Source organism: Nocardioides islandensis (assembly GCF_015352455.1).
Taxonomy (GTDB): domain Bacteria; phylum Actinomycetota; class Actinomycetes; order Propionibacteriales; family Nocardioidaceae; genus Nocardioides; species Nocardioides islandensis.
Window position 1 is genome coordinate 1 of sequence record NZ_JADKPN010000019.1, and the last position, 55,760, is coordinate 55,760.

56 protein-coding genes (1 of these 56 running past the window's edge) are annotated in these 55,760 nt (G+C 71.1%); 31 read left to right on the forward strand and 25 right to left on the reverse strand.

Annotated features, from left to right (window positions below; all coding sequences use genetic code 11):
* Positions 1–371: 371 nt before the first annotated feature.
* On the reverse strand, positions 372–737 hold the full coding sequence (locus ISU07_RS21920) for a hypothetical protein (protein ID WP_228522401.1): 366 nt from the start codon (positions 735–737) through the stop codon (positions 372–374).
* A gap of 173 nt (positions 738–910) precedes the next feature.
* Between ISU07_RS21920 and lpdA the strand changes: the two genes are divergently transcribed.
* Genes lpdA through ISU07_RS21940 form a run of 4 tightly spaced genes read left to right on the forward strand, consistent with a single transcriptional unit; the run spans position 911 to position 6,017 of the window.
* Positions 911–2,281: a dihydrolipoyl dehydrogenase gene (gene lpdA, locus ISU07_RS21925; protein ID WP_323742758.1), complete on the forward strand. Its 1,371-nt coding sequence runs from the start codon at positions 911–913 to the stop codon at positions 2,279–2,281.
* Positions 2,282–2,308: 27 nt separating this feature from the next.
* Entirely contained in the window at positions 2,309–4,246 is a 1,938-nt protein-coding gene (gene sucB, locus ISU07_RS21930) for a 2-oxoglutarate dehydrogenase, E2 component, dihydrolipoamide succinyltransferase (protein WP_194708985.1), read from the forward strand.
* A 5-nt stretch (positions 4,247–4,251) separates the two neighbouring features.
* Complete coding sequence (locus tag ISU07_RS21935; protein ID WP_194708986.1) at positions 4,252–5,148, forward strand: TIGR01777 family oxidoreductase; 897 nt, start codon at positions 4,252–4,254, stop codon at positions 5,146–5,148.
* Positions 5,145–6,017: a GNAT family N-acetyltransferase gene (locus tag ISU07_RS21940; RefSeq protein ID WP_194708987.1), complete on the forward strand. Its 873-nt coding sequence runs from the start codon at positions 5,145–5,147 to the stop codon at positions 6,015–6,017. The genes ISU07_RS21935 and ISU07_RS21940 overlap by 4 nt, the downstream gene beginning before the upstream one ends.
* Here ISU07_RS21940 and ISU07_RS21945 read toward each other — a convergent pair.
* Positions 6,002–6,508: a hypothetical protein gene (locus ISU07_RS21945; RefSeq protein WP_194708988.1), complete on the reverse strand. Its 507-nt coding sequence runs from the start codon at positions 6,506–6,508 to the stop codon at positions 6,002–6,004. The two genes, ISU07_RS21940 and ISU07_RS21945, sit on opposite strands and share 16 nt — an antisense overlap.
* A 68-nt stretch (positions 6,509–6,576) precedes the next feature.
* Between ISU07_RS21945 and lipB the strand changes: the two genes are divergently transcribed.
* Positions 6,577–7,293 (forward strand): lipoyl(octanoyl) transferase LipB, encoded by a 717-nt coding sequence (lipB, locus tag ISU07_RS21950; protein ID WP_323742759.1) that lies wholly within the window; start codon positions 6,577–6,579, stop codon positions 7,291–7,293.
* A 51-nt stretch (positions 7,294–7,344) separates the two neighbouring features.
* Here the strand turns inward: lipB and ISU07_RS21955 are convergent, their stop codons facing one another.
* Together ISU07_RS21955 and ISU07_RS21960 are read right to left on the reverse strand one after the other, a co-directional pair.
* Positions 7,345–7,854, reverse strand: coding sequence for an SRPBCC family protein (locus ISU07_RS21955; protein WP_194708990.1), 510 nt, complete (start codon positions 7,852–7,854; stop codon positions 7,345–7,347).
* A complete protein-coding gene (locus ISU07_RS21960; protein WP_194708991.1) occupies positions 7,851–8,207 on the reverse strand; it encodes an ArsR/SmtB family transcription factor in 357 nt (118 codons plus the stop codon). Before ISU07_RS21960 ends, ISU07_RS21955 begins: the two co-directional genes overlap by 4 nt.
* Positions 8,208–8,318: 111 nt before the next feature.
* Here ISU07_RS21960 and lipA point away from each other — a divergent pair, with 111 nt between their 5' ends.
* Positions 8,319–9,227: a lipoyl synthase gene (gene lipA, locus ISU07_RS21965; RefSeq protein ID WP_194709070.1), complete on the forward strand. Its 909-nt coding sequence runs from the start codon at positions 8,319–8,321 to the stop codon at positions 9,225–9,227.
* 41 nt (positions 9,228–9,268) lie between these two features.
* Positions 9,269–9,976, forward strand: coding sequence for a DUF4191 domain-containing protein (locus ISU07_RS21970; protein WP_194708992.1), 708 nt, complete (start codon positions 9,269–9,271; stop codon positions 9,974–9,976).
* Between the two features lie 3 nt (positions 9,977–9,979).
* Here the strand turns inward: ISU07_RS21970 and ISU07_RS21975 are convergent, their stop codons facing one another.
* Positions 9,980–11,605: a helix-turn-helix domain-containing protein gene (locus tag ISU07_RS21975; RefSeq protein WP_194708993.1), complete on the reverse strand. Its 1,626-nt coding sequence runs from the start codon at positions 11,603–11,605 to the stop codon at positions 9,980–9,982.
* Between the two features lie 52 nt (positions 11,606–11,657).
* Positions 11,658–12,764: a flavin-containing monooxygenase gene (locus tag ISU07_RS21980; RefSeq protein ID WP_194708994.1), complete on the reverse strand. Its 1,107-nt coding sequence runs from the start codon at positions 12,762–12,764 to the stop codon at positions 11,658–11,660.
* A 116-nt stretch (positions 12,765–12,880) separates the two neighbouring features.
* Here ISU07_RS21980 and ISU07_RS21985 point away from each other — a divergent pair, with 116 nt between their 5' ends.
* Positions 12,881–13,384, forward strand: a complete 504-nt coding sequence (locus ISU07_RS21985) for a methyltransferase family protein (protein ID WP_194708995.1) — start codon at positions 12,881–12,883, stop codon at positions 13,382–13,384.
* On the opposite strand, the gene ISU07_RS21990 is transcribed toward ISU07_RS21985, so the two are convergent.
* The 3 genes from ISU07_RS21990 to ISU07_RS22000 form a co-directional block, all read right to left on the reverse strand.
* Positions 13,296–13,598 (reverse strand): PQ-loop domain-containing transporter, encoded by a 303-nt coding sequence (locus tag ISU07_RS21990; protein WP_194708996.1) that lies wholly within the window; start codon positions 13,596–13,598, stop codon positions 13,296–13,298. The genes ISU07_RS21985 and ISU07_RS21990 overlap by 89 nt on opposite strands.
* Before the next feature lie 92 nt (positions 13,599–13,690).
* Positions 13,691–14,515, reverse strand: a complete 825-nt coding sequence (locus ISU07_RS21995) for an LppX_LprAFG lipoprotein (protein ID WP_194708997.1) — start codon at positions 14,513–14,515, stop codon at positions 13,691–13,693.
* Between the two features lie 36 nt (positions 14,516–14,551).
* Positions 14,552–14,971 (reverse strand): RDD family protein, encoded by a 420-nt coding sequence (locus ISU07_RS22000; protein ID WP_194708998.1) that lies wholly within the window; start codon positions 14,969–14,971, stop codon positions 14,552–14,554.
* 98 nt (positions 14,972–15,069) lie between these two features.
* On the opposite strand from ISU07_RS22000, the gene ISU07_RS22005 reads away from it, so the two are divergent.
* On the forward strand, positions 15,070–15,396 hold the full coding sequence (locus ISU07_RS22005) for a hypothetical protein (protein WP_194708999.1): 327 nt from the start codon (positions 15,070–15,072) through the stop codon (positions 15,394–15,396).
* Positions 15,397–15,400: 4 nt separating this feature from the next.
* Here the strand turns inward: ISU07_RS22005 and ISU07_RS22010 are convergent, their stop codons facing one another.
* The gene (locus ISU07_RS22010; protein ID WP_194709000.1) at positions 15,401–16,162 is read right to left on the reverse strand and encodes a helix-turn-helix transcriptional regulator; all 762 of its coding nucleotides are present in this window, start codon (positions 16,160–16,162) and stop codon (positions 15,401–15,403) included.
* A 167-nt stretch (positions 16,163–16,329) separates the two neighbouring features.
* Between ISU07_RS22010 and glnA the strand changes: the two genes are divergently transcribed.
* The 3 genes from glnA to ISU07_RS22025 all read left to right on the forward strand — a co-directional run bounded on the left by glnA (position 16,330) and on the right by ISU07_RS22025 (position 21,243).
* Positions 16,330–17,748, forward strand: coding sequence for a type I glutamate--ammonia ligase (gene glnA, locus ISU07_RS22015; protein WP_194709001.1), 1,419 nt, complete (start codon positions 16,330–16,332; stop codon positions 17,746–17,748).
* A gap of 1,114 nt (positions 17,749–18,862) precedes the next feature.
* Positions 18,863–19,897 carry a phosphotransferase enzyme family protein gene (locus tag ISU07_RS22020; protein ID WP_194709002.1) on the forward strand — a complete coding sequence of 345 codons (1,035 nt, stop codon included), beginning with the start codon at positions 18,863–18,865 and terminating at the stop codon, positions 19,895–19,897.
* A 110-nt stretch (positions 19,898–20,007) separates the two neighbouring features.
* Entirely contained in the window at positions 20,008–21,243 is a 1,236-nt protein-coding gene (locus ISU07_RS22025) for an NAD(P)/FAD-dependent oxidoreductase (RefSeq protein WP_194709003.1), read from the forward strand.
* A gap of 18 nt (positions 21,244–21,261) precedes the next feature.
* Here ISU07_RS22025 and ISU07_RS22030 read toward each other — a convergent pair whose 3' ends face one another.
* From ISU07_RS22030 to ISU07_RS22040, 3 genes are read right to left on the reverse strand one after another with little or no spacing between them, the layout of a single operon-like run.
* A complete protein-coding gene (locus ISU07_RS22030) occupies positions 21,262–22,017 on the reverse strand; it encodes an SDR family NAD(P)-dependent oxidoreductase (protein ID WP_194709004.1) in 756 nt (251 codons plus the stop codon).
* Positions 22,018–22,026: 9 nt separating this feature from the next.
* Positions 22,027–22,989, reverse strand: a complete 963-nt coding sequence (locus ISU07_RS22035; RefSeq protein ID WP_194709005.1) for a phosphotransferase — start codon at positions 22,987–22,989, stop codon at positions 22,027–22,029.
* Between the two features lie 25 nt (positions 22,990–23,014).
* Complete coding sequence (locus ISU07_RS22040) at positions 23,015–24,550, reverse strand: APC family permease (RefSeq protein WP_194709006.1); 1,536 nt, start codon at positions 24,548–24,550, stop codon at positions 23,015–23,017.
* 282 nt (positions 24,551–24,832) lie between these two features.
* On the opposite strand from ISU07_RS22040, the gene ISU07_RS22045 reads away from it, so the two are divergent.
* A complete protein-coding gene (locus ISU07_RS22045; RefSeq protein ID WP_194709007.1) occupies positions 24,833–27,319 on the forward strand; it encodes a GcvT family protein in 2,487 nt (828 codons plus the stop codon).
* Here the strand turns inward: ISU07_RS22045 and ISU07_RS22050 are convergent.
* On the reverse strand, positions 27,286–28,104 hold the full coding sequence (locus ISU07_RS22050) for a GntR family transcriptional regulator (RefSeq protein ID WP_194709008.1): 819 nt from the start codon (positions 28,102–28,104) through the stop codon (positions 27,286–27,288). The genes ISU07_RS22045 and ISU07_RS22050 overlap by 34 nt on opposite strands.
* Positions 28,105–28,149: 45 nt before the next feature.
* On the opposite strand from ISU07_RS22050, the gene surE reads away from it, so the two are divergent.
* The 5 genes from surE (at position 28,150) to ISU07_RS22075 (ending at position 32,153) form a co-directional block, all read left to right on the forward strand.
* Complete coding sequence (surE, locus tag ISU07_RS22055) at positions 28,150–28,989, forward strand: 5'/3'-nucleotidase SurE (RefSeq protein ID WP_194709009.1); 840 nt, start codon at positions 28,150–28,152, stop codon at positions 28,987–28,989.
* A gap of 390 nt (positions 28,990–29,379) precedes the next feature.
* On the forward strand, positions 29,380–29,883 hold the full coding sequence (locus ISU07_RS22060; protein ID WP_194709010.1) for a SigE family RNA polymerase sigma factor: 504 nt from the start codon (positions 29,380–29,382) through the stop codon (positions 29,881–29,883).
* A complete protein-coding gene (locus ISU07_RS22065) occupies positions 29,880–31,241 on the forward strand; it encodes a TolB family protein (protein WP_194709011.1) in 1,362 nt (453 codons plus the stop codon). Before ISU07_RS22060 ends, ISU07_RS22065 begins: the two co-directional genes overlap by 4 nt.
* A gap of 236 nt (positions 31,242–31,477) precedes the next feature.
* On the forward strand, positions 31,478–31,840 hold the full coding sequence (locus ISU07_RS22070; RefSeq protein WP_194709012.1) for a hypothetical protein: 363 nt from the start codon (positions 31,478–31,480) through the stop codon (positions 31,838–31,840).
* 1 nt (position 31,841) lies between these two features.
* Positions 31,842–32,153 carry a DUF4386 domain-containing protein gene (locus tag ISU07_RS22075; protein WP_228522410.1) on the forward strand — a complete coding sequence of 104 codons (312 nt, stop codon included), beginning with the start codon at positions 31,842–31,844 and terminating at the stop codon, positions 32,151–32,153.
* Positions 32,154–32,225: 72 nt separating this feature from the next.
* On the opposite strand, the gene ISU07_RS22080 is transcribed toward ISU07_RS22075, so the two are convergent.
* Together ISU07_RS22080 and ISU07_RS22085 are read right to left on the reverse strand one after the other, a co-directional pair.
* Positions 32,226–33,113 (reverse strand): alpha/beta fold hydrolase, encoded by an 888-nt coding sequence (locus ISU07_RS22080; protein ID WP_194709014.1) that lies wholly within the window; start codon positions 33,111–33,113, stop codon positions 32,226–32,228.
* Between the two features lie 476 nt (positions 33,114–33,589).
* On the reverse strand, positions 33,590–34,252 hold the full coding sequence (locus ISU07_RS22085; RefSeq protein WP_194709015.1) for a hypothetical protein: 663 nt from the start codon (positions 34,250–34,252) through the stop codon (positions 33,590–33,592).
* A 247-nt stretch (positions 34,253–34,499) separates the two neighbouring features.
* Here ISU07_RS22085 and ISU07_RS22090 point away from each other — a divergent pair, with 247 nt between their 5' ends.
* Both ISU07_RS22090 and ISU07_RS22095 read left to right on the forward strand, forming a co-directional pair.
* Complete coding sequence (locus ISU07_RS22090) at positions 34,500–36,179, forward strand: aminotransferase class V-fold PLP-dependent enzyme (protein WP_323742760.1); 1,680 nt, start codon at positions 34,500–34,502, stop codon at positions 36,177–36,179.
* A 194-nt stretch (positions 36,180–36,373) separates the two neighbouring features.
* The gene (locus tag ISU07_RS22095; protein WP_194709016.1) at positions 36,374–37,069 is read left to right on the forward strand and encodes a hypothetical protein; all 696 of its coding nucleotides are present in this window, start codon (positions 36,374–36,376) and stop codon (positions 37,067–37,069) included.
* Positions 37,070–37,117: 48 nt separating this feature from the next.
* On the opposite strand, the gene ISU07_RS22100 is transcribed toward ISU07_RS22095, so the two are convergent.
* Positions 37,118–38,227, reverse strand: a complete 1,110-nt coding sequence (locus ISU07_RS22100; protein WP_194709017.1) for a hypothetical protein — start codon at positions 38,225–38,227, stop codon at positions 37,118–37,120.
* A 112-nt stretch (positions 38,228–38,339) separates the two neighbouring features.
* Between ISU07_RS22100 and ISU07_RS22105 the strand changes: the two genes are divergently transcribed.
* The 6 genes from ISU07_RS22105 (at position 38,340) to ISU07_RS22130 (ending at position 43,406) form a co-directional block, all read left to right on the forward strand.
* Positions 38,340–39,368, forward strand: a complete 1,029-nt coding sequence (locus tag ISU07_RS22105; RefSeq protein ID WP_194709018.1) for a helix-turn-helix transcriptional regulator — start codon at positions 38,340–38,342, stop codon at positions 39,366–39,368.
* Between the two features lie 82 nt (positions 39,369–39,450).
* Positions 39,451–40,272 carry a COG4705 family protein gene (locus ISU07_RS22110; protein ID WP_228522402.1) on the forward strand — a complete coding sequence of 274 codons (822 nt, stop codon included), beginning with the start codon at positions 39,451–39,453 and terminating at the stop codon, positions 40,270–40,272.
* On the forward strand, positions 40,269–40,712 hold the full coding sequence (locus ISU07_RS22115; RefSeq protein ID WP_194709019.1) for a hypothetical protein: 444 nt from the start codon (positions 40,269–40,271) through the stop codon (positions 40,710–40,712). Before ISU07_RS22110 ends, ISU07_RS22115 begins: the two co-directional genes overlap by 4 nt.
* A gap of 75 nt (positions 40,713–40,787) precedes the next feature.
* Complete coding sequence (locus ISU07_RS22120) at positions 40,788–41,537, forward strand: ABC transporter permease (RefSeq protein ID WP_323742761.1); 750 nt, start codon at positions 40,788–40,790, stop codon at positions 41,535–41,537.
* Positions 41,538–41,595: 58 nt separating this feature from the next.
* Positions 41,596–42,666, forward strand: a complete 1,071-nt coding sequence (locus tag ISU07_RS22125) for an MGDG synthase family glycosyltransferase (RefSeq protein ID WP_194709020.1) — start codon at positions 41,596–41,598, stop codon at positions 42,664–42,666.
* Positions 42,663–43,406 (forward strand): polysaccharide deacetylase family protein, encoded by a 744-nt coding sequence (locus tag ISU07_RS22130; protein WP_194709021.1) that lies wholly within the window; start codon positions 42,663–42,665, stop codon positions 43,404–43,406. The genes ISU07_RS22125 and ISU07_RS22130 overlap by 4 nt, the downstream gene beginning before the upstream one ends.
* On the opposite strand, the gene ISU07_RS22135 is transcribed toward ISU07_RS22130, so the two are convergent.
* The 6 genes from ISU07_RS22135 to ISU07_RS22160 are packed head-to-tail and all read right to left on the reverse strand — an operon-like array spanning position 43,398 to position 49,121.
* Positions 43,398–44,054 carry a VTT domain-containing protein gene (locus ISU07_RS22135; protein WP_194709022.1) on the reverse strand — a complete coding sequence of 219 codons (657 nt, stop codon included), beginning with the start codon at positions 44,052–44,054 and terminating at the stop codon, positions 43,398–43,400. The two genes, ISU07_RS22130 and ISU07_RS22135, sit on opposite strands and share 9 nt — an antisense overlap.
* A gap of 24 nt (positions 44,055–44,078) precedes the next feature.
* Complete coding sequence (locus ISU07_RS22140) at positions 44,079–44,909, reverse strand: PIG-L deacetylase family protein (RefSeq protein ID WP_194709023.1); 831 nt, start codon at positions 44,907–44,909, stop codon at positions 44,079–44,081.
* Between the two features lie 5 nt (positions 44,910–44,914).
* Positions 44,915–45,994, reverse strand: coding sequence for a glycosyltransferase (locus tag ISU07_RS22145; protein ID WP_194709024.1), 1,080 nt, complete (start codon positions 45,992–45,994; stop codon positions 44,915–44,917).
* Positions 45,991–47,061: a lysylphosphatidylglycerol synthase domain-containing protein gene (locus ISU07_RS22150; protein WP_194709025.1), complete on the reverse strand. Its 1,071-nt coding sequence runs from the start codon at positions 47,059–47,061 to the stop codon at positions 45,991–45,993. The genes ISU07_RS22145 and ISU07_RS22150 overlap by 4 nt, the downstream gene beginning before the upstream one ends.
* A 48-nt stretch (positions 47,062–47,109) precedes the next feature.
* The gene (locus tag ISU07_RS22155; protein ID WP_194709026.1) at positions 47,110–48,453 is read right to left on the reverse strand and encodes a sensor histidine kinase; all 1,344 of its coding nucleotides are present in this window, start codon (positions 48,451–48,453) and stop codon (positions 47,110–47,112) included.
* Positions 48,453–49,121, reverse strand: coding sequence for a response regulator transcription factor (locus ISU07_RS22160; RefSeq protein ID WP_194709027.1), 669 nt, complete (start codon positions 49,119–49,121; stop codon positions 48,453–48,455). The genes ISU07_RS22155 and ISU07_RS22160 overlap by 1 nt, the downstream gene beginning before the upstream one ends.
* A 115-nt stretch (positions 49,122–49,236) precedes the next feature.
* Here ISU07_RS22160 and ISU07_RS22165 point away from each other — a divergent pair, with 115 nt between their 5' ends.
* Together ISU07_RS22165 and ISU07_RS22170 are read left to right on the forward strand one after the other, a co-directional pair.
* Positions 49,237–50,040: an alpha/beta fold hydrolase gene (locus ISU07_RS22165; protein ID WP_194709028.1), complete on the forward strand. Its 804-nt coding sequence runs from the start codon at positions 49,237–49,239 to the stop codon at positions 50,038–50,040.
* Positions 50,037–51,170 carry a PP2C family protein-serine/threonine phosphatase gene (locus ISU07_RS22170; RefSeq protein ID WP_194709029.1) on the forward strand — a complete coding sequence of 378 codons (1,134 nt, stop codon included), beginning with the start codon at positions 50,037–50,039 and terminating at the stop codon, positions 51,168–51,170. Before ISU07_RS22165 ends, ISU07_RS22170 begins: the two co-directional genes overlap by 4 nt.
* Before the next feature lie 15 nt (positions 51,171–51,185).
* Here ISU07_RS22170 and ISU07_RS24980 read toward each other — a convergent pair whose 3' ends face one another.
* The gene (locus ISU07_RS24980; RefSeq protein WP_194709030.1) at positions 51,186–51,827 is read right to left on the reverse strand and encodes a helix-turn-helix transcriptional regulator; all 642 of its coding nucleotides are present in this window, start codon (positions 51,825–51,827) and stop codon (positions 51,186–51,188) included.
* Positions 51,817–53,265 (reverse strand): ATP-binding SpoIIE family protein phosphatase, encoded by a 1,449-nt coding sequence (locus ISU07_RS22180; protein ID WP_194709031.1) that lies wholly within the window; start codon positions 53,263–53,265, stop codon positions 51,817–51,819. The genes ISU07_RS24980 and ISU07_RS22180 overlap by 11 nt, the downstream gene beginning before the upstream one ends.
* A gap of 28 nt (positions 53,266–53,293) precedes the next feature.
* On the opposite strand from ISU07_RS22180, the gene ISU07_RS22185 reads away from it, so the two are divergent.
* The 3 genes from ISU07_RS22185 to ISU07_RS22195 all read left to right on the forward strand — a co-directional run.
* Positions 53,294–53,602, forward strand: coding sequence for an STAS domain-containing protein (locus tag ISU07_RS22185; protein ID WP_194709032.1), 309 nt, complete (start codon positions 53,294–53,296; stop codon positions 53,600–53,602).
* A 134-nt stretch (positions 53,603–53,736) separates the two neighbouring features.
* Positions 53,737–55,260 carry a molybdopterin-dependent oxidoreductase gene (locus ISU07_RS22190; RefSeq protein ID WP_194709033.1) on the forward strand — a complete coding sequence of 508 codons (1,524 nt, stop codon included), beginning with the start codon at positions 53,737–53,739 and terminating at the stop codon, positions 55,258–55,260.
* A 96-nt stretch (positions 55,261–55,356) separates the two neighbouring features.
* Positions 55,357–55,760 carry the 5' portion of a fasciclin domain-containing protein gene (locus ISU07_RS22195; protein WP_194709034.1) on the forward strand. Its footprint extends 271 nt past the window's final position, so only the first 404 of its 675 coding nucleotides appear in the window; it begins with the start codon at positions 55,357–55,359; the stop codon falls past the right edge of the window.

Here is a 55,760-nt window from a genome sequence, read left to right on the forward strand (position 1 = left end):
ACTCGTCGCTCGTCCCTCACGACGAGCCGCCAGACCCACCACGGCGGCGGGACCTCCTCGCTCCGCCGCTCGCGGTCCGGTCACGGGAGGATGGTGGAAAAGCCACCACCTGCTGCGGTGACCCGCCCGGGGCGGTTGAGGTAACCCCACCTCGCGCGCAGACCACCCACGGGTCGTGGGCGTGGGACGGCGACCCGGGCCTGCCCTCCGGGGGCTAAAAGGGCTTGGCCGCGGCGCGCGCCGGCGGTCGCAAGCACAGGACCACGCCGTGCGACGCGCCGCCCCTGTCCCCCGGAGGGCAGGACCGGGGCGCCGGCCGACGAACCGCAACCCAAGCCCGCCGCAGGCGCACACAAGCCCGCCGCAGGCGACTAAAGACCCTGCTGCTTCCTGCGGCGGTTGTAGTCGCGCATCCGCTGCGGCACGCCGACGACGGCGGCGTCGTACGAGGGGACCTGGTGCTTGTTGCAGAACTTGTGGGCCCAGTCGACCGACGGGACGCGGCGGCGGGTCCACTCACCGTCGTGGGCGACGAGCAGCAGGGTCACGTCGCTGACGGCGGTTCGGGGCTCGACGAACCCCTCGACGCCCTTGCGCGTGGAGACGAACTCCAGCAGGTGCGTCTCGTCGGCGCCGTCGGAGGCGCGGACGCGGGTGGAGCCGGTGCGGGTGGCGTTCCGGGCGGGCCCACGCATCCTCGTGGTGGTGCCCCTGCGGAACCGGTCGAACAACCCCATGAGTCCTAGTGTGCCCTGCCGCCGGTCGGAAGGGGCGTCACGAGCGGCTCCGCGAGTGGTCGTGCCGGGCACCCCTGGGACCCTTCTGGACACGAAAAGCAGAAGTGCAAGGATGGGTCGGGCCGACAGGCCGAACAGCAGAACTGCACACTCGTGGGAGCGGAAGGACCAGCGTGGGAGCCGAGTTCGACGTACTCATCCTCGGGGCGGGATCGGGCGGTTACGCCTGCGCCCTGCGAGCGGCCCAGCTGGGGCTGAGCGTCGGGCTGGTCGAGAAGGGCAACCTCGGAGGCACCTGCCTCCACATCGGCTGCATCCCGACCAAGGCGCTGCTGCACGCCGCGGAGATCGCCGACTCCGCGCGCGACTCCGAGCAGTTCGGCGTGCGCGCGACCCTCGACGGCATCGACATGGCCGGCGTGAACTCCTACAAGGACGCCGTCGTCGCCCGGCTGTTCAAGGGTCTCTCCGGCCTCATCAAGGGCCGCGGCATCACCGTCATCGAGGGCGAGGGCCGGCTCACCGGACCGCGCGAGGTCACCGTCGACGGCACGGCGTACTCCGGCAAGAACGTCGTGCTGGCGTCCGGCTCGTACCCCCGCAGCCTGCCCGGCCTCGACATCGACGGCGAGCGGGTGATCACCTCCGAGCAGGCCCTGAGGCTGGACACGGTGCCGGGCTCGGTGGTGGTGCTGGGCGGCGGCGTGATCGGCGTGGAGTTCGCGAGCGTCTGGCGCTCCTTCGGCGCCGACGTGACGATCGTCGAGGCGCTCCCCCGGCTGGTCGCGGCCGAGGACGAGGCGTCCTCGAAGGTCCTCGAGCGCACGTTCAAGAAGCGCGGCATCGTGATGCGCACCGGCACCCCGTTCCAGTCGGTCAAGGTGACCGACGACGGCGTCGCGGTGACCGTCGAGGGCGGCGACGTCATCGAGGCCGAGCTGCTGCTCGTCGCGGTCGGCCGCGGCCCGTCGACCGACGGCCTGGGGTACGACGAGCAGGGCGTCACGATGGATCGCGGCTTCGTGCTCACCGACGACCGCTGCCACACCAACCTGGAGGGCGTGTACGCCGTCGGCGACATCGTCCCCGGCCTCCAGCTCGCGCACCGAGGCTTCCAGCAGGGCATCTTCGTCGCCGAGGACATCGCCGGGCTCGAGCCCGCGACGATCGACGAGGCGGGCATCCCGCGCGTCACCTACTCCCACCCGGAGGTCGCGTCGGTCGGGCTCACTGAAGCGCAGGCGAGGGAGAAGTACGGCGACGTCGAGAGCCTCACCTACGACCTCGGCGGCAACGGCAAGAGCCAGATCCTCAAGACCCAAGGCTTCGTGAAGCTGGTCCGCCGCAAGGACGGCCCCGTCGTCGGCATCCACCTCGTCGGCGACCGCGTCGGCGAGCTGGTCGGCGAGGCCCAGCTGATCTACGGGTGGGAGGGGTACGCCGAGGACGTCGCCCCGCTCGTGCACGCCCACCCGACCCAGAACGAGGCCCTCGGCGAGGCCCACCTGGCGCTCGCCGGCAAGCCGCTGCACGCCCACTCGTAACCCCCACCACCCTCTCGAAGGAGCCTCATGGCCACCGAAGTCACCCTCCCGGCGCTGGGCGAGTCCGTCACCGAGGGCACCGTCACCCGCTGGCTCAAGCAGGTCGGCGACGCGGTCGCGGTCGACGAGGCGCTGCTCGAGGTCTCCACCGACAAGGTCGACACCGAGATCCCCTCGCCGGTCGCCGGCACGCTGCTGGAGATCAAGGCGAGCGAGGACGAGACCGTCGAGGTCGGCGCCGTCCTGGCGCTGATCGGCCAGGAGGGCGAGTCTGCGGGCTCCGACTCCGGCGGCGGGTCCGAGGCCGACTCGGCTGCGGAGGACGAGGGTGACGCGCAGGCCGAGGCGTCCGCCGAGAGCGGTGCCGAGAGTGGTGCCGAGCAGGAGACGCCGGCCGGGGAGGACACCCAGGAACAGCAGCCCGAGCAGCCGGAGCAGCCCGAGCAGCCGGCCGCCGAGCAGGAGCAGCCCTCGAGCGGTGGCGGGGGCGGGTCCGGGAAGACCACGTCGGTCACCCTGCCCGCGCTGGGCGAGTCGGTCACCGAGGGCACCGTCACCCGCTGGCTCAAGCAGGTCGGCGACGCGGTGGCCGTCGACGAGGCGCTGCTCGAGGTCTCCACCGACAAGGTCGACACCGAGATCCCCTCGCCCGTCGCCGGCACGCTGCTCGAGATCAAGGTCAACGAGGACGAGACCGTCGAGGTCGGCGCCGAGCTCGCGGTGATCGGGGAGGCCGGTGAGTCTGCCGGCGCCGCCCCCTCCGGCGGCGACTCCGGCAGCGACCAGTCGCAGCGGGAGGAGGCGCCGGCCGAGGAGGAGAAGGCCGAGGAGGAGAAGGCCGAGGAGCCCGCCCCTGCCGCCGAGGCGGAGCCCGAGCAGCCGGCGGCCCAGGCGGCCGAGCCGGCTCGCGAAGAGCCGGCCGCCCCACAGGCTCCCGCCCCACAGGCTCCCGCCGCACCGGCCGGTCGTGACGAGTCGTCCGGCTACGTCACCCCGCTGGTGCGCAAGATGGCCACCCAGCACGGCGTCGACCTGGCCACCGTCACCGGCACCGGGGTGGGCGGTCGCATCCGCAAGCAGGACGTCCTGGACGCCGCCGCCCAGCAGGGCACCACCGCAGCGCCGCCCACGGCAGCCGCGGCGGCGGCCGCGAGCCCCGCCCCGGCGGCGCCCGCGGCTGCGGCTGCGGCGCCCGCGGCCCCGGTGGCCGCGACTGGACCGGCGGCGCCGACGGCGTCGACGGCGCCGGCGACGCTGCGCGGCACGACCGAGAAGATGAGCCGGCTCCGCAAGGTGATCGCCACCCGGATGCTGGAGTCGCTGCAGACCAGCGCACAGCTGACCACGGTGGTCGAGGTCGACATCACGTCGGTGTCGCGGCTGCGCGACCAGGTGAAGGCCGACTTCGCCGGCCGCGAGGGGGTCAAGCTCTCGTTCATGCCGTTCTTCGCGAAGGCGACGATCGACGCACTCAAGGAGCACCCCAAGCTCAACGCGGCCATCGACACCGAGAAGGGCGAGGTCACCTACTACGACCGCGAGAACATCGCGATCGCCGTGGACACCGAACGCGGCCTGTTGACGCCGGTGATCAAGGACGCCGGCGACCTGTCGATCGCGGGTCTCGCCCGCAAGATCGCCGACGTCGCCGAGCGCACGCGCACCAACAAGATCACTCCCGACGAGCTGTCCGGTGGCACGTTCACGCTGACCAACACCGGCAGCCGTGGCGCCCTCTTCGACACCCCGATCATCAACCAGCCGCAGGTGGCTGTCCTCGGCACCGGCGCCGTCGTCAAGCGGGCGGTCGTGATCGACGACCCGAACCTCGGTGAGACGATCGCGGTGCGCCAGATGGTCTACCTCGCCCTCACCTACGACCACCGGCTGGTCGACGGTGCGGACGCGGCGCGGTTCCTGAGCGACGTGAAGGCGCGGCTCGAGACCGGGACGTTCGAGGTCTAGGGCGCGTGCACGTCCTCGTCGCCGGCGCGTCCGGGTTCCTCGGCCGTCACCTGGTCGAGGCCCTCCGGGCCCGCGGCGACCAGGTACGCACCCTCACGCGCTCCGCGCCGAAGGGCGTCGACGAGGTCGCGTGGGACCCCGCGAGCGGCAAGCTCGACCCCTCCGCGCTCGACGATGTCGACGTCGTGGTGAACGTCGCGGGTTCGCCGACCCTCGGCAACCCGCACTCCGGGACGTGGGCCCGCGAGCTCCGGGAGAGCCGCGTCTCCACCACCCGCACCCTGGCCGAGGCGATCGCCGAGCACCCCGGCCGACCGGCGTTCCTCGCCCAGAACGGCGTCGGCTGGTACGGCGACCACGGCCCGGAGGTCATCACCGAGGCCTCCGACAGCCGGGGGGACGCCTTCATGACCCAGGTGTCCCGCGACTGGCAGGACGCCGCGACGCCGGCCGTCGACGCAGGCGCGCGGGTGTGCTTCCTCCGTACCGTGCCCGTCTACGACCGCACCTCGCCGCCGCTCAAGCAGCTCCTCCTCATGTTCAAGCTCGGACTCGGTGCCCAACTGTCCGACGGGCGGCAGTTCTTCCCGGTGATCTCGTTGCGCGACTGGGTCGGCGCGGCCGTGCACCTCGCCCACGACCCGTCGGTCAGCGGCCCGGTGAACATGTGCGCCCCCCGCACCCCGACCAACGCCGAGTTCACCCAGTCGCTCGCGAGCGCGCTGCACCGCAAGGCGCTGCTCCGCGTCCCGGCGTTCGTGATCCGGCCGGGCGCCGGCCGGATGGCCAACGAGGTGCTCGGCTCGCTCAACGTCACGCCCGAGGTGCTGGACAAGGCCGGCTTCGAGTTCCACGACCAGGACGTCGACGACGTGCTGGCCACCGCTCTCGCCCGCCCGTGACCACCCGCCGTACCCACGACCGCTCGACGGTCGCCGAGCTCATCGCCGCCATGACGGCGTGGCCGCACCCGGACCGCGTCGCGGCCGGCCTGCACGTCGGCGACCTCGGGTGGCACCTCAGGCTCGACGACGACGCCCTCGAGAACGCGTTCGTGGGCTGGTGGGAGGGCGACGACCTGCAAGCGGTGGCGCTGCTCGAGGACGTGGTCGGCCGCTTCGCCGTCCGACCCGGCCTGGAGCGCGACGCCGCGCTCGGCGAGCAGCTCGCCGCGGAGTGCCGGTGGCTCGCTGACACTCATCGCGGCGACGCGGTGTACGCCGAGCTGCGCGCCGAGGCTGCGGCCCGCCGGATCCTGGTCGGCGAGGGCTGGTCGCTCGACCCGGAACCGTGGGTAGCCCTGCACGCGGACCTGGACCGCTGGCAGCCGCGTGTCGACCTCGACGGGGTGTCCCTCGAGGCGGCCGCCGACGCCGTGGCCGAGCGCGTCGCGGTGCAGCGGGCAGGCTTCGAGAACTCCACCTTCACCGCCGAGGCGTGGTCGCGGCTGGCCGCAGGCCCGGCCTACCGGCGCGACCTCGACGTCGTCCTGCGCGCCGACGGCGAGGCGGTCGCGATCGGCACGGCGTGGCTGGCCGGCGAGGGAGCCACCGCGATCCTCGAGCCCGTGGCCACGCACCAGGACCACCGAGGCCGCGGGTTCGGCGTGCGCGTCGTCACCGCCCTGATCAGCCGGCTGCGTCACCTCGGCGCCTCCGGCGTGACGGTGTGCACCCCGCTGGACTACACGGGTGCGATCGCGACGTACCGCGCCGCCGGCCTCGCGCCCGTCGAGCACCTCTCGTCACTCGTGGGTCAGTCCGCTCGATAGGCCTCCTCCACCTGCCAGCGACCGTCCTCCCGCACGAGCACGACGCGGCGTTGCGTCGGCTGGTCCCGGGGCAGCGTCCAGCCGCGCTCCCCCGACCGGGCGACCGCACCGAGCAGGACGTCGGTGACCTCGACCACCAGCCGCCGGGCCGTGCGGCGCAGCACGGCAGCACCGAGCACCTGGGTGCGCATGCCGGTCACCCGGAGGCCGCGGGCGACGTAGGCCCGGAGCGCCGCCACGTCGGCGGCACCGGTGCGCGAGCCGGGGACGTACAAGCCGGCCAGGCCCGCGGGGTCCCCCCGGGCGTAGGCGCGGGCCCTGCGCTCGTCCCAGGCGCGCAGGAGCCGCACCGCCTCGCTCTCCACACCTGGGCTCACGGCGCTCGCGGCCGGCCGCTCGTCGCCACCGGCGGCCACGACGACGGCGGTCACCCCCGTCAGCAACCCGAGCACGACGGACGCCACCAGCACCCGGAGCGGCAGTCGCCTCATGACTCCCAGGGTGGACCGGATCTCCGGCGGGCGTCGGCGCTCATCCACAGGTCGCTACCGTGGGTGCTGTGACGTTGGAGTTCCGGCACGCCGGCACCGTCGAGTACCTCGAGGCCTGGGACCTCCAGCGCGAGGTGCACGCGCGTGTGGCGGCCGGCGAGCAGCCGCCGACCGTGCTGCTGCTCGAGCACCCGCCCGTGTTCACGGCCGGCAAGCGCACCGATCCCTCCGAGCGCCCGGTCGACCCCGGTGGCGCGGCGGTCATCGACGTGGACCGCGGCGGCAAGATCACGTTCCACGGGCCGGGCCAGCTGGTCGGGTATCCGATCGTGCGGCTCCCGGACCACGTCCTGGTGGTCGACTACGTCCGTCGCGTCGAGGAGGCGCTGATCGGCGTGTGCCGCGACCTCGGCGTGACGACCGCACGCGTCCCCGGCCGCAGCGGCGTCTGGCTCCAGGCCGACCCGGCGCGCGGCCTCGCCGAGCGCAAGATCGCCGCGATCGGCATCCGGGTGGGGCGCGGCACCACGATGCACGGCTTCGCGCTCAACTGCGACGTGGACCTCGGGTGGTACGACCGGTTCGTCCCCTGCGGCATCGCGGACGCCGGCGTCACGTCCCTCACCGAGGAGCTGGGTCGTCGCGTCACCGTCGCCGACGTGCTGCCCTCCGTGGAGCGGCACCTGACCGAGATGCTGGCGTGGGCGCCGTACGACGCCACGCCCGACTACGAGCCGCGTCCGGAGCCCGGCCGCGGACCTCGGATCGAGCTGCTGACCCCTTAGGACGTGGCTCCTTACTCCCCGCCTGCTGCGCGTCGAGTACGGCGCCACGCCCTAGCCGTCGCGCTGCGCCCGGTAGTGGTCCGCCATCGCCGGGAAGTAGTCGCGCTCGAAGTCGGCGGTCTCCGGCGGGACGCCGCCGGTCTCGACGGCGACGAGGCGGTCCAGGTAGTACTCCCAGCCGGGGCCGACGCTGAGCGAGTCCTCGTGGTCGAGTTCGGGCTGGCTGAACGCCAGCGTGGTCACTCCGTCCGCCTCCGACAGGGCGACGTCGAGGTACCAGACGTACGGGCCGACGTTGGACGTCACCTTGAGCGAGTGGGGCGGGTCGCACTCGCGGATCTCCATCTGCTCGTAGGACGCCTGGTCGCCCTCGAACCCCATCCGGAACGAGACCCGGCCGGTCGCCGGGTCACCGGTCCAGGTGCCCAGCCACCGGCCGAGACGCTCGGGCTCGGTGATGGCCGCCCACACGTCCTCCACGGGTGCCTCGAAGGTGCGGGCGACGAAGAGCGTGAGGCGTTCGCCCTCGCGCTCGATCCGGCCTGTCGGCGTGCGGGTCATGCGGTCTCCTGGCGTGGATGGGGTGACGTACGGCGGTCGCGGGAGGTGCGCCGTACCTCGGTGGCGAGCGCATCGAGGGACGGGGACGTGACGGGGGTGGCGGCCAGGACGAGGCGCTCCAGCAGCGCCTGGACCGGCGCGAGGCCGGCGACCGACAGCCCGTAGTGCCGCTCGCGGCCGCGGTCCTCGGCCGTCACCAGCCCCGCCTCGGCGAGCACCCGCAGGTGCTTGCTGATCGCCGGCCGCGAGACGGCGTGCTGGGCGGCCAGGTCGACGACGCGCACCGGCCGCCGGGCGACCTCCTCGAGGATCGCGCGGCGGACCGGGTCGGCGATCGCCGCGAAGGCATCCATGCCGGAAAGGTAACTCTGGAGTTACCAGTTGGCAAGCGACCGCGATACCCGGCCGGTTGGCCTTCCCGCGTAGAGTTGGGCGACGTGACCATCGCTCCCGACGGACGGAAGATGCTGCGCCTCGAGGTGCGCAACGCCGAGACTCCGATCGAGCGCAAGCCGGAGTGGATCAAGACCCGGGCGCGGATGGGTCCGGAGTACACCGCGCTGCAGAGCCTGGTGAAGTCCGAGGGCCTGCACACGGTCTGCCAGGAGGCCGGCTGCCCCAACATCTTCGAGTGCTGGGAGGACCGCGAGGCGACGTTCCTCATCGGCGGCGACCAGTGCACGCGCCGCTGCGACTTCTGCCAGATCGACACCGGCAAGCCGCAGCCGCTCGACCGCGACGAGCCGCGCCGGGTCGCGGAGTCGGTGCGGACGATGGGGCTGCGCTACGCCACGATCACCGGCGTCGCGCGCGACGACCTGCCCGACGGCGGTGCCTGGCTGTACGCCGAGACCGTGCGCGTCATCCACGAGCTCAACCCGGGCACCGGCGTGGAGAACCTGATCCCGGACTTCAACGGCAAGCCGGACCTGCTCGCCGAGGTCTTCGAGTCGCGGCCCGAGGTGCTGGCCCACAACGTCGAGACCGTGCCGCGCATCTTCAAGCGGATCCGGCCGGCGTTCCGCTACGACCGGTCGCTGGACGTGCTCACCCAGGCCCGGGACTTCGGGCTGGTCACCAAGTCGAACCTCATCCTCGGCATGGGCGAGACCCGCGAGGAGGTCAGCCAGGCGCTGCGCGACCTGCACGCGGCGGGCACCGAGCTGGTCACCATCACCCAGTACCTCCGGCCGTCCGCGCGGCACCACCCGGTCGAGCGCTGGGTGAAGCCGGAGGAGTTCGTGGAGCTGGCCGCCGAGGCCGAGGAGATCGGGTTCTCGGGCGTGCTCAGCGGGCCCCTGGTGCGCTCGTCGTACCGCGCCGGACGGCTGTACCGTCAGGCGATGGACGCCCGCACCACCGCGCCCGCCTGACCACGGCCTCACCGGCACCATCCCAGGAGACGAAGACCCGCATGGCCAAGACGCCCGAAGCGCCCAAGATGAAGCGACGCCAGCAGTTCGCCGAGACGTTCAAGATGGCGCGTCGTTCCGACCCGCGCCTGGTCTGGTGGCTGCTCGGCGCGTTCGTCCTCGGCGGGGTGGTCGGCTTCGGGCTCTTCCTGCTGCTGCCGGGCAGCGGCACCTTGCACCTGGTGGCCGCGATCATCGGCGGGGTCATGCTCGGCCTGCTGGCCACGCTGATCATCTTCTCCCGCCGGGCCCAGGCCGCGGCCTACGCTCAGATCGAGGGCCGCCCGGGAGCCGCCGCGTCGGCGCTCACCACCCTGCGGCGCGGCTGGAAGTCCGACCCCGCGATCGCGCTGAACAAGCAGCAGGACATCGTGCACCGCGTCGTCGGCCCGCCCGGCATCATCCTGGTCGGCGAGGGCAACCCCAACCGGCTCAAGCCGCTGCTGGCCTCGGAGCGTCGCCGGCATGAGCGGGTCGCCTCGGACACGCCCGTGCACGAGGTGATCGTCGGGGACGGCGAGGGCCAGGTGCCGCTGCAGAAGCTCACGAAGCACGTGCAGAAGATGGGGCGTCAGGTGAAGCCGGCCGAGATGACCGACATCCTCAACCGTCTCAAGGCGATCGACGCCGCGCGTCCGGTCGCGCCGATGCCGAAGGGCCCGGTGCCGACGAGCATGAAGGGCCTGCGCGGCCAGATGCGCGGCCGCTGAGCCTCACACCAGGCGGTTCTCGAACGCGAACGCCGCCGCGGCGGTCCTGGTCCGCACGTCCAGCTTGGTGAAGATGTTGGACAGGTGCCGCGCGACCGTCTTCTCGCTCAGCACCAGCGCCGTCGCGATCTCGGGGTTGCTGGACCCCGTCGCGACCAGCCGGAGCACCTCGACCTCGCGCTCGGTGAGACCGGCGGGCAGCACGGGTACCAGGAGGGCGGCCACCTCGCGCTCCGCCGGGACGGCGCCGAGCTGGTGGAAGGTCCGCAGCGCGGCCGCCAGCTCGCCGGCCGCGCTGTCGCCGTCCCCGAGCTCCCGCATCGCCCGGCCCATCAGGACGCGCGCCCGCGCCGCCTCGTAGGGCACGTCGAGGTCGCGCCAGGCGGTCAGTGCCCGGCGCAGCACCGGGACCGCCGCACCTGCATCGCCCCTGGCCACCAGGACGCTCCCCCGCGCCTGGGCGGCCATCGCGTCCACGGCGATGCTGTCGAACGCCGTGGCGATGCCGGCCAGCTCGTCGACCGCCGCGTCCGCCTCGTCGAGCGCCCCGACACCCAGCAGCACCTCGACGGCGCCGGGCAGCAGCCGGGACCGGCCGACCGGGTCGCCGGGCTCGGCCAGCAGCCGGCGTACGGCGCCGCCCGCGGCATCGCCGCGCCCGCGCGCCAGCCACAGCAACGCGAGGCCGGGCTGCGCGTCGTACCCGAAGCCGACGGCCCGCTCGTACGCCGCCTCCGCGGCCTCCAGGTCGCCGACGGTCCGCAGCACGTCCCCGCACTCGCTCATCGCCAGGCCCGCCGGGGCGAGCGTCCCCGCCGCGACGTACCTCTCGGTCGCGAGCTCGAACTCCTCGACCGCCGCCGCGAAGGCGCCTCGGACGCGCATGATCTGGCCGCGGTGCACGGCGCTCTGGCCGGTGAAGGTGACCAGACCCGGCTGCTCGTCGATCCAGGCCGTCAGGAGGCTGGTCCACTGCGCCGCGCGGGCGTAGTCGCTCACCTCCTGGCAGGCCTCGATCAGCGAGCAGTAGATCTCGCCGGCGACGATCGGTGACACGTCGCCGGTGGAGACGCCGACCATCGCCTCGTCCAGGAGGGCGAGTCCCTCGGGCACGTGACCGGTGTAGATGAGCATCCGGCCCTGGGCGTTGAGCCCGTTGGCCAGCAGGTCGGCGTCGCCGAAGCGACGGCCGTAGTCGGTGACCTGCTGGGCGAGCTCGTAGGCCCGCTGCGGCTCACCGCCGAAGATGTTGCGGAACATCTCCAGGGCGAGCAGGTAGCCGCGCTCGACGACGTCCCCCTCGACGTCGTCCAGCAGGCGGCGGCAGCGCCCGACCCAGCCGGCGCCCACGGCGGGCTCGCCGCCCATCAGCAGGACCATGCCCAGCCAGTAGCCGCAGCGCACCGCGGCGAGCGTCTCACCCCGGTCGAGGTGCACCCGGTAGGCCCGTTGCATGGCCTGGACGCAGTCGTTCCTGCGCCCCAGGAGGTACGCCGTCACGGACAGGCGGGCGAAGTCGTCGGCGTCGAGCGCGGACGTCTCGACGTCGGAGAGCGAGTCGTAGGCCGCCACCCACGCGCGTCGCTCGTACGCCTCGCGGGCCCGAGCCAGGTCGTCCACCACGCCCATCGCGCACCACCCTCGTTCGGAGGATACCGAGGCAGGGCGGGTCCTGCCTCCCTCAGGCGGGAGCCGGGACCTGGTCGCGAGCCGGACGACGCGCGGCGATCCGGCGGGCGACGTACTCGGCGTCCCGGCCGACCCCGAGGAAGACCATGGAGCTGAAGGCGTACTGGAACGACAGGCCGCAGAAGAACAGGCCCGGCACCGACCCCACGACGCCGCGGTACTCCTGCGGGAAGCCGTCCTCGCCGAACACCGGTGCGTCGATCCAGTCGAAGACCTGCCGGAACCCGGTGCACCACACGACGGTCCCGGCGTCGACCACGCGGCCGTCGTCGAGCACGGGCCGGCCGTCGCTGACACCGGTCACGCGGTTGGCCAGCCGCTCCACGCCGCGGCGCTGGAGGTCCTCACGCTTGATCCGGATCATCGGGCCGCCGTGGTGCCGGACCTCCTCCATCTCCTTGCGGCCGATGGGAGTACGGCGGGTGACGACGTGCCGCCACAGGAACGCGATGACGGGGAACACGTAGCGCACGGCGCGGGAGTCCCAGCGGATCGGGATCTGCCCGGGGTCACGGCCGACGAGGGTCGTCGGTCGGTGCTCGGCCGCCTCGTAGGCGATGTCGCACCCGGAGTGCGAGGCGCCGACGACGAGCACCCGACCGGGGGCCAGCTGTGCGGGGCGGCGGTACTCGCTCGAGTGCAGCTGGCGGATCGACGGGTCCAGCAGGCCGGCGAACGCCGGTACGTTCGGCGTCCGGCCGAAGGTGCCCGTGGCCACGACGACGTTGTCGCAGGTGATGGTGTCCTCGCCCAGGTACGCCGTGAACCCGCCGACGCGCCGGGGCTCGAGGCGCTGCACGCGCGTGCTCATCCGGACCGGCAGGTCGGCGGCGAGGGCGTAGCTCTCCAGGTAGTCCGCCACCTGCTCCTTGCCGGGGAAGGACCACTTCGGTGCCGGGAACGCCATGCCGGGCAGGCCGTCGTACTTCGCCGGGCTGTAGAGCTTCAGGGTGTCCCACTGCTGGCGCCAGTTGTCGCCGATGCGCTCGTGCCCGTCGACGACCAGGAACGGGCGGCCGAGCCGCTGCAGGTGGTAGCCCGTGGAGAGGCCGGCCTGGCCGGCCCCGATGACGAGTGTCTCGACGTGTTGGGTGCTCATCGCGCCTCCTCGTTGGGTGGGAGGCCGACGCTAGGGAGCCGACGGGCCGGTCCGCGTCGGGCGTCCTACCCATCCTCCGCGGGCGCCGTGGGTGGATGAGCGCATAGGTTCGGAGGATGGCCGGCCGGTCGAGGGTGGCGGCGGCGTGGCGGCGGGTGCCGCTCCCCGCCGAGCACGTCGTGCCGATGCTGATGGTCGTGCTGCTGCGCCGGAGGTCTCACCGGCTGCCGCCGGCGAGGGCGACGGTCGCGGCCGGACTCGCGCTGATGGGCGCCGGTCTGGCGCTGGTCGCCTGGGCGGTGGTGGCGCGGGGCGACGCCGACCTCGAGCGACCTCGACATCTGACCACGACCGGGCCTCACCGCTGGACGCGGAACCCGATGTACGTCGGCTGGGGCCTCGCCCACGTCGGGCTGGGGCTCGCGGTCCGATCCCCGTGGGCGCTGGTGACCTGGCCCTTCGCCGCGGCCCTGGTGCACCGGGCCGTGCTGCGTGAGGAACGCCGGCTCGAGGTCGCCTTCGGCGAGGAGTTCACGCAGCACCGAGCGCGGGTTGGTCGGTACGCAGGGCGCCGGTCGCGTGGTACCGGAGGAACCACACGAGCATCAGGCCGGTGCTGATGAGGTAGAAGCCGTGCAGGACCCAGACCGGACCGGGCGGCAGGCTCACGACGTACACGGAGTGCACGACGTTGCCGACGTTGGCCAGGAGCATGTTGCCGAGGCTGTACGACGAGAGGTCGCGGGTGCGGTAGGCCTTCACGAGCATCGGCAGGGTGCTGGCCGCGAAGATGATCGTCGAGGCGATCCCGGCGATGACGGGCAGGCTGGTCATGAAGCCACCCTGAGCGCGCGCTCCCTCCTCTCGCGTCGGGCGAAGTGCGCATCCTCGGACCGACGCGATGGGTGGTTCGGGTCGGCGGCTGCCTACTGGGTGACCACCTGGTCGTCCGGGGGAGCCTGGATGTCGACCGGCTTGTCGAAGTCGCTCAGCGTGGTGTCGTACGTGCTGCCCTGACCGAGGTCGATGGAGCTCCTCGCCATCCGGTTCTCGTCGTCGAGCCAGACGTCGGTGGTCAGCTCGGCCGGCATCTCGGTGGACTGCGACGCCGTCTTCAGCTTGCTGGTGTCGATCGTCATGACGTAGTGGGCCAGCGTCTGCCCGTCGACGTCCTCCTCGCCGAGCGACGACACCGAGGACAGCGCCTGGGTGAACTGGGTCATCGCGGTGGCCGGGTCGAGCTGGTCCACGAAGTTGGCGCCCAGCGGGTTGCTCGGGTCGCTGAGGTCGTACTTCATGTACGTGCCCTCGGCCTGCGGCGACTCGATGTACATCACGCCGTCGACCAGCAGCATGTGCAGCTCCTGGCTGGCGGTCACCTTCATGGTCAGCTGCATGTTCGGCGGCGAGGCGGCGTAGTCGACGTCACCGTCGCCCGAGAAGCCGCCGGACCCGCCGCTCGTCGTGAAGGTCACGTGGGCGGTCTTCGTCTTCTCGATGCCGTCCTGGATCATCTGCGCGAACTGTTCCGGGGAGACCTCGCCGCCCTCGTCGATGACGGCAGGGTCGTCGGTGGACGTGGACTCCGTGGGCTCGTCCGTGGCGCCGGACGTGGCGCTCGAGTCCGAGGCACTCGGCTCGTCGGTGGCCCCGGAGTCGTCGGACCCGCACGCGGCGAGGCCGAGCCCCAGCGCGAGGGCAGCCAGGCCGCCGGCCAGGCGCTGCAGGGTGGGGCGAGCGGTGGTGCGCATGGGAGACCCCCGTGGTCGTCGAGCGGACGCCGAAGCCTAACCCGCGGCGCCTGATCCCGATCGTCGAACCGGAACGGTCGCGGTGCCCACCGCGAGGTCGTGCAGTCCCCTGCCGTCGGGCCGGTAGATCACCGGCGGCACGACCAGGCAGACGAGCACGGCGCGCAGCAACGAGCGCAGCAGGTCCAGGGGCCGGCCGCTGCCGTCGACCCTCGCCACCCTCAGCCCGGTGACCAGCTTCCCGAACGACCCGCCGACGAGCGCCGTGAACAGCGCGGACTCGACCACGAACACCAGCAGCGTCCACCAGCTCGACGCGCGGCTCTCGCTCCAGCCCTCCAGGCCCATCACCGCGACCACCACGAGGGTCGAGGCCGCCCAGTCGACGAACAGCGCGAGGATCCGGCGTGGCCAGGACGCCGTACGGAACCCGAGGTCGGTGGCCTGCTGCGTCACGCGGTCAGCCTAGACAGGCGGCGTACGCACAACGGCGTATGGCGGGTGGCACCGGCGCTTGCGACCGTCGAGGTCTCGACCACCACAGGAGGAACGCCATGATCCGCACGCTCCGCACGTACGCCGCCGCCACGCTGCTCGCGGGCAGCGCCGTCGCCGTCGCCGTGGGTGCCGCCCCCGCCGGCGCCGCTCCCGACAGCCAGGGCTGCCCGAGCGGCTGGACGACGTACGAGACGTCGTTCCTGGTCGACCACGGCTTCTCGCCGACGTTCCTGGCACAGGTCGACCTCAACGGCGACGGCATCATCTGCGGCACTCCCCTGTCGCCCCAGCAGCAGAAGAAGTTCTGCTCGCAGTTCCCCGACGGCTGCCAGCAGCCGGTGATCCTCGGCACCCGCGACAACACGAACGGCAAGGGCTACTGACGCCTCAGGCCTCCAGGGGCCAGTGCTCGGACGGACCGAAGACCGCGTGCACCGCGGCGGTCCGTCCGGAGGTGCCCAGGCGCTCGTAGATGTTGTTGAGGTGGGTGCGCACCGTGCCCTCGGACAGCTCGAGGTGGCGGGCGATCTGTCGGTTGGTCAGGCCCCGCTGCACGAGCGCCAGCAGCTGGAGCTGACGGCGCGTCAGGGCGGGCAGCTCCCGCGCCTGCTGAGCGTTGGACCAGAGCGCGCGCTCGACGTGTGGTCGCAGGAGCGACAGCAGGAAGCGCTCACGCTCGCCGAAGTCCGCCCCCTCGCAGCGCCAGGCGACCACCCGGTAGTGCCTGCCCGGGCTGCGTCCGGGCAGGCAGGCCCGCATCGAGACGATCGCGGCTCCCCCAGGCTTCCGGAGGCGACGTTCGCGGCGGCTGTGGAAGTCCCCTGCGAGCGTGACCGACTCGTAGTCGCCGGACCTGTCCGGATAGCTGCACGGGCTGGTCCAGTAGCCCCGCCAGAACGGGTTCGTGCGGGCCTCGCCGACGGTCTCACCGTCCTCCCCGGCGCCGAGCACCGCGTCGCTGACTCGATGAAGGGGGATGTACTCGAGCAGCGTGTCCATGACCTGGAACCCGACGACGTCGGCATGGAGCAGCTCGGCGAGCTGGTCCAGGGCCCGGTACGGGACAGGCCACTCCTGCGACGCACGGCAGGTCTCCATCACGTCGGCCACGAGCGCGGTCTCGCGCACGTCGATCGAGAGTCTTTCCATCGCATCCCCCGAGGGTCACCGTAGACCCGGAAGACGGCACTCGGACATCTGTTACACCGCCGAAACAAAGGGGATACGGTCGGGAAACTGCCCCTTCCTACGTTTCGGGAAGCCACACCCCTACAGACCCTGTCGGCCGCCCAGACCCCGGCGGCCAAGGAGGACAGATGTTCGCCAACAGCGACGAGCTGCTGAAGTACGTCAAGGACGAGGGCGTCGAGATGATCGACGTCCGGTTCTGCGACCTGCCCGGGATCATGCAGCACTTCACCGTGCCGGTGTCCTCGTTCAGCCAGGACGTCTTCGACGACGGCCTGAACTTCGACGGCTCCTCGATCCGCGGCTTCCAGGCCATCCACGAGTCCGACATGTCGCTGTTCCCGGACCCGACGACGGCCTACCTCGACCCGTTCCGCACGGCCAAGACGCTGGTCATCAACTTCTTCATCCACGACCCGCTCACCGGCGAGGCCTACTCGCGCGACCCGCGCAACATCGCCCGCAAGGCGCAGGCGTACCTCTCCTCGACCGGCGTCGGCGACAAGGCGTACTTCGCCCCGGAGGCCGAGTTCTACGTCTTCGACTCGGTCCGGTTCGAGACCAAGGTGAACGCCGGGTACTACCACATCGACTCCGAGGCCGGCGCCTGGAACACCGGCTCGGAGGAGAACAACCGCGGCTACAAGGTCCGCTACAAGGGCGGCTACTTCCCCGTGGCGCCGTACGACCACTTCGGCGAGCTCCGCGACGAGATGGTCAAGGAGCTCGAGGCCACCGGCCTCACCGTCGAGCGCGCCCACCACGAGGTCGGCACCGCCGGCCAGGCGGAGATCAACTACCGCTTCGACGAGCTGCTCAAGGCCGCCGACGACGTGATGAAGTTCAAGTACGTCATCAAGAACGTCGCCTGGCGCAACGGCAAGACCGCGACCTTCATGCCGAAGCCCATCTTCGGCGACAACGGCTCCGGCATGCATTGCCACCAGTCGATCTGGCAGGGCGACGAGCCGCTGTTCTACGACGAGACCGGGTACGCCGGGCTGTCGGACACCGCCCGCTACTACATCGGCGGCATCCTGTCCCATGCCCCGTCGCTGCTGGCCTTCACCAACCCGACGGTGAACTCCTACCACCGCCTGGTGCCAGGCTTCGAGGCGCCGGTCAACCTGGTCTACAGCCAGCGCAACCGCTCCGCCTGCGTGCGCATCCCGATCACCGGCTCGAACCCGAAGGCCAAGCGCATCGAGTTCCGCTGCCCCGACCCGTCGGCCAACCCGTACCTCGCCTTCTCCGCGATGCTGCTGGCCGGCCTCGACGGCATCAAGAACAAGATCGAGCCGCACGAGCCGGTCGACAAGGACCTCTACGAGCTCCCGCCGGACGAGCACGCCGACATCCCGACGGTGCCCGCGTCGCTGGGTGCCGTGATGGACTCCCTCGAGGCCGACCACGACTTCCTCCTCGAGGGCGGTGTCTTCACCTCCGACCTCATCGAGACGTGGATCGACTACAAGCGCGCCAACGAGATCCAGCCGATCGCGCTGCGCCCGCACCCCCACGAGTTCGAGCTCTACTACGACATCTGAGTTCGCATAGATGTACCTGCGGCCCAAGCCGCGCAGAGAGTGAAGAAACGGCCCCTGACCAGCGAAGACACCGTTCAACGTCTTCCACGGTCAGGGGTCATTCTTCGTTTGATCTGACTCCACGTGCGGCCCCAGCGCGGCCTGAGACGGCGGCTTGGAAATCTGGGACTCCTCGGCTTCCTGGGGGTCTTGAGGGTCGCCGTCGGGGGTGTTCTTCCTTTGATGGTTGAGGGATTCGCGGGTACGACGCGTGGATGGGTGACGCGCACGCGGCGCTTGCCTACGGTTCGGGGTTACCAAGCCAACCGAATCGAGGACGGAGCGACCGCGTGCGCGCCACTAGTGCATTCAACAAGATGCTCGCCATCCCGGGTGCCTACGTGGTCGGGGTGACCTTCGGCCCGACCGGGATCACGTCGCCTCCATGCCGGTTGGCTGCGCGAACGCCTAGCACCAGCCGAGCTTGCGCAGTTCGGGCGTACGACCTGCCTTGACCTGCCAATTGGCGAGCGAAGTCCACCTGATCGTCATGTCGAGGACCACGCCCTCGCCACAACGTGGCGCGACGTCAAGTTCTTCAGGGCCAGGGATCGAAAGTGGTCGATCTCATCCTCCAAGTGCGTGCAGCCCCCGAACCTGACCCCCAACGTGCGGCCCCAGTGCGGCCCCTGGCTCTATAGACTCGACGTCTTCGCAGGTCACACGGGGTGTGCTCGAACTCAGCGAACTCGAGCACGAGAGCCCCGGCTTGCCGGGGCTCTCGTGGCGTTCGGAGTACCGGTTGATGAGAGGCCGACGGAGTCGCTCTGTTGGCTGCGGAGCAAGTTTCAACTGAGCAGGATGAATCCGAAACGTGCCAACATGCCGATGTAGGCGTCGAGAGGGTCGGGCCGGCTCGCCCGGGGGTCACGATGTCGACGGCGCGCAGGACACCGTCCGGGCCAATGGCGGGCCGGAGCTCTTGCGGTCATTCCGCAGTCTCTGAGAGCCCCAGAACGAGCGCCGCCGCGGCGACGTACCCGACTCTTGTGCCTGCTCCGAGGCCGACACTATGGTACGGCCACTGTGAGACGTCATCGTTTATTGGTCGTGCCAAATATAGCGGGAGTGTGCGATGCCTCGCGCCCTCCACGGCGCCGGAGGTCGTGAGATGGCCGAGAACCTCACGATGGCGAAGGCGCTGGAGCCGCAGGCTCTCGCGGCCCTGGCACAGTACGACCTGCCCGAGCCGGAGGGCCTGGAGCTCCTGACGTTCTCAGAGAACGCCGTCTTCAGGGCAGACCTCCCGGGCCAGGGACCGGTCGTGGTCCGGCTGCACTCGTTGGGCTACCACACGTCGGCCGAGATCGAGTCCGAGCTCCTCTGGATCGACGCCCTGCGCCGCGACGGCGCAGTCGTGACCGCGGGAATCCTCCGGGCCCGAGACGGCCGTCAGGTCGTCACCGCAGGTCATTCATCCTTGCCCGACCGGCATGCGGTGGTCTTCGAGCATCTCGAGGGCAAGGAGCCCGGGCCGGACTCGCTCGTCGACGACTTCGTGCTGCTGGGTCACACAACGGCGTTGCTGCACAGGCACGCGGTCTCCTGGCAGCTGCCGACGTCCTTCCAGCGGTTCAGCTGGGACGAGGCTGGCACCCTCGGCACGTCCGGTCATTGGGGCGACTGGCACCACGGGCCCAACCTGGACGAACCGACGACCCACCTGCTGGCACGCGCGGCGGCACTGGTGCGCGACCGGCTACGCTCCTACGGAAAGCAGCCTGCCCGGTACGGCCTCATCCACGCAGACCTCCGCCTGGCCAACCTGCTGGTCGACGGCACGACGGTCAAGGTCATCGACTTCGACGACTGCGGGTTCAGCTGGTTCCTGTACGACCTGGCCAGCGCGCTGACCTTCATGGAGGACGACCCGCGGGTGCCCGAACTGGTCAGCTCCTGGCTCGAGGGATACCGCAGAGCCCGCGCCCTGGACGTCGCGGACGAGGAAGAGATCCCCACGTTCTTGATGCTCCGGCGGTTGGTCATCTTCGCGTGGCTGGGGTCACGACCGGGCACCGAGCTCGTCGCGAGTCTAGGAGCGGAGTACGCCCGCATCACCGCGGAGCTCGCCGAGGCCTATCTGTCCCGCACTTCCCGGGCCCGGGGCTGACACCGGGGTCGGTCCGCCCATGACGGTGGTGTCGGCCCGGACCACCTGGTCTTGTCAATTGGTCCACCGCGCCCTACGTTATTGGTCGCACCTTTGGAAGAGGGGTCGGCGTGGCAGGTCCTCGAGACGCAGCGGTCACCGTCGTCGGCGGTGGCGCGATCGGCACGGCGGTCGCGTACTTCCTCGCGAGCGAGGGCTGGGAGGACGTCCAACTGCTCGAGGCGGGGCTGGTGGGAGGTGGCACGAGCAGCCAGGCAGCGGGCTTCGTGGGGCAGGCGCGACCTACGGTCGAGCGCGCCCGCCTCGCCATGGCGTCCGCCAAGGAGTACGCGACCTTCGAGCGGAGGACCGGTTACCCGACGGACTGGCGCGAAGTGGGGGCCGTTCGCATCGCGATGAGCGAGACCGCGGAGGCCGAGCTCCGGGTAATCGCGGAGACAGCCCGGGTCACGGGACTTCCCGTTGAGTTCTTGTCACCGGAGGAGGTGCGCAGGATCTACCCGGTGATCGAGCGTACCTCCGACATCCGGATCGCGCTGTGGTCGCCGACCGATGGCTACCTGCAGCCGACCAGCCTGGTGAACGCCTACACCCAGGCCGCGCGGGACCTCGGCGTGACGTTCGCGTCGCACGCTCCGGTGCTGGGCATCGATGTCGAGCACGGAGCGGTCACCGGTCTCGTGACGCCGCAGGGTCGGTTCGCCACAGAGATGGTCGTCAACGCTGCCGGTCCGTGGGCAGGCGCCTTGGCACGGCTGGTCGGCATCGAGATGCCTGTGGTTCCGGTGCTCCACGAGTACTTCGTCACCGAGCCTGCTCCGGGCTGGGATGCCAGCCTTCCGTGCCTGCGCATCCCCGAGATCCAGACGTACGCTCGCGGCGAGATGGGCTGCATGCTGTGCGGTGGCTTCGAGAACAAGGGAACGAGCCTGGACCCGACCGAGGTGCGCATCGGCGACGCCCTGGCGGTGGACCCGAACTGGGACGTGCTCGGCTCGTTCGTCTCGCAGCTGGAGCGGTTCGTCCCGGACGCGACCGACCTCGGGGTCTCCACCGTATTCCGCGGCTGGCCCGGGTTCACCCCGGACGGCAGGTTCATCGTCGGGCCGGTGAGCGGGCTGCGCGGGTTCGTCATGGCTGCAGGCTGCAACGCCCATGGCGTCTCGGGCTCCGCGGGCATCGCCATGCACCTGGTCGAGAGCCTGCTGGGCGATCCGTCGCCGTACGTGCGCTCATTGTCGCCCGACCGGTTCCTGCCCCGGGCCTGGGAGTGGAGCCAGGTCAGGCGACAGGCGCAGGCGGTGTACGAGAACTACTACCCCATGCCGCAGACGGCTGCGAGCTGAACGCTCGCGCGCGCATCCTCACTCGTAGGGCTGGGCGAGCATGGCCATCATCCCCCCGTCCACGGCGATCGTCTCGCCGGTCACGTAGCTGGCGTCATTGCTGCACAGGAACGCCACCGCGCCCGCGATCTCCTCGGGTGTCGCGGCGCGCTTGAGCGGACTGATGCGCCTGAGCTGGGTCTCCGACAGCGAGCCGATGTACTCCTCGCTCAGAGGGGTGTTCACCCAGCCGGGCGCGATGGCGTTGACGAGGACCCCGTACGGCGCTAGCTCGATCGCCATGGTCTTGGCAAGGGAGATCAGCGCGGCCTTGGAGGCGTTGTAGTGGGCGAACTCCGGCTCTGCCGCAAGGCCGTTGGTCGACGCGATGTGGATGATGCGCCCACCCGAGCCCTGGTCGCGCATCTGCCTCCCCACCGCGGCGCTGAGCAGCACGGGACCACGGACGTTGATGTCGAACAGGGCGTCCCACGTCTCCGCCGTGAAGTCGAGGAACGGTACAGGGGCATACACGCCCGCGTTGTTGAGAAGCACGTCGACCCGGCCCAGCTCAGCGATCGTCGTCTCCACCAGCCGGGCGCAGTCCTCCCGGACACCGACGTCCGCCTTGACCGTGACGACCTTTCCGTGCGCGTGGAGCTGCCGCTGCGCCTCCTGGAGCTCCGCCTCGTTGCGCGCGCAGGTGGCCACGTCGTACCCGTCCTTCAGAAGCCGCGTGGCACACGCGAGACCTATCCCCTTCGAACCGCCGGTGACGATGGCGACCTGGTTCATCCGACTCTCCTAGCGTGGGCGTGATGGCGGCGGGAGGGCGACGCCGGTCGAAGCCGCGGCGGCGATGGTCGACTCGAGGTCGGGTGCAAGGAGCTTCTGCCTCGTCCAGTCCCAGCGGATGACGGCCTCGTTCCAGTAGTCGAAGGTCTCGGCCGGCTTGGAGCTCAACAGCTTGGCCATGCCGACGAACAGCAGCGACCAGGTGAACTGGGCGGCGACGCCGAAGAGCCTGGCCCGCGCATACTGCGCGGGGACGTGCTCACCGAAGTACGTGTCGCAGAGAACTCGTACCTGGTCCCGCTCGTAGTCCCCTTCCATGGCGAGGTCTCCGAGGTCGAACATCGGGTCGTTCATCCCGCTGAAGTCGTAGTCGATGAGCCGGATCGTTCCGTCGTCCATCACGTTGCGGGCGAGCAGGTCGTTGTTGCTGGGCACGAGGGGAAGTGCGTTGACCGCCAGCGCCTCCTGGATGCGGCGGATCGTCGGAAGCTCCTCCAGCAGGCCCGCCGGCGTCTCCATGCGGTGGGTCTCGACGAGACGCAGGTAGTCCTCCAGGAAGCAGAAGATGTCGATCCGGTTGCTGAACGCCGGAGCGGTGGTGTGGAGCTCGCGCACCGATCGGGCGAGGCGGGGGATGTAGCTCGGATCGCTGAGGTCCTCCGTGCAGAGGGTCTTGCCGTCGATGAACTCCAGCACGATGGCCGGGAGGTCAGGGTAGGTACCCAGGACGCGAGCCCCGACGCCGCACTCCCCCGCGCACGTCGTGTTGTGGATGAGGTGCTCCATGGGCACCATCAGGCCGAACTGGTCCATCTCCTGGGTCAGGAACTTCACGACGACCCGGCGTCCGTCGACGGAGACGACGTAGGTCACATGTGCGAGACCGCCGTGCAGCTGCTGCCACTCCAGGTCGCTTCCCTGCAGCAGAGGTTCGACCTCGCGCAGGTACTGCATCTGTACTTCGAGGGTCACCGTGGACCTCCAGGAAACTGCGGACCTAGGACTCCACCGCGTACTTCTCGATCGCGGTGGACTGGGCATGGATCTGGCGGTGCCGCATCGAGTAGTAGACGAGGCCCACCAGCAGCGGGACACCCAGCAGGACCCACCCCATGGGGATGTCCCTGACGAAGAGCCCACCCTCGGTGCCCGCGATCTGGTTGTACGTCGGGTTGGTGGCGGCTCGCGGCCACTCCATGTTCACGAAGGTGAGGCCAGTACCGATGATCGCGAGGACGTTGACCAGCATTCCCCACCTACCGAGGCTGAACACCGGCCGCTTCTTCGGCCATCCGCGCAGCCGGGCGACCAGGGTGATGCACAGGACCGCGAAGTAGGCGAAGTACATCGCGCCCGTCGCGCCACCCACGATGGAGGCTGTCTTGGTGCCGAACACGAACACGGGGACAAGGGAGAAGGCGAAGAGGAGGACGGCGGCGGCCCACGGAGACCCGTCCCGCATGGTGCGGGAGAAGACCGAGGAGAAGGGGACCTGGCCATCACGAGCCATGCCGAAGATGTGGCGGACGGCTCCCGTGAACATCGTGTTGGTCGCCACGATGAGGCCCAAGGCGACCACGGCCAGGAACAGCTTCAGCACCGCTGTGGGGAGGTTGTCCAAGATGGCCGACTCGGCCGGGTTGTAGTTCACCATCGCCGAGTCCATGTCGGGGATCGAGGTGGTGAGGCAGAAGTAGAAGAGGAAGCCGCAGCTGACTGCGAAGATGTAGGCGCCGATGATCCCTCGCGGAGCATTGCGCTCGCCGTCGATGGTCTCCTCGCCCAGGGTGCCGCCGTTCTCGAAGGTGTAGAGCACCCACACCGCGTTGAAGATCCCCGCGCCGAGGAAGAGCGGGAGGAACGCTCCCATGTCGGTGAGGGCCGACACGCTGACGCTGCCGCTCGCGGACACGGTCGTGGTGGCGGCGTCGGTGAGGTATCCGAAGTGCTTCCCGCCGAGCACGAAGACCGTGAGCAGGACGACGGTCACCACCGACAGCTCCAGGATCATCGCCCACTTCGCCAACCGACCCAGGACGCCGATGCTGAACACGTTCCAGAGCAGGGCCACGATGGCGGCGAAGATGATGATGGCGCGGTTGGTGGAGAAAGTGTCCTCGAGGTCGAACAGCCCCCGGACGAGGATGGGCAGGCTCGCGTAGTACGCGGTCATCAGCGGGAACAGCGCGCCGGCGTACGCCCACCCCATCCACCAGCCCACTCGTCTGCCCGACAAGATGGTCGGCCACTGGTACATGCTCCCGGCGAAGGGGTACTTGGACGCGAGCTCGGCGAAGACGAGCACCATCATCCCGACGCTCACCGCGATCACGGGCCACCCCCAGAACTCGGCCGGACCGACCGCGTTCAGGGCGAACCCGTAGAGGGAGAACAAACCCGCGAAGACGCCGACGCCGGCGAAGGTCAACGCCCCGTTGGTCAGTGCGGTCAGCGCCTTCTGCAGGTGACCAGCGGCTACGGGGGCGCTGGTCGCACCGGGGGTGCCCGAGTGACTGGATGGGACTGAGGTCATCTGGTTGCCCTCCTCCGAAGGCCCCCGGACTCGCCGGGCGACTCAAAGGCCGGGGCCGGCCCGGTTAGGTCGGTCCAAATCCCGAAAGTGACTGGACCTTAACAACGCTCCAGGTCATGCACAAGGCCTCGGACGGCTCGGGTCGCATGGAAGGACCTCTCCGGCTCCAGGCCACTCAGCGGTCCGATCCACGCCTGATTCGACCGCTTGGCAACGGGTTCGTCGCGAGCTGTTACGGGGGGTGACAGCCCTGCGAGGGAGGTCTAGTGTGCGTCACCACATATGGTCCAACCAAAGGCGGTTGAGGTGTCCTCCACGACGAGCGTTCCGGGTCGAGCCGAGATCGTCATCGTGGGAGGGGGTGTCGTCGGTTGCAGTGTGGCCTACCACCTCACGCGGCTGGGTCGCAGCGACGTGGTCCTGCTCGAGAAGGGTCTGCTGTCCTCGGGGACCACCTGGCACGCCGCCGGGATCGTGGGGCAGCTGCGCAACCACACCACACTGACGAGGATGATGCTCGAAGGCTCAGCCCTGTACGCGACGCTCGAGGACGAGACCGGCCTCAGCACGGGTTGGAACCAAAGCGGCGCGTTGTGGGTCGCCTCGACGAGTGACCGTGTGGTCCAGCTCAGACGCACCATCGACGTAGCGCGGGCCCAAGGGCTGGAAGCACACTTCGTCGACCAGCGGGAGGCGGCCCGCATGTGGCCGCAGATGCGCTCGGAGGACCTCGTGGGAGGCGTATGGCTGCCCCACGACGCCAAGGCGAACCCGACCGATGTCACGCAGGCCCTCGCGCGCGGGGCCCGAGCAGGTGGCGCCAGCATCTACGAAGGGGTCAAGGTCACCGGGATCGACGTGGTCCGCGGGAGGGTCCGTGGCGTGCGGACCTCGCATGGCGACATCGAGTGCGAGGTGGTCGTCAACTGTGCCGGCCAGTGGGCCAAGGCGGTCGCCGCCTCCATCGGCGTCACCGTTCCGCTCTACAGCGCCGAGCACTACTACGTCGTCACCGAGGCGGTCGAAGGTCTCGACCGGACGACGCCCACGCTGCGAGACCCCGACGGCTTCGTGTACTTCAAGGAGGAGGTCGGCGGCCTCCTGATGGGCGGGTTCGAGCCGAACGCGAAGCCCTGGGTCGCGTCCGAGGACATCCCGGAGCCCTTCGAGTTCCAGTTGCTGCCAGAGGACTGGGAGCAGTTCGCCCCCATGATGGACAACGCCGTGCACCGCGTCCCGGCCATGGAGGAAGTCGGCGTCAGGAAGTTCTACAACGGTCCGGAGAGCTTCACCCCCGACCACAACTTCATCATGGGGGAGGCTCCTGAGGTCCTCGGCTTCTTCGTGGCGGCCGGTTTCAACTCCTCGGGCATCGCCTTCGGCGGGGGGGCCGGCAGCGCACTCGCCCGGTGGATCGTCTCGGGAGAACCCGACATGGACATGACTCCCGTGGACATCCGTCGCTTCGCGTCGTTCCAGAACAACCGCGACTGGTTGCGCAGCCGGGTCACGGAGATCGTGGGTCTCCACTTCGCGATGGCCTGGCCCAACAGGGAGCCCGAGAGCTCCCGACCGATCCGGTGCTCACCCGTCCACGGCCTCCTCGAGCAGGCCGGGGCCTGCTTCGGCACCAAGCTGGGCTGGGAGCGCCCGAACTGGTTCGCTCCCGAGGGCACGAAACCGGTCGTCGAGTACTCCTGGGGACGGCAGAACTGGTTCCCCTTCGCCGCAGCCGAGCACAGGGCCGCCCGGGAGTCCGTGGCCCTGTTCGACCAGACGTCCTTCGCCAAGTACGTCGTCCGCGGCCGCGAGGCCACCGCCGCCCTCCAATGGCTGTGCAGCAACGACGTCGACGTCCCCGTGGGGAAGATCGTCTACACCGGAGTGCTCAACGACCAAGGCGGCTACGAGGCCGACCTCACCTTGACGCGAACCGCCTGGAACGAGTACCTCGTGGTCACCAGCAGCGGCCAGGCGGTCCACGACCTGGACGTGCTTCGTCGGGGAATCGACCCCGAACGCCACGCGGAGGTGGTGGACGTGACGTCGACGTACGCCGTCTTCAGCGTCATGGGTCCTCGCTCCCGAGCGGTGCTCCAGGAGCTCACGTCGGAGCCGTTGGACAACGACACCTTCCCCTTCGGGTCCAGCCGGTTGCTCAACCTCGCCGGGGTGACAGTGCGCGCCAACCGCCTGACGTACGTCGGCGAGCTCGGGTGGGAGCTGTACGTGCCGACCGAGGTGGCGCTCGAGGCCTACCAGCGGCTCATGGAGGCCGGTGACCGTCACGGCATGAGACTCGGCGGCTACTACGCCATCGAGTCGCTGCGGCTCGAGAAGGGCTACCGGGCGTGGGGGCGGGAGCTGACCCCGGAGACGACGCCCGTGGAGGCGGGCCTGCTGTTCGCCTGCAAGCTTTCCGGCGACGTCGCGTTCCGTGGCCGACCGGCGGTGGAGAAGCACCGCCGGGTGGGGGTGCGGCGCCGACTGGTCACCCTCCAGGTGGAGGACCCGGATGCCTACGCCTGGGGGAACGAGCTGCTGCTGCGAGACGGCCGACCCGTGGGCTTCGCGACCTCCGCGGCATTCGGGCACACCGTGGGCTCGGTCGTGATGATGGGTTACGTCGAGCGAACCGACGGCGGTGACGTCGATGCGGAGTGGCTGAGGACCGGCCAGTACCAGACGGCCATCGGGGGGGAGCTGTTCGACGCCCGGATGTCGCTGCGGCCGCTCTACGACCCCACCGGGGAACGCATCAAGGCCTGATCGGCAGATCCCGACTCGGTGTCGACGTGAGCGGACTCCCCAGGGGTGTGGGCCCAGGCGATGACCCTCGTCCGGTCTCCGCGGAACAGGTCGCTGGAGTGCTCGAACGGCGTGCCCGACTGGTCGTAGGTGACCCGCTCGATGGCCATCAGCGGGTCCCCGACGTCGATGCCCAACGCCTCGGCCTGGGAGTCCGTCGCGGCCACCGCGACCATCCGCTCGATCGCTCGGGTGGCGGTGCAGCCGTACTTCTCCGCGATGACGCCATACAGCGAGTCGTCGAGGGGGTTGGTGAGCAGGTCCGGGAAGCGTTCCACCGGGATGCGAGTGTGCTCGAGGGAGATCCGGACCTCGTCGGCAAGGCGCACGCGGATGATGTCGTGGACGACTGCGCCCTTCTCGAGGTTCAGCGCCTCGACCGTCTCGGGCTCGGCCGACACGATGCGCGCCGACACCACGTGCGCTCCGGCGCGGAATCCCTGTGCGCGGAGGTACGACGGGATCCCGGCCAGCTGGCCGAAGTCGAGGTTGACCCTCGGCGTCACGGCGAACGTGCCACCCGTCCGACCGCGACGGCGTACGACGAGTCCGGCGCGCTCGAGGTCGTCCAACACCTGACGGATCGTCGTCCGGCTCACTCCGAACTGCAGGGCGAGCTCGCGCTCCGTCGGCAGCCGGCCTTCCTGGCCGACGTGCTCGGAGCTGACGAGGTGTCGCAGCTTCTTCTCGACGGTGTCGCGCAGGACGCGGCCCCGGACGGTCCCACCGGCCGCGTTCGCTGACATGACTCGGCAGTTTACGCGACGCCCCAGAGCCAGAAAGGTCAAGCCATGCAGGTGCTCCTGACCAACGACGACGGCGTCGACGCCGCGGGCCTCCTCACCCTTCGCGACTGTCTGGTCGGCGTGGGCGCGACGGTCGTCACGGTGGCCCCGGCCCGGGACTGCAGCGGGCTCGCCCGGTCCTGCACCTTCAAGACCCCCGTCTCCGTCACGCGACGCCTCGGCGGAAGCCATCCCGTGTACGTCTGTGACGGCACGCCGACGGACTGCGTGCGCCTCGCGCTGCTCGCGGGTCTGGTCGAGGACGTCGCCCTGGTCGTCAGCGGCGTCAACCACGGCACGAACCTCGGCGACGACGTCTACTACTCGGGCACGGTCAGCGCCGGATTGGAGGCCGCACTGCTGGGAGTCTCCTCGGTGTGCGTCTCCCAGCAGTTCGCCCAGCTCTGGTCCGTCCCCGGACCTGGCGCGGCACTCGTAGCCGAGCCGAGCTTCGAGGCGGCAGCGTCCGTCGCCGCGTCCATCGCCGCGGCTCTGGCCAGGAGCCGGCCGACCGAGCCCCTCGTCCTCAGCGTCAACGTGCCGGCGAAGCCGGCGTCGCGGGAGGTGACCCTGACGCGTCTCGGCATGCGCCCGTACGCCCACGGCAGTGTCGACGCGGCCCACGATGACGGCGTCACCCGCTCCTACTACCTCTTCGGTCCTCCCGGAGAGGAACCGCGGCTGCCGGCTGGCGCGCACGGCACGGACTTCGCGGCCATCCGGAGCGGCCGGATCTCGATGACCCCCTTGTACCTCGCTCCCGACGTCGACGACCTCCCCGCCGGACAGCAACAGCTGCTGTCATCCGTGCTCGCCGCGGTCAACGAGCATCCGGAGAACCTGTGAGGACCCCCCCGGCTGCAGCCTGACCGCGCACCTCCCCTGCCGTTCCCTGGAGCCCCACAGCTCGCCTCCCGGCCGGGCACGGTCGCGCGCGGCCCCAGCGGGGCCCACAAGCCCGGAACCGCAACGTTCGCGCAGGTCAGCGGCTCTATCGCGTCACTACTACGACATCTAGGCCCGCCAGATCCGCACGTCGGCCCGTCTCTGCTTCGGCAGAGGCGGGCCGACTCGGTTGTTGGCGGCTGTGTGCGGCCAGTGGCGGTCGACACATCTCCTCGCCGGCACACGATCGTTTGAACACGTCAACTGAGGTGCCGTCCTGGTTCCGGTCCCATCCAACCGATCTGGGTCCGGTTCCGTTAGACACCATGAGCCAGGACGGAGGCCACGCCCATGAGTTCAGCAGTCAGGGACGAGGAGTTCGCAGCGTACGTCGCGGCGACCCGACCCGCTTTGTGGCGTACCGCGTTCTTGATGTGCGGCAACAGAGCCCAGGCCGATGACCTCGTTCAGAGCGCGCTGCTCAAGCTCTACGTTGCGTGGCCCCGGCTGGCGCGCGGCGATCGGCTGGATGGGTACGCGCGCCGGATTGTCGTCAACTCTCACATCGACGAGGTGCGGCGCCCGTGGCGACGAGAGACCGAGACGCTTGATGGGCACGAGCCCAGCTTCGAGATGACGGGCGAGGACCACTCGGCACTCATCCGCGCGTTGAAGGCCCTGCCAGCAGGCCAGCGCCGGGTCGTCGTGCTGCGTCACTACTGGGGGCTCTCCGTGGCCGAGACTGCGAGCGACCTGGGAATCAGTGAGGGCAGCGTCAAGAGCCAGTGCTCGATCGGACTGCACAAGCTCGAAACTGCCCTGACCTCCGACTACCGAAGCGAGGACCGGGCATGAGTACTCGTGAGGACTACTGGGCCACCCGGCTGCACGCTGCCGTCGACGAGCACCCCGGCGCGCTGGCGTTCGACGTGCCCTCCTACGTGGCTGCCGGCCGTCGGCGCGTACGGCGCAACAGGGCGGCGGCACTCGTCGCGACGGTCGCGGCGGTCACGGTGGTGGCCGCGGTGGCCGCCGTGGCCGGGACCGGCATGCGCGACGGTGCGCCCCCGCCCGCCAACCCGGGACGGCACATCCCGGTGCTCGAGCCGGGCACGAACGGCTGGATAGCGATCGGTGCCTACCAGGACGGCGGCGACATCTACCTCGTCCGCCCCGGCGCGGACGCCCGTCCGCTCAAGGGTGCCGCATCCCCGGAGGCGGACGAGAGCTGTCCTGCATGGTCGCCAGACGGGACGCGGCTGCTGTTCGGTCGTGCGAGCGCCTTGTCCGGCGGCACGTTCGAGGAGTCCGAGCTGGTGATAGTCCCGGTCGATCGGGAGGGCGCCGCCGGGAAGCCGATCGTGATCGGACTCGACGGGTTCGAAGCGACCAGACACTACGAGGTCTTCCCTTGCGGGATCTGGGCACCGGACGGCCGCTGGGTCGCCCTCGCGGGCACCGACGAGGTGTGGGTGGTCGACACCCAGACCGCCGAGATCCGCCGTCTGCCAGACCTCCGGCCCAGCGACCTCGAGTGGCGTCCCGGCACCGACCAGCTCGCGATCGCCGGCGACGTGGGCGGGCCTGTGATGCAAACGACATCCACGCCCGTGATGGTGTACACCGTGTCAAGCGGTGAGCTCCGCGAACTCGGCTCGGTCGAGGCCGCTCTGGTCACGTGGTCGCCAGACGGCACGGCCCTGGCGTACACGGGCGGTGAGCAGGAGGAACCCGACGCCGGCGAGCTCTGGGTCGCCGACAGCGAGGGCTCCAACGAGCGGCTGGTCGTCCCCGACATGGGAATTGCCATCCACGGTATCGGCCCCGTGTGGTCCCCCACGGGCGACCGCATCGCCTACCAGCGCTGCGAACCCGATGCAGACCAGAGCCCCCAGTTCTACTGCACCGGCGAACGCCACGAGGTCGTCCTGGTGAGCGTCCCTGACGGCACCGAGAGGGTCATCAGACCACCCAAGACCCCCGGGGGCCCCTTCTACCCCTACACGGTCACCTGGTCGCCCGATGGGACGACCCTGCTCTATTCGGGCTGGGTCAACACGGCAACAGGCGAGGCGCCCGACGGCGTGATCGCCGTTCCCGCCGACGACCCCAAGGACCTGACCGTCCTCAGCGACGCGATCAGCCGCCCGGTTCCTGCCTACCACGACCACCGCTGGGTCCAGACCCAGATGTGGGGCGGGGAATCGGAATGACGCCAGTGCATCGGACGCCCTGGCGCGCTCCCCTCACGCCATGTCCGGCAAAGTCCGCTCCTACCGCGATCCGTACGGTTCGACAGCTACGTCTTTCCGCCGCCTGAGAACAGCTACTTCGAGAGTCCACCGCTGTTCCCTCAGGCTTCGCATGGCCGGTGCCGAGGCGACTCGACGGAGCCGATGTGTTCCCCTCCGTCGCGTGACAGGGCCAATCGCCGATGCCAGGCTGGGACATGGACTCTTGGACCGGGGTCGCGCGGATCAGTGGATGGGCCGGGCTGGTCGGCGCGGTGTTGTTGTTCGGCGCGATCATCCCGATTGGGTCCCTGGGAGAGCCTCCGCTCGAGGCGAGCACGAACGATGCGGCGGAGTTCTTCCGCAACGCGGCGGATGCCAGCTGGCTCCAACCAGTCGAGGCGGTCGGAACACTCGGGATGATCGGTTTGCTGTGGTTCCTCGTCGGGTTGGCCGTGCTGTTGCGCCGTGCCGAGGGTGAGCCGCCCTTTCGTTCGACCGTGGCTCTCGCGTCCGCGGTGCTGCTCCCGGCCTACTACCTGGTGAACGCAAGCTGGGCGTCAGCCGCCCATCGCGGTTGAACTGGACGCGGCCGTTGCGGCGTACGCGTTTGACGTAGGCAACATTGGTTTCGCCAACACATGGCTCGCCCTCGGCAGCTTCGCAGGTGCCGCCGGATGGGTGATGCTGTCGTCCGGCGCCTGGCCGCGATGGCTCGGCTGGTGGGGTGCTGTCGCTGGCGTGGGGATGCTGTTGGCCCGCTTCGTGTGGACGATCGAGTCCGCATGGTTCGTGCCCTACGGCGTGTTCTGGATCTGGCTGCTGACCGTCGCCGTGAGGCTCATGATGGGCCGGGATGTTCCGGCCGGCAGCGCGGTGGAAAGACCCGAGTAGCTGGGGCGACTTCCCGGCACTGCCGCCTTGAGGCCCGCTCCGCTGCCCCGGAACTCCCATTCGGCTGGTTGGTCATACTGGCGCCGATGCGTCATATCGCCGCCTGTCTTCCGCGAAGCGCTGCATCACCAGGTCGGCGGTACCGAACGTGACGGTGCCGTGCCCCGCACCGGGGAGCACCGTCAGCTCGGCCTGTTTGATCAGCGCGGCGAGCAGCCGGCCGTTCTCCGCAGGGACCATGCCATCCTGCTCGCCGTAAAGCAGGACGACCGGGGCGGTGACGGTGGTGAGGTCGATGTCCCACGACGCGCCCCAGCTCAGGTTGTCGCGTACGAAGCCGTCCGGTGTCGCCAGCGCACGCCGGTAGTTGCGGAGGAACACGGCCTGCTGAGCGGGCCTGTTCGCCAGGTAGTTCTCAGTAGGTGGTCTCCGCGCAGCCATGCTGTCCCGGAACTCCTCCTCGCTGAGGTCGCGGATGCCGGCAATCATCTCCTCGACCTCGGCTCTCATGGCCGCCTCCGCGCCGCTGATATCCCCGGCCGCCAGTAGCGCCAGTCCCTCATCGTCCGGGTAACGCTCCGCAAGGCCCGGGCCCGTCCCGGCCGCAACGACCACCCGCTGCACGCGAGCGGGAGCCACAGCCGCGGTGGCCAACGCGAAGGGTCCTCCGCCCGAGATGCCGACGCTCCCGAAGCGGTCGATGCCCAGACTGTCGGCGAGGGCGACGACCTGACGGCCCACCGATGCCAGCCCTGGGGCGGTTGGCGAGGACGCGCCGTACCCCGGCCGGGACACCGCAACCAGGCGTACGCCGTGTTGCCGGGCCGCCTCGTCCGCCAGCGCCGCAATGCCCGCGGTCCCCGGCGAGCCGTGGTGGTGGATCACTGGCACGCCCGACGGCGAACCGAGGTCGGCGTACTCGAGCACTGACCCGTCGGGGAGAGTTGCCTCGTTGTACACGAGCCGAGCCTAGGACGAGCCTCAGCGAGCGGGATAGGAGGCGAGCACACGGCGAGCGCCTCGGCGGCAGGACCGCGGACCACGGTGCATGCGTGGTCAAGCGAGTCGATCTCGCCCACGGGGTGCAGTCGGTCGATCAGGTCGCCACGGGCGTGGCGCACGAGCGCCGCCAACTCCACGCCCCCGGCCGCTCCAGCTCCCATTCACGATCCGTGACTCCAGGAGCCAAGCGCCGGATGGGTCGCTTCGCCGCGTTCCGGACGCCCTCTCTCATGGCCATACGAGAGCCACACCCGCGAGGTGGGCAGCCGATGAGAGAGCGACAGTCCCGGACACCTCGACCGAGACTCGTCAGAACCCGGCCGTGCGGTCAATGGAACGAGCAGCCGATGACTGGATATGCGCCGCACGGACGTGGCGATGGCGCATGCCGTGGTAGATCCCGTGAGCAAGGTTCGACCCGAGCTCCGCCGTTCTCACTCCAATGCGTCAGGTGCTGCATGGCTGCGAGGAGACGCCACGCGCCGTTCTCCACGGAGCAGCAGGACGCTGAACGCCACAACCAGTGCGATGAAGCCGAGTGGTGCCAGCACTTCCAGCGGGTCACCGCTGAACAGGATCGCGACGGCTCGGACAGCGGCCGCGAGGCCGACGAGCATGGCCAGCCAACGGAACCACGTTGGCCCGTGCCCCGCCCATCCACAGGCAGCGAACCCGGTGATGGTGACGAACAGGAGCACATCAGTCAGATCCGAGAGTTCCGCCAAGGCGTGAACCCGTCCGGCCGAGGCGCTGTGGTGGACCAGCACCAGCATCAGCGGCGGGATGAGCGTGACAAGCGAGGCGATGACCATGGCACCGCCGGCAAGCAACGCGTAGCGCTTGGCACCGACCAAGGTCGAGACGGCCAGCCCCAATAGGAAGAGGACGAGCGGCAGCGTCGCGATGAGCTCGACGATCTGCGACAGCAGAATCACGCCGGTGTGCTCCTCGTAGAAGCGGCGCACCTGCGCGACCGAGTCGTCGCCACCAGGGACACTCGCCATTCCGGCACCGATGAGCAGCAGCACGACGAACACCAGTCCCCAGCCGCCGGCCCGCCGGGTACGGGAGTCAGGTGCGCCGTTCATGTTGATCACACGCACAGTTAACGCCCGAGCCGGGCACTTTGGTGATGGCACGCGGGGAGCAGACCTGACGACCAGCGTCGCGGACGTGGTGTCAGCTTCCCGGCTTCCGAGTCTTCGAGCGTGGGCAAGCCGGCTCGACGACATCCGGGCCGGCAAGATCCGCGCGTCGCCCCGTTGTGCTTCGGCAGACGCGGGCCGACTCGGGTGTCGACGACAGGTCGCGAACTGGCAGGTGCGGTCGGACTACCGTGGAGAGGTGTCAGAGTCTCCCCTGCTCGAGCTGATCCGCCGCTCGGTGATCGGCGAGGACCACGTGATGGTGACGCCCTACGGCAATCGAAGGGTGACCTATGCCGACTACACCGCCTCCGGGCGCGCGCTGACGTTCATCGAGGACTTCATCCGGGACGAGGTGCTGCCCGTCTATGCCAACACCCATACAGAGTCCAGCGGCACCGGCCTGCAGACCACGCGGTTGCGCGAGGACGCCCGCCGCATCATCCGCGAGGCCGTGGGCGGCGACGACGACACCGTGGTCATCTTCGCCGGGTCTGGCTGCACGGGTGCGATCTCCAAGCTGATCGGGGTGTTGGGACTTCGAATCCCCTCCGCCCTGGAGGACCGCTACCACCTGATGCAGCACATCCCTGCGGAGCAGCGGCCGGTGGTCTTCATCGGTCCTTTCGAGCACCATTCCAACGAGCTGCCGTGGCGGGAGTCGATCGCCGACGTGGTGACCATCGGTCAGGACATCGATGGGCACATCGACCTGGCAGCTCTCCGGGAGGAGCTGGACCGGTACTCCGACCGGCCGTTGTTGATCGGATCCTTCTCAGCCGCCTCCAACGTGACCGGGATCATCTCGGACACTGCCGCCATCTCCACCCTGCTCCATCAACACGGCGCGCTGTCGTTCTGGGACTACGCGGCCGCGGCGCCGTACGTCGACATCGCCATGTGCGCCGGGCCCGACGGCCCGCTGGCCTACAAGGACGCCATCTTCCTGTCTCCCCACAAGCTCATCGGCGGTCCCGCCACCCCCGGAGTGCTGGTGGCCAGGCGCGACCTGTTCACCAACCGGGTCCCCGACCAGCCGGGTGGCGGCACGGTGATGTACGTCAACCCCGACGAGCACCGGTACGTCATCGACGTGGAGCAACGCGAGGAGGGCGGAACCCCGGCGATCATCGGGGCCATCCGCGCCGGCCTGGTCTTCCAGCTCAAGCAGGCCGTGGGCGTCCCGGCGATCCGCGCCGCAGAGGACCGTCTCCTGGCCCGCGCCGTGTCGGCGTGGCAGAGCGAGCCCGCGATCGAGATCCTCGGCAACCTCGAGGCGCAACGACTCTCGATCGTCTCGTTCGTGGTCCGCGCGCCGTCGGGCAGGTACCTCCACCACAACTTCGTGGTCGCGGTGCTCAACGACCTGTTCGGCATCCAGTCGCGCGGCGGATGTTCGTGCGCCGGCCCCTACGGTCACCGGCTGCTCGGCATCGACATCGAGCGCAGCCACGAGTTCGAGCGCGAGATCGCGGGTGGCTGTGAGGGGATCAAGCCCGGCTGGGTACGGGTGAACTTCAACTACTTCCTGTCCGACGCGGTCGCCGACTACGTCATCGAGGCGGTCCGCCTGGTCGCCCGCGACGGCTGGCGGCTGCTCGGGGACTACCGGTTCGACCTGGCATCCGGGCGCTGGACCCACCGCACCGGCCTGGTCGAGCCGCCGATGAGGCTCGGCGATGTGAAGTACGACGCCTCAGGGATCCACGCGCCGACGTCGAGCCTGACCGGCGGGGAGGACATGCTCGCCGAGCAGCTCCGCGAGGGCGCCGAGATCCTGCAGGCCGCGCCCGAGCCCGACCTGACCCCGCCGACCGCCGTCTCCGACGACTTCGAGCACCTGCGCTGGTTCGACCTGCCGGCCTCCGCTGTCCACTGACCCTCGAGGGCTTTCACGCCGATGAGAGGAACAGCTTCTCCGCCTTCCTCACGTCGACGCAGAGCAGCTGTCCGGCTCCCGGCCGCCCGAGGCCTTCCACCACGCCATCACACCGCTCTGGGCCCTGACCTGGTCTCATGTCTGAACTCGCAGCGGCGAGTGCGCTGACGGGCAACGACTGGGAGGCTGGAGCCATGTCCACCCCGAAGCAGCCGTACCGGGACCCCCTCGAGCGCGCAGTCATGGAGGCACTCGGGGAGGCGACCGGCCGCGAGACTCGGGAGAACCCGGTCCTCGCGGGCACGGGCGGTCCCGCCGGCAACGCGCTGCTCACCGCGTGGACGGGGCTGGTGCTGCTGGTCGTGTCGTCCGCCGAGCTGCTAACGCTCTTCAACGTGCGGGGGCTGATCTCCTGGCACGTCGCCCTCGGCGCCCTGCTGATCCCACCGGCCGGCATGAAGACCGCCAGCACGGGCTGGCGGATGGTGCGCTACTACGCGGGAGCCACGTCGTACCGGCGAGCGGGGCCACCACCGATGCTCCTGCGAGTGCTCGGCCCCGTGGTCGTGGCCTCGACGCTCGGCCTGCTCGGCACCGGCGTCCTCCTGGTGCTGCTGGGCGAGGAGAGATCACGGCACACTCCCCTCGACCTCGCCGCGTGGCGTGTCGACTGGGTGACTGCTCACCAGGCCTTCTTCGCGGTCTGGGTCGGCGCCGCCGGACTGCACCTGCTCGGGCGCATCGTCCCGGCGCTCCGCACCACGATGCTGAACCGCCCGTCCACGCGAGTGCCCGGACGCTGGATCCGGCTCCTCTGGCTGGTCGTCATGGCGGTCGCGGCCGCCGCTCTCGCCGTCGTTCTGGTCCACGCCGACGCCAGCTGGCGATAGGGCCCCAGGTATCGGTCCCCCACCGCCGTCCACGAGGGGATCGTCGGATCACCTGAAGTGCAGGCTCGCCACCATGTCGTCGAACGACGTGTGGTCGAGGCTCCCGGCCTGGTCGGCGTAGTCGCGCTCCCAGATCATGACGGGCCTGCCTGCGACGTCGAGGACGACCATCCTGAGCACCAGCTCGTCCTGGGGACCGAAGCACTCGCCGGCGTCCAGCCCGGGCTCGGGACAGCCGAGAGCCCCCTCGAGGGACTCCGCCCCAGGGGAGAGCCCGACCGTCACCTCGACCGCGGGGTGACCGTCCACCTCCGTGTCGACACGGTCGGTCATGGTCGCGCCGGAGCCGGCGAGCGAGAGCACGTACGTCGTGAAGTCCGCCGGCGGCGACGACTCGGTCCTCGACCCCGGCCGGTACACCGACACCGGCGAGAGCACTCTCAGGGCTCGCTGCTCGTCCGCCGACTGCCAGGTGGCGAAGTGCTCCGCGGTCTCAGCCGAGCCCGGGTCGAGCCAGTCGGCGAGCCGGATCTCGAACGGCGCCACGAACGTGTCGACCACCTGGACGGAGCTGCCGGCGCCCGGCGACCCGCCGCCTGGCGTCTCGGCGTCCTGGAGGGCGAACGGCGCAGACTCGAAGACCATCGTGCCCGCGATGATGTCGTCGTCAGGGATGTCGCATCCACCGGCCACGAAGTCGACCAGGTCGAGGGTGAGGAGTGTGTCGTCGAGCGCGAAGTCGAAGGTGGTCTCGCCGCACTGGTCCGTCGCCACGAACGTGTTGGCGCCCGTCAGCTCGTAGGCGGCGCGGAACCCTTCCTGAGGTGAGCCATCGTCGACGATCTCGTCCTGGACGAGCGTGCCTGCGGTGACCACCAGCTCGAAGACGACCGTCCCGGTGTAGTGACCGGCCATCTGCTCCGCCTTCGCCGCGGGATATCCGGCCGCTGTTGCGGCGTCGACGAGGTCCTGCGCCCGCAGTGGGTCCGTCCGGTACGTGCCCTCCGGCAGCACGGCATCGGACGCCGGGCTCGCACTGGCCGGCGTACCCGAGGGTGTCGTGGCTCCGTCTGTCTGGTCCGAGCCGCCACCGCCGCAGCCGGGGGTGACGAGCACGAGAGCCAGGCACAGGCCCGGCAAGCCGTGACGCATCGCCATGGTGAGCTCCCTCCCGGCCTCGGCCTCGGTGGTCTCGTGTGATGCTCCGACGGCGCGGGGCGGCGCGGATCCCCCTACTTCTCGGGGGTCGACGTCGGTGCGACACTCGGCTATGGCGGATCAGCTCCTCGCTGCTCGCGCCGCGCTGGCGGCGGAAGCGCGCAGGCCTGGCTCGGGGGCCGACTTCACCGGCGCCCTCATGGCAACGGTCCGTCGCGTGATCGGCTTCGACGGCTACTGCCTGCTCGGGCTCGACCCGGCGACGGGGCTGCGGTCGTCGATGTTCTCGCGCCACGGCCTGGACGGCGTGGCGGACCGGCTGGCGTACAACGAGAAGGTCGAGGTCGACGTCAACAAGTACGTCGAGCTGGCGGCCGCGCCTCGTCCGGTCGGCCTGTTGGGCGGGCGCCGGTCCTCCCGCCCGCACAGCCCACGGTACGAGGAGATCATCCGCCCCGCGGGGTTCTCCTCCGAGCTGCGCCTGGTGCTGAGGGGACAGGGGCGTCTGTGGGGCGCCCTCGTCCTGTTCCGGGACACGGGCGGGCGCCCGTTCGACGAGGGAGATGCCGACGCCGCGCTGGCGATCGCCGAGCCGCTGACGAGGGCGGTCCGCTCCTACCCGGTCCGTCCGGTCGCGGCCCGCCGACGGCCGCTGGCACCTGGGGTGGTCACCCTCGATGCCGGCAACCGGGTGACGAGCATGTCCCCCCACGCCCGGGACTGGTTGGACGACTTCCGTGCCGGAGGGGACGACGAGGTCGAGCTGGAGGATGCCATGCGCGTCGTGCACGATGTCGGGCTGGCCGCCAGGACCGGCCGCGACGAGGCGTCGTGCTTGGTCCGGACCACGAGCGGGCGATGGCTGCTCGTGCACGGCGAGCCGGTCGAACCCGACTCGCCGACGATCGCGGTGGTGCTGGCACCGGCGGCGCTTGGCGACGTCCTGCGGGCCGCGTCCGCGTGGTTCGGGCTGACGCGCCGCGAGGAACAGGTGGCAGGTCTGGTGGCCCAGGGCCTGAGCGCTCGAAGGATGGCGCGCGCGCTGAACCTCTCTCCGCTGACGGTCAACGACCATCTGGGCGTGATCTACCGCAAGGCGGGCGTCTCCGGGCGCGACGAGCTGGTGGCCCGCCTGACCTGACCTCGGACGCTGCGGCGGTCACGCCCGCGTGAGTCCTGGAGCAGTCAGGTTCCCGACAGGCGGCGTCCGGCACCGTCCGCGCATGACCTCGACCTCACCCGCCGTGAGCCGCGCTCGGCTGATGCTCAACAAGGTGCCGGAAGTCACCGTGTACTTCTGGGTCATCAAGATCCTCTGTACGACGGTCGGCGAGAGCTTCGCCGACTACGTCAACGAGACCCTGGGCTTCGGGCTCACGAACACGACCCTCGTGTTCTCAGCCGCCCTGGTCGCGGTGCTCGTGGCGCAGTTCCGGCTGAGCCGCTACGTGCCCGGCGTGTACTGGCTGGCCGTCGTGCTGATCAGCGTCGTCGGCACGTTGCTGACCGACAACCTCACCGACGCCCGCGGCGTACCCCTCTGGATCAGCTCCACGGTCTTCGCCGTGCTGCTGGCCGGGGTCTTCGGCATCTGGTACGCGCGGGAGCGCACACTCTCCATCCACACCATCGTCACCACGCCGCGTGAAAGCTTCTACTGGCTGACGGTGCTGGTCACCTTCGCCCTCGGCACGGCCGTCGGCGACTGGACCCTCGACCTCACCGGCTGGTCGGCGGGCACGTCGATCCTGCTGCCGCTCGGCCTGATCCTGGCCGTGCTCGCGGCGTGGCGGCTCGGAGCCGGCCCGGTCCTGTCCTTCTGGCTGGCCTACATCCTGACCCGACCGCTGGGCGCGAACATCGGCGACTTCCTGTCCTCGCCGCGGTCGGACGGCGGCCTCGGCCTGGGCACCCTCGGCACCAGCGTGCTGTTCCTCGCCACGATCCTCGCCGTCGTGGTCTACCTGACGATCACCGACAAGGACCGCACCGAAGCCCACCACGTGCTGTCGACGCCCGAGCCGGCGACGGAGACGCGGTCATGAGCGCCGACCGACCCCGACGCATCCTGGTGGTCACCGACCAGGCGACACCGACGCCGGCCCTGCTGCGCGAGATCAGGAACCGCTCGGACGCCGCCGACACCCAGTTCCGCCTGGTCGTGGTGAACCCAGCCCGTGCGGAGCTTCACCTGCTCCACCCTGAGCGTCACGACAAGGCGGCCGAGGCCGAGGCCACGCTGCGGGCCGTCATCGCCGACGTCCAGCTGGCCGCGGGCGGCCCGGTGGTCGGGTCGGTCTCCATCCGGCACGACCCGATGGACGTGGTGGAGGAGACGGTCCACGACGAGCCGGTGGACGAGGTGATCCTCGCGCTGCCCGAGCACCGGCTGGCCGTCCTCCTCCACCAGGACCTGCCCCATCGGCTGGCGCGCCTCGGCATCCCGATCGGGCACCTCCCCGAGCCGGCCACGCCGCCGGCCTGACCCCAGGTCCTGGGGCAGCCGACCCCTGGTCACCCCGTTCCACGTCGGCTGCCTGAGCCGTCTAGCGTCGACCACGTGTCCACGAGCGAGTACGTCTGGTTCGGCGCCGGACTGCTCGTGCTGGTGGCCGCGACGATGGCGGTCGCGAGCGTCGCGGGCGTGGGGCTCGGCTGGACTCCGCTGTCCGCGCTCGCGCGAGCCACCGTCCAGCTGAGCGTGGTGGCCCTGCTGCTGCGCGGGATCCTCAGCGTCCCCGAGACGGTGGGCGCCTTCCTCCTGCTCATGGCGGCAACGGCGTCGTGGACCGCGTCGGGCCGGTTGCGGGACCTCTGGCACGGGCGCCGCGCGGCGGTGACCGGGGTCGTGGCCGGCGCCGCCGTCTCGCTGACGGCGATCTTCGCGCTGCACCTGGTCGCTCTGCAGGTGCGCTTCCTGGTGGCGGTCGCCGGCATCATCATCGGCAACGCCATGAGCGCCGCGACCCTCGCGGGCCGCAACTTCCTGCGCGCGGCGGGCCACCGTCGCGACGAGGTGGAGGCGTGGCTCTCGCTCGGCGCGACGCCGTCACGCGCCAACCTCGAGATCGGCCAGGAAGCCGTCCGGGAGTCCCTGCTGCCGAACCTCGACCAGACCCGCTCGACGGGCCTCGTCACGCTGCCCGGCGCCTTCGTGGGCGCCCTCTTCGGGGGCGCGAGCCCCGCCGAGGCAGCCCAGTTCCAGCTGGTGGTGCTGGCGGGCATCGCCCTCGCGATGACCATCTGCGGCGTCGTGGTGACCCGCATGCTCGGGCGCACGCCGTACGTCGTGGCGACCGCGCGCGACTGAGCCCGACCAGCAGGGCGTCGTCAGGTGGCGGTCAGGCGTACGCCTCCACAGTTTCCCCATGACCTCGTCCGCCATCGTCGTCGTGTCGGGCAGCTACGGTGCCGGCCACGACGCCGCCGCCCAGGCGCTGACCGACCAGCTGCGGTCGGCGGGCCACCGGGTGAGCAGGTTCGACCTGGTGGACGAGCTCTCGTGGCGCGTCGGACGACTCCTCCGCTGGCTGTACTTCGCGCAGCTCAGGCTCCTCCCGGCCACCTGGGGAACGACGCTGCGCTTCCTCGAGGGCGACGGCCTGCTCGTCCGCGCCGTGTGCCAGGTGCTCGCGCTGCTCGGACGCCCGTTGGTACGCCGGCTCCAGGGCGCCGACCTGGTGATCTCGACGCATCCCTTCGCCAGCCAGGCTCTCGGCGCCGCGCGTGCCGCCGGCCGGCTCGTGGCCCCCGTCGTGACGTACCTGACCGACGCGTCGGTCCACCGCCTGTGGGTGCACGACCACGTCGACCTCCATCTCGCGATCCACGCGATCGCCGCCGCGCAGGCGGAAGCACTGGGCGGCCGGAGCGTCGTCGTCGAGCCCGCCGTCGCCCTCCCCGCACCGCTGCGAGCGAGCGACTGGGTGCCACCCTGGCCCGCGGGGAAGCCCGCCGCCCTCGTCGTGGGCGGTTCGTGCGGCGTGGGTGAGCTCCGGGCCAGCGCCATGGACGTGCTGGCCACCGGCTTGATGACACCCGTGGTGGTGTGCGGCACGAACGAGCGGCTGCGCGAGCAGGTCGAGGGGGTGCCCGGGCTGGTGGCGCTCGGCTGGCGTGACGACATGCCGTCCCTGCTCGCTGGAGCCGCCTGCGTGGTCCAGAACGCCGGCGGCATGACGTCCCTGGAGTCCCTCGCGGCCGGCACACCGACGCTGACCTACCGCCCCATTCCGGGTCACGGCCTCACCAACGCTCGCGCTCTCGACGACGCCGGTCTGGTCCCCTGGGTCCCGGACGCGGCCGGCCTGGAGGTCGCCCTGATGCGCATCCTCGTGTCGGGGTCGTCGGTCTCCCTCCCTCGCGAGGCTCCGTCGGTCGTCGAGGTGATGCAGCAGCGGGCCCTCCTCCTCCCGCAGCCCGCGCTCGTGGCGGCGTGACCACGCGTCGTCGCGCGCTGCTCGCGGCTGCCGCCGCGGCCACCGCCGCCACCGCCCTGGCGCCGTCGCCGGCGTCAGTCGGACCGGTGCGCGCACTGCTGACGCCCTCCGTCCTCGATCCTGCGCTCTCGGGCATCTCGGAGCGTCCGCACGTGGCCCTGACCTTCGACGACGGGCCGGATGCGGCGTCGACCCCGGCATTCCTCCGACTGCTCGACAGGGTCGGTGTGACCGCCACGTTCTTCGTCCTGGGGCGCCACCTGCGAGACCGCGGCCTGCTCCTCGAGATGGTCGCGGCCGGGCACGAGATCGGCGTGCACGGGTGGGACCACCGACCCGTCGCCCTCCACGGACCCACCGGCCTGCGCGACGGGTTGCGGCGTACCCGGGACCTCGTCGAGGACGGCACGGGCACGGCGGTGCGGTGGTACCGACCGCCGTACGGCGTGGTGACCCCCTCCTCGTGGTGGTCGGCCGACCGGGTCGGACTGCGCACGGTCCTGTGGTCGGCCTGGGGCCGGGACTGGGAGCGTCGCGCCACGCCCGCGTCGGTGAGCGCGCTCGTCACCCGCCAGCTGCGGCCCGGCGGGACGGTGCTGCTGCACGACTCGGACCGGACCTCGGCACCGGGATCCTGGCGCACGACCTTGGGGGCGACCGCAGCGCTCGTCGAGCACTGGCAGGCGCACCAGTGGGCCGTCGGCCCCCTGCGGGACCACTGGTCGACGACCTCAGACTGAGACGGGGACCTTCGGAGCCTCGGGCCCTGCGGCTGCAGGCCTCCGAGACCGCCGCCGGCGCAGATACGCGATGGCAGCCGGCAGCACCGAGAGCGCAGCGAGGGCGATGACGATGACGTCGACGTGTGCGGCGACGACGGGGACCCCGCCGAGGAAGATGCCGGCCCCCACGAGCAGCACCGACCACAGCACCGCGCCGACGACGTTGAACTGCGTGAACCGTCGCCTCGGCATCCCGGCCACTCCCGCGGCCACCGGCGTGAACGTCCGGACCACGGGCACGAACCTGGCCAGGATCACCGCCTTGGGGCCGTGCCGGTCGAAGAACTCGCGGGCGCACTCGGCGTGCCGGGCACGGAACCAGCGCGAGCCCGACTCGCGGCCGAACACACGAGGTCCGAGGGCCCGACCGATCAGGTAGCCCACCTGGTCACCGACCACCGCCGCGAGCGCCATCCCGGCGAGCACGAGAGCCACCGGCAGGTGGAACACCGCCACCGCGGCCAGCAGCCCCACGGTGAACAGCAGGCTGTCCCCTGGGAGGAAGAACCCGAGCAGCAGGCCGGTCTCGGCGAACACGACCGCCATCGCCACCAGAACCGCGGCGGGACCCAGTCCCATCAGCAGCGGAGTCAGGGCGATCAACATGCCACGAGGCTAGGGATGCGAACCTCACATCCACCTGACTGCCGTGCGGCGACGATGCGTGGGGCCGAACACGTCGTCGACGCCACCGCAGGACGCCGTCCCCAGCGCGTCACGGAACCACTCAGCCCCCAGCACCCGCGCGCGCAGCGGCGGCGGGAGGCGCAGCAGCAGGGCGATGGTCCGCAGGCCGTCGGTGCCGCCGGCCTGGGAGGCGTGCGCACGCAGCGCGGCCAGCTTGGCCGGCAGGTGCGCACGGACGTCGACGCGGTGGGTGATGTCCGACCGGGACGTGAAGGCGCACGTCAGGTCGGGCAGCTCGGGCATCGGCGTGACCCGCGAGAGGAGACGCAGCGCGGCCACGGCTCGGGCGATCGACTGACGATCGACGGTTGCCTCCAGCAGCACCGGCGTCCCGGCCGCGGCGGCCGCCAGGGCGCCGACGCGATGGACCTGCACGTGGTCCGGGTGCCCGTAGCCACCGGCCCGGTCGTAGCTCGTGAGCACCTGCGCCCCCTCCTCACGGAGCACGTGCGCCAGGCGCGCTGCCGGCTCGTCCGGCGACACGGACGCGAAGGTGGCGGGTCCGGGCTCGTGGCCCGAGTCCGCGTAGCCCAGCTGCACCAGCCGCGCCACTCCGAGTGCCCGTGCGGAGGCGGCCAGCTCGGCCCGTCGTCGGCGACCGAGCTCGGCCGGCTCGGGCGTGGCGTCCGCGAGCCCCGCCTCCCCTCCTGTCGCGGTCACCAGCACGACCCGGTGGCCGGCCGCGGCCGCGCGAGCGAGCGTGCCACCGGTCAGCAGCGCCTCGTCGTCGGGGTGGGCGTGGAAGGACACGAGCGTGAAGGGCCTGGTGGTCATGGGCGTCACGAGGACACCAGCCTGCGGGGGGAGGCGGCGCGCGGGTGGCGGCGGGCAGCGAGGGCGGCGGCGTACACGTCCGCACGGGCCACGTCTGCGTCCGCCCAGGAGCATCGCGGAGGTACGGCGCGGTTGTGCTCCGTCAGGGCCCGGCGCAGCCCGTCATCGGTGAGCAGCCGCAGCAGGTGGCCGGCGAGGTCCTCGTCGGAGTCACCGAGGAGCCCGTCGACGCCGTGCGTGATGTACGACGCGACGCCCGACCTGGCGCTCGCGACGACGGGCAGCCCGCTGGCGCGGGCCTCGAGAGCCGCGATGCCGAAGGACTCGCGATGCGCGGGCGCGAGGAAGATCGACGCGGCCGCGAGCTCGCGACGTACGACGCTCCTGTCCACCGTTCCGGTCAGGTGGACGCCGTCGAGACGGTGGCTGCGCAGGTAACGCGTGAGTGCCGGCCGCTGTGGCCCGTCGCCGACGACGGTGGCGTGCACGTCGACGTGTCGCGCCACGTCCCCCAGGATCCTGGCGAGCGGGAGCGTCCGCTTCACCCTCGTCAGCCGCATCACCGCCAGCACGCGGGGCGGTCCGTCGGGGGGCGTCGGCCTCGGCCGCCAGGCGTCGAGGTCGACCGCGTTGGGCACCACGCGGACCGGTGCGCCGACGATGTCGCGCACCGGCGCGGCCGCCGCTGCCGAGACCGCCGTCCAGAGGACGGGCCACCGGGCGACCCCGCTCAGGTCCCCCAGCGTGCCGGCCAGCGGTCCGAGACCGGTGAGCATCGAGTGGACGGTGGCCACCGTCGGGATCCCGGCCAGCGCCGCCCACCGCGCGCCCGCGAGGGAATACGGCGACAGCGAGACGTGCGCGTGCACGAGGTCCGGGTCGAAGTCGGTCAGCCAGTGCGCTGCGCGACGCCCCGTCCGGACGACATGGTCCGCATCCTCGTCCGCGCCGGGCGGGAGCGGCGCGGGAGTGACCACGCGGGCGTCGTGGCCGACGCGACGCTGACGGTCGACCAGGTCCCGGACGTGCATCTCGATGCCGCCGACCGTCGGCAGGTAGCTGTCGGTGAGGTGCGCGATCCTCATCGGGCCGCTCCGGTCCGCCCGCGCACGCGCAGCTCCCACCAGGCAAGGAGGGCACCGCCGACCGGGATCTCCAGCCCGAAGGTGAGGGCGCGGTACAGCAGGACGCCCGAGGCGATGCCCGCCGCGGAGCCGCCAGGGGCGAGCGTGAGCACGCCCACCAGTCCCAGCTCGACCAGTCCCAGTCCCCCGGGTGTCACCGGCAGCAGGGTCGCCAACCGCTCGACGCACGACGCGAGGAGGACGACTCCGAGGGGGACCGACGCGCCTGTCGACCAGAGGCACAGACCCAGCAGCAGGACCAGGAGGGCCGAGTAGAGGACCATCCCCGCGGTGAGCGGCCGCCAGCGGCGAGCGGCCAGGACCCTGGTCTCGTTGCGCCACGTCGCGACTCCCTCGTGGGTGAGCACGGGGTGTGGCAGCCTGCCGGCGGCACGCTGCACCCGCGACGCCGCCCGGTTGACGACGGCGGCGACCCGGGTCAGGCCGCCCGGCCACGCCATGAGCACGACCACGACGGCCGTGGCGGCGACGGACGTGGCACCTCCGAGGAGAGCGCGGCCGGGGCCGACGAGACCCGGTGGGCCGAGCACCTGGACGGCGGCGAGGGCCACGACCGGGAAGGCCAGCTTGGTCAGGACGTCCCAGAGGTTCGTGAGCACGGTGTACGTCGCGAACGCCGCGCCGTCGTGTCCCCACGCACGCGCCATCCGGTAGTTGAGCGCGATCCCGGCGGCCCCTCCCGCCGGCAGCACGTTGGAGACCGCACTCCCCGTGAGGCTGAGCAGCAGAGCCCGGCGACGGCCGAGGCCCGGGAGAGCGGCCCCCAGCGTCGTGGTGTGCGCGAGCAGCCCGACCAGCCACACGAGTCCCAGCCCGACCAGGACCGGCCACGACGGCGCACGCGCGGCTTGCGCGATGGCCGCCCACGGAACGCCGGCGACAGCCGGCACCAGGAGCCAGAGCGCCGTTCCCCCCGCGACGGCACCCAGGAGGTGGTGGAGTCCCCTCGGGCGTCGGGGGCGGACGGACGCGGCGCCGACCGGCGCGTCGACGTCGAGGAGTGTCACGTGGCAAACGTGCGGCCCGACGCCTGACGGGGACCTGACCGGACGACGTCAGCGACGTGGCAGCGACACCACGAAGCGAGCACCGCGCGGGGCGTCCTCGAGGGTGACCTCGCCCCCGAGCGAGCGGGCGACGCGGCGGGCGATCCCGAGGCCGAGACCCGCACCGCCGGCCCGGTGGGAGACGCCGGGGTCGAACAGCCGTGCCCGCCGAGGCGGCTCGATGCCCTGGCCGTCGTCACTGACCACGAGGTCGATGCGGTCGGGCCGCTCGACCGCCTCGAGCACGACCACGGACGAGGCGTGCTGCACCGCGTTGTCCACGACCGGCACCAGGGCCCGGACCGCGACCTCACTGGGTGCGGCGATCCGGGCCGCCGACCCGCTCGGCCGGACCTCGACGGTGATGCCCGCGCGGGAGACGGCCCGAGCCGCGGCGTCCGCGAGCACCTCCGCCGGGTCGGTCGTGCGGTGCACCGTCGAGGCAGCGCCGTCGCGGGAGATGTCGAGCAGGGTGGTGATCACCCCGGACATCGCGGTCGCGGACTCGGCCACCTGCTCGATCTCGCGTCGCAGAGCCGGGTCGTCGACGCCGCGCATCAGCGCCAGGTCGGCCGCCCCTCGGATCGAGGTGAGCGGCGTCCGCAGCTCGTGGGCCAGCTCGGCGGTCAGCCGCTGCTCGGCCAGGATCACCGACGCCACGCGGTCCAGCAGCCGGTCGAGCACCAGCGCCAGCGCCGACAGCTCGTCGGTGGCCGGGCCCAGGTCGAAGCGGCGGTCGAGGTCGTGCTCGCTCCAGTCGTCCGCCCGCTCGGCCATCAGGGCCACCGGATGGAGGGCCTGACGCGTGACGCGCCACGCGATGAACCCGGAGGCCGCCACGACCAGCACCCCGAGGAGCAGGGTGGCGATGAGGGCGTACAGCTCCGAACGTTCGTACGGCGCCGTCTCGGCGCCCACGACCACGACCCCCTTCGCACCCCCCGAGGTGGTGAACGGCACCGCCAGCAGCCTGGTCTCGTCGCCGGACACCGTCACCTTCTGCTCGCGGCCCGCGCGACCCAGTCGCTGCGCGGCCTCCCGCGCATCGCGCTCCACCGACCCGGCGACCAAGGACCCGTCCGCGGCGTACACGGCGACGCCGAGCTCCAGGACGTCCGGCGGAGCCGTCACGACGCCGCCCGAGCCGGAGGCCTGGTCGACCACGGCCACCATCGCGTCGGCCCGGTCGTGGAGGACGCGGTCGATGTCCCGCTGCGCGGTCGCGCCCAGGAGGAGCTGGATCCCGAGGCCGACCACCAGCATGGCGACCGCCATCAGCCCCACCGTCGAGACGACGATCTTGCCGCGGAACGTGCGCGGTCCCCACCGCCGTACGCCGGACCGCTCGCTCATCACCTCAGTGTGTAGCCCACGCCCCGGACCGTGGTGAGTGTGAGCGGCGAGTCCACCTGCTCGAGCTTCACCCGGATCCGGCGGATGAACGAGTCGACGGTGTTGTCGCTGACCATCGCCTCGTGCGGCCACGCGGCCGCGACGATGGCACGACGCCGTACGACCTCGCCCGGGCGCGACGTGATGGCGGCCAGCATCCGGAACTCCGTCGGCGTCAGCAGCACCTCGTGTCCGGCGTGCGCCACGGAGTGGCGTGCGGGATCGAGCACCAGATCGGTCGGCGCCGCGGTCGCGCTGACCTGTCGGCCGCGCTTCGCCAGGGCCTCGATCCGGGCCACCAGCTCCTTCACGTCGAACGGCTTGGCCAGGTAGTCGTCGGCCCCGGCGCTGAAGCCCGCGAGCTTCTCGTGCATCGCGCCCAGCGCGGTCAGGAAGATCACCGGCGCGGACTGGCCGGCCGACCGCAGCGCCTGGCACACGTCGCGGCCGTCGGAGTCGGGCAGCCCGATGTCCAGCACGAGCACGTCGAGGCCGTCGTCGGTCGCGAACAGCCGCAGCGCCTCGCCGCCGTCGTGGGCCGCCGTCACCGTGTGGCCGGTCAGCTCCAAGGCCTCCGAGACCACGCGACGGATGGCGGGGTCGTCCTCGCACAGCCCGACGTTGACCACGCCTCCATTCTCCCGCGCGTACCTGACGGCTACCTGACTGCGCCGTACGGGCGCTGGTCGTCGCCGGGCATGGCTCTCCCGGGGAGGGTGTAGCGCCATGCCCTACAGTTCCGGCATGGAGGTGGGGGACACCCTGAACGCCACCCTGACGGGTCCCTCGGGCACACCGGTCCTGGTGTTCGTGCACGGTTTCGGCTGCGGCCGGGAGATGTGGCGTCTCGTCGCGCCCGCGTTCTCCGACGACTTCCGGGTCGTGCTGCTCGACCTGCCCGGTTCCGCGGCGGCCGACCCGTCGACGTACGACCCGGTGCGGCACGCGTCCCTGGACGGCTACGCCGAGGACGTCCTGAAGGTGCTCGACGAGCTCGGCCTCGACGACGTCACGTTCGTCGGCCACTCGGTCGCGTCGATGATCGGCGTCCTCGCCCACCTGGCCGCGCCCACGGTCGTGACGCGACTCGTGATGGTGTCGCCCTCGGCCTGCTACGTCGACGACGGCGAGTACGTCGGCGGCTTCTCGGCCTCCGACATCGACGACCTGCTGACCACGATGGAGCGCAACCAGCTCGGCTGGCAGGCGGCGGTGGCCGGCATGGTCGCGGGCGCCGGCCACGAGGAGGCTCGCACCGAGCTGGAGGACGCCTTCTGTCGCACCCGGCCGGACGTCGCGCTGCAGTTCGCCGAGGTGACCTTCCGCGGTGACAACCGAGCCGATCTCCCCCACGTCAGCGCGCCGACACTCGTCCTCCAGGTCCGCGACGACGTGATCGCCCCGATGACGGCGGGTGAGTTCATCCACCGGCAGATCACCGGCTCCGTCATGCGGGTCCTCGAGACCCGAGGGCACGCGCCCCACCTGACGAACCCGGACGAGGTGGTGTCGGCGATCCGTGACTTCCTGCCGGTCGGGGTCACGTGACCGAGCTGCTGCCGACGGGTCTCGACGCCTTCGAGTCGGCTCCGTGCGGGTACGTCGTCGTCGACGCGCGAGGCATCGTCGCCCGCGCGAACGAGGAGTTCCTGAGGCTGCTCGACGCACCGGCCGGCGACGTGATCGGCCTGCGGACGTTCAGCAGCCTGGTCTCCACCGGGGGGCAGATCCTGCTGGAGACCCACGTCCGCCCGATCCTCGACCACGCGGGGGTGGTGCGGGAGATCGCCGTCGAGCTCGTGCGTGCCGACGGGGGCCGGGTCCCGGTGCTGCTCAACGCGCGCGTCGTCAGCACCGATCCTCGGACCGTGCTCGTGGTGCTCGTCGAGACGCGTGACCGGCACCGCTACGAGGACTACCTGGTGGCGGCGAAGCACGCGGCCGAGCGCGCCAGCCAGGACGCCGCCGCCATGGCCGTGACGCTCCAGCAGACGCTCATCCCACCCGAGCCCCCGGTGGTCCCGCACCTCGAGATCGCTGCGGCGTACCGGCCCGCGGGGAGCGGTCGGGAGGTGGGCGGCGACTTCTACGACGTCTTCCAGGTCGCTCCCGACGCGTGGGCCGTCGTGCTCGGCGACGTCAGCGGCAAGGGGATCCAGGCCGCCGTGATCACGTCGTTCGTCCGGCACACGGTGCGGTCCGTGGCGATCGCCCACCCCGACCCCAGCGACCTCCTGCACGCCCTCGACGAGGCGATGAGGTCCCACGGCTCTGAGCACCACTGCACCCTCGTCGCCGCTCGGCTCGAGTGGGAGGACCCGGGCTGGAGCATCGCGCTGGCACTGGCCGGGCATCCGCCGGCCCTGATCCGAGCGTCCGACGGACGGATCACCGAGCTCGGGGTCCCCGGTACGCCGGCCGGGTTGATGTCCGACCCCCAGTTCCACACCGTCCGGCACAAGCTCGGCGAGGAGACCGTGACCCTCTTCACCGACGGGGTGACCGAGGCGCGTGGGTCCAGCGGCGAGCTGTTCGGCGACGCGCGGCTGCTCGAGCTGCTCGCCGGCCTCCCGGGCGACCCGCACGACATCGTCGCGAGTGTCGTGAGCGCGACGCTGACGTGGCAGTCCGACGACGCCAGCGACGACATCGCGGTGGTCAGCTTCGCGGCTCGCTGAGCCCCGGTCGACCACTCACCGAGGGCCGCCGGGACGCTGGTCCATCCCGTGCTGGACGCCCCACAGCACCGCCTGCGAACGACGGGTCGCGCCGATCTTGCGGTAGCCCGACCGGATGTAGGACTTCACCGAGTTCACGCTCAGGAACAGCCGCTGGGCCACCTCGTCGTTGGTCAGGCCCTGGGTGATCAGCTCGATCACGTCGTACTCGCGCTCGGTCAGGCCGCCCGGACGCGCCTGCACCACCGGCGCCGGCACGATGTACGGCTGCACGAGGAAGCGGTTGCGGTGCCCCGCCCGGACGGCGCGGATCGCGGTGCCGAGCTCGTCCTCGCTGAGCTCCTTGGAGAAGAAGGCGACCGCTCCCTCCCGACGGGCGTCGTCGACGACGTCGGGACGGACCGACCACGAGAAGGCGACCAGCAGCATGCCGGCGGAAGCCCGGGCCTGTCGCTCGAACTCCTGCGCGCGGTGGCGCTGGGGGTCGTAGAGCAGCATGTCCACCCGGCCGACGCTGTCCGCCACGTCGCGCAGGCAGACGACCTCGAGCTCGGGGACCGCGCGGCTCAGGACAGAGGTCAGTCCCGCGATCACCAGGGGTGCGTCCGGAGCCACCGCCAGCCTTCCCCGCGGCGGCAGCCCCTCCTCAGGCGACACGGTGGGGAATGCCCGTGACGTCGAGAGTGTGCTGCGTCATCGAACCGGCCTCCGCCACGATGTCGATGTCCGCGGCGAACATCCCGATCGAGCGGTTCACCGAGGTCAGGTCGATCAGCAGCCGCGCCCCGCTGGTGCTGAGCTCGGTCACCCCCGTGACGTCCAGGCAGAAGCCGAGCGTGCCGCCGCGGGTGGCCACCAGGATCTCGGCGGCGACCCGCTCCACGTCGTCGTGACCGAACGTCCCTCTCAGGGCGATGACGTGCGGCTCGGGATGGAGGACCTCGACCGGGGCCGGGCGCGGTACCTCGCGGCTCGAGCCCCGCGTGGTCTCGATCGGCACGGGACGCACGAGCCGGTGCTGGAGGAGAGCGCGCGTCCCGAACGGTCCGGTCGCCACGCCCAGGTGGTCCACCAGCCCGGCCGCCATCGCCAGCCCGCGGCCTCGGCTGAGGTCCTCGGAGGGTGCTTGCCACGTGCCGTGGTCGGTGACCTCGACGCGGATCACCCCGTCGGTGCCCAGGCGGGCGTACAGCTCGATCTCCCGGTCGTCGTCACGACCCCCGTGGTCGATCGCGTTCGTGACCAGCTCGGAAGCGGCGTGGGTGAGCGCCATCTCGTCCATCGGCGATGCGCGGAGCTCCTCGAGCCACATGCTCAGCTCGCCGCGCGTGACGCGGACGGCGTCGCCGTCCTTCAGCCGGACCCGCAGCTCCCGGTGCGGGGCGCCGCGCAGCCGCGCGGCCACCAGGCACAGCGTGTCGTCGGGGCCGAGTCGGGCCAGGCTGGCGTCCGCCAGGACCGTGAGGTCCTGGAACGCCATCTCGGCGGTCTCCCCGAGGAGGTCCAGGAGGGTGAGGGCCGCCGAGCGGTGGGCGGCCGCGCTGGCGAGCAGCACGACGTCTCCGGGCATCAGGTCGCAGGTCACCGGCGCGAACCCCGTGCCCGTGCCGGTGCCGAGCACCCCGCCGCCGGTGCCGCCGAGCTGTGCGGCCGCTGCGTGCGCGGGGAGCAGCAACGGTCCGGCGTGGCCGGCCGTCGCGTAGGTGACGAGGGACCGCTCCGGGTCGATCACCGCGACCAGGGCCGACGTACCCCGGGCCTCGTCCACGTCATCGGCGAACGCGTCGGCGAGCAGCAGGGCCTCCACGACGTCCGCGTCGCGTCTCAGGGCGGAGTGCAGGATCGAGCGCACCTCGGCGGCGACCACGGAGGCGGCGAGCCCGATCCCGGGCGCTTCACCGACGACCAGCGCCAGCCGGTCGTCGTGCAGCACGACGGCGTCGAACCAGCTGCCACCCGGTTCGCTGGCGTCCTGAGGCACGCAGTAGCTGCCGTTGAGGTCGAGCTTCGGCAGCACCGGCACCCCGGCCGCTTGCACGACGCTCTGGATCGACGTGACGAACTCGAGCTCATCTTCGGTGCTGTCGGTGTTCATCCCACCTCCTCACGGTATGTTTCCTGCCGTGCCCGGGCTTCCCCTGACGACCACGTACGACGAGGTCGGATCCGTTCTCGCGGTGAGCGGCGACGTCGACGCGGAGTCGACCGAAGAGCTGCGGCGCGCGATCGAGGGATGCAGCAAGGAATATCGCACGGGCCTGGTCGTCGACCTCACGGGTGTCACGTTCCTGCCGAGCGTCGCGATCGGGATGCTCGTCCGCGCCGAGCAGAGCTTCGAGGCGGCCGGCAGCTCTTTCGAGCTGGCCGCGCAGACCGGCTCCATGGCGCAACGTGTGCTCACCGTGTCTGCCATGCCCTTCCGCTCGTACTGAGCCGTCCGGTGCGGGCCGGCGGTCCGCGGGTGGTCGAAGTGTCGTTCGCCCGGACCCGGCGCAGTCCACCTATCGGGGTGGTTCTGGCACCCGAAGCCCAATCCGCGGGCCGAGGGTGAAACGAACCACCCGCCATGAGGACTCGGCTGACCGATGCGCTCTACGGCGTGCTTGCCACGCTGCTCGGCGTCGCGGCCGGCCACCTGGTCGCCGCGCTGACGGACCCGGCGTCCTCGCCCGTCCTCGCCGTCGGCTCCACGGTCATCGACCTGACACCCACGCCGGTCAAGGAGTGGGCCGTCCAGCACTTCGGCACCCGGGACAAGCCGATCCTGATCGGGTCGGTCTTCGTCGGTGTCCTCGTCCTCGCGGCCGTCGCCGGGATGCTCACCCGGCGCAGCCGCGCCGCGGGCTCGGCCCTTCTCGTGCTGCTCGTCGGGCTCGCGGCGGCCGCCGCGCTGACCCGGCCGGCCGCGACCGCCTCGGACGTGCTGCCCGCGCTGGTCGCCGGCGTCGTGGGCGTCGTCGCCCTCTGGTGGCTGGTCCGGCTCACCGGGTCTCGTGACGGGCGTGACCGCCCGCGTCGCCCAGCGGGCGGAGCCACGAGCCGGCGCGCCGTGCTCCTCACCGTCGGCGCGATGGCCGCCGGAGCCGTGGTCCTGGGAGCGGCTGGTCGCCAGGTCGCCCGGGCCCGGGGTGCCATCAAGGACTTCGCCCTGCCTCGGCCCGCGTCACCGGCGCAGCCGCTCCCGCAGGGTCTCGAGGCGGAGTACCCCGGGATCGCGCCGTTCCGCACCCCGAACGCCGACTTCTACCGAGTCGACACCCGGCTGACCCTGCCCGTGATCGACCTGGACACGTGGACGCTCACCATCGACGGCGACGTCGACGACGAGGTGACCTTCACCTTCGACGACCTGCTCGGCATGGACCTCGTCGAGCGCGACATCACGCTCACGTGCGTCTCCAACGACATCGGCGGACCCTACGTGAGCGCCACCCGCTTCACCGGCATCCGGCTGACCGACCTCCTCGATCGCGCGGGTGTCGGCACCCGGGCCGACCAGATCCTGTCCACCGACGTGGACGGCATGACGATCTCCACGCCGCTCGACCTCGCCACCGACGGCCGCGACGCCATGATCGCGATCGCGATGGACGGCAAGCCGCTGCCGCGCGAGCACGGCTACCCCGCACGCATGGTGGTGCCCGGCCTGTACGGCTACGTCAGCGCGTGCAAGTGGATCACCCGCATGACCCTCACGACGTACGCCGAGAAGTCGGCGTACTGGACCGAGCGCGGCTGGAAGACCGACGCCCCGATCAAGCTGATGAGCCGCATCGACACACCGAAGGCGCTCGGCAAGGTCAAGGCCGGCAAGACCTTCATCGGCGGCGTCGCGTGGCACCAGCACCAGGGGCTGGCGGGCGTGCAGGTGCGGGTCGACGGCGGCGCGTGGCGCGATGCCACCTTCGGCCCCGACGGCGGCAACGACTACTGGCGGCAGTGGTACGTCGACTGGGACGCGACTCCTGGTCAGCACACGCTCGCCGTCCGTGCGATCGACGCCGACGGCACGCCGCAGACCGCGGCTCGCGCCACGCCGTTCCCGGACGGTGCCACCGGCGTGCAGTCGATCGTCGTCACCGTCGTGTGACGTCTGGACCGCCGAAACCCCAGCAGGGCAAGGCAATCCGCAGCCTCCGCGGTGTCGAACCACCAGCACTCGACCGAAAGACCGAAAGGCAGACACATGAACACCACGACCACCGGCAAGCTCGTCAAGTCGGGCCTTGCCGTACTGGCGCTGACCATGTCGCTCGGGCTCGCTGCCTGCGGATTCGACGACAGCTCCACCGCCGCCGACCCCGCCGACCAGACCACGTCGTCGGCTCCCGCCGAGGAGAGCTCGCCCGCCGAGGAGTCCAGCGCCGCCGGGTCCGACGCCGCCGCCCAGGTCTTCGGCCCCGCCTGCAGCGCGGTGCCCGCCGACGGCGACGGCTCGTTCGACGGCATGGCCACCGCGCCGGTCGCCTCCGCCGCGAGCGCCAACCCGCTGCTCTCGACGCTCGTCACGGCCGTCAAGAAGGCCGGCCTCGTCGACACGCTCAACAGCGCGGAGGGCATCACCGTCTTCGCGCCGGTCAACGACGCCTT

Coding starts and splice junctions, on each gene's coding strand:
- ISU07_RS21920 (WP_228522401.1), bottom strand. CDS start 737: ATGGGGTTGTTCGACCGGTTCCGCAGGGGCACCACCACGAGGATGCGT.
- sucB (WP_194708985.1), top strand. CDS start 2,309: ATGGCCACCGAAGTCACCCTCCCGGCGCTGGGCGAGTCCGTCACCGAG.
- ISU07_RS21945 (WP_194708988.1), bottom strand. CDS start 6,508: ATGAGGCGACTGCCGCTCCGGGTGCTGGTGGCGTCCGTCGTGCTCGGG.
- ISU07_RS21955 (WP_194708990.1), bottom strand. CDS start 7,854: ATGACCCGCACGCCGACAGGCCGGATCGAGCGCGAGGGCGAACGCCTC.
- ISU07_RS21960 (WP_194708991.1), bottom strand. CDS start 8,207: ATGGATGCCTTCGCGGCGATCGCCGACCCGGTCCGCCGCGCGATCCTC.
- lipA (WP_194709070.1), top strand. CDS start 8,319: ATGCTGCGCCTCGAGGTGCGCAACGCCGAGACTCCGATCGAGCGCAAG.
- ISU07_RS21970 (WP_194708992.1), top strand. CDS start 9,269: ATGGCCAAGACGCCCGAAGCGCCCAAGATGAAGCGACGCCAGCAGTTC.
- ISU07_RS21975 (WP_194708993.1), bottom strand. CDS start 11,605: ATGGGCGTGGTGGACGACCTGGCTCGGGCCCGCGAGGCGTACGAGCGA.
- ISU07_RS21980 (WP_194708994.1), bottom strand. CDS start 12,764: ATGAGCACCCAACACGTCGAGACACTCGTCATCGGGGCCGGCCAGGCC.
- ISU07_RS21985 (WP_194708995.1), top strand. CDS start 12,881: ATGGCCGGCCGGTCGAGGGTGGCGGCGGCGTGGCGGCGGGTGCCGCTC.
- ISU07_RS21990 (WP_194708996.1), bottom strand. CDS start 13,598: ATGACCAGCCTGCCCGTCATCGCCGGGATCGCCTCGACGATCATCTTC.
- ISU07_RS21995 (WP_194708997.1), bottom strand. CDS start 14,515: ATGCGCACCACCGCTCGCCCCACCCTGCAGCGCCTGGCCGGCGGCCTG.
- ISU07_RS22005 (WP_194708999.1), top strand. CDS start 15,070: ATGATCCGCACGCTCCGCACGTACGCCGCCGCCACGCTGCTCGCGGGC.
- ISU07_RS22010 (WP_194709000.1), bottom strand. CDS start 16,162: ATGGAAAGACTCTCGATCGACGTGCGCGAGACCGCGCTCGTGGCCGAC.
- glnA (WP_194709001.1), top strand. CDS start 16,330: ATGTTCGCCAACAGCGACGAGCTGCTGAAGTACGTCAAGGACGAGGGC.
- ISU07_RS22020 (WP_194709002.1), top strand. CDS start 18,863: ATGCCTCGCGCCCTCCACGGCGCCGGAGGTCGTGAGATGGCCGAGAAC.
- ISU07_RS22030 (WP_194709004.1), bottom strand. CDS start 22,017: ATGAACCAGGTCGCCATCGTCACCGGCGGTTCGAAGGGGATAGGTCTC.
- ISU07_RS22040 (WP_194709006.1), bottom strand. CDS start 24,550: ATGACCTCAGTCCCATCCAGTCACTCGGGCACCCCCGGTGCGACCAGC.
- ISU07_RS22045 (WP_194709007.1), top strand. CDS start 24,833: ATGGTCCAACCAAAGGCGGTTGAGGTGTCCTCCACGACGAGCGTTCCG.
- ISU07_RS22050 (WP_194709008.1), bottom strand. CDS start 28,104: ATGTCAGCGAACGCGGCCGGTGGGACCGTCCGGGGCCGCGTCCTGCGC.
- surE (WP_194709009.1), top strand. CDS start 28,150: ATGCAGGTGCTCCTGACCAACGACGACGGCGTCGACGCCGCGGGCCTC.
- ISU07_RS22060 (WP_194709010.1), top strand. CDS start 29,380: ATGAGTTCAGCAGTCAGGGACGAGGAGTTCGCAGCGTACGTCGCGGCG.
- ISU07_RS22065 (WP_194709011.1), top strand. CDS start 29,880: ATGAGTACTCGTGAGGACTACTGGGCCACCCGGCTGCACGCTGCCGTC.
- ISU07_RS22070 (WP_194709012.1), top strand. CDS start 31,478: ATGGACTCTTGGACCGGGGTCGCGCGGATCAGTGGATGGGCCGGGCTG.
- ISU07_RS22095 (WP_194709016.1), top strand. CDS start 36,374: ATGTCCACCCCGAAGCAGCCGTACCGGGACCCCCTCGAGCGCGCAGTC.
- ISU07_RS22100 (WP_194709017.1), bottom strand. CDS start 38,227: ATGGCGATGCGTCACGGCTTGCCGGGCCTGTGCCTGGCTCTCGTGCTC.
- ISU07_RS22105 (WP_194709018.1), top strand. CDS start 38,340: ATGGCGGATCAGCTCCTCGCTGCTCGCGCCGCGCTGGCGGCGGAAGCG.
- ISU07_RS22110 (WP_228522402.1), top strand. CDS start 39,451: ATGACCTCGACCTCACCCGCCGTGAGCCGCGCTCGGCTGATGCTCAAC.
- ISU07_RS22115 (WP_194709019.1), top strand. CDS start 40,269: ATGAGCGCCGACCGACCCCGACGCATCCTGGTGGTCACCGACCAGGCG.
- ISU07_RS22125 (WP_194709020.1), top strand. CDS start 41,596: ATGACCTCGTCCGCCATCGTCGTCGTGTCGGGCAGCTACGGTGCCGGC.
- ISU07_RS22135 (WP_194709022.1), bottom strand. CDS start 44,054: ATGTTGATCGCCCTGACTCCGCTGCTGATGGGACTGGGTCCCGCCGCG.
- ISU07_RS22140 (WP_194709023.1), bottom strand. CDS start 44,909: ATGACCACCAGGCCCTTCACGCTCGTGTCCTTCCACGCCCACCCCGAC.
- ISU07_RS22145 (WP_194709024.1), bottom strand. CDS start 45,994: ATGAGGATCGCGCACCTCACCGACAGCTACCTGCCGACGGTCGGCGGC.
- ISU07_RS22155 (WP_194709026.1), bottom strand. CDS start 48,453: ATGAGCGAGCGGTCCGGCGTACGGCGGTGGGGACCGCGCACGTTCCGC.
- ISU07_RS22165 (WP_194709028.1), top strand. CDS start 49,237: ATGGAGGTGGGGGACACCCTGAACGCCACCCTGACGGGTCCCTCGGGC.
- ISU07_RS22180 (WP_194709031.1), bottom strand. CDS start 53,265: ATGAACACCGACAGCACCGAAGATGAGCTCGAGTTCGTCACGTCGATC.
- ISU07_RS22190 (WP_194709033.1), top strand. CDS start 53,737: ATGAGGACTCGGCTGACCGATGCGCTCTACGGCGTGCTTGCCACGCTG.